Here is a 57,671-nt window from a genome sequence, read left to right as displayed (position 1 = left end):
CGCTTCCCGGCGTCTCCAGAATTTCATCGCTAAGCTCTTTTACAGAGGAACGAAGTACAATCTCGGAGGTGATATTCCGGTTCCCGATAAGCTGGAAGGAAAGCATAAATTCCCGGGACATGATCGCCAGGTCCAGCAGATCTGAACGGTCTGTAACAATAAGGAGTCCATCCAGGTTGTCGTAGTCGTAAATTTGGTTTTCGATAGCGATTTTAATATTATCAAAGACGGTAGGATGGAACATGAGGGCACCTTCTTACTTTTATTTTTATTGTAACATGCCGCTAGACAGGGTTAAAAATGCATAAAACTTAGTTGACAAGTTGGAATTATATGAATATTATAAGTGTCGCAGGATGTAATTTTTTTCCTTAAAATTGAATTAATTAAGAGATACATATGATTCATAGAGTTCGTGTATTTATATAACCAATAAAATTCATACGAATAGTGAGTTTTATTGAAGGATTTTATTTTCTGGGGCAGAGTGGGTGTGCATATGCAATTAAATTGGGAGTTTATGATAGAGAGCTTGCCGCTGTATGGTGCCGCGATGTGGCTGACCTTCAAGCTAGCCTTCTGGGGGATTTTATTCTCATTGCTGATCGGCCTGGTGTTCAGTGTGATTTTATATTACAAGGTCAAGATCGTTAGCCCTGTGATTCTTGCTTATGTGGAGCTTTCCCGGAATACGCCGTTGCTGGTGCAATTGTTCTTTCTATACTATGGCTTGCCCAAAGTAGGTGTTCATCTGAGCGAGACGGCTTGTGCCATCATCGGCCTGACTTTTCTCGGAGGGAGTTATATGACAGAAGCATTCCGTAGTGGGATCGAAGCCGTGGGGAGAACTCAGATAGAGTCCGGTCTAAGTATTGGGCTGTCCAAGGTTCAACTGGCGAGATATGTGATCCTGCCGCAGGCGTTTGCAATCAGTATTCCGTCGCTGGGGGCTAATGTTATATTTCTGCTCAAAGAGACGTCGATTGTCGGAGCCATCGCTCTGATGGATCTGATGAATGTAGCGAAGGACCTCATCGGCATGTACTACAAGACGGCGGAATCGCTGTTGCTGCTGGTGCTGGCCTATCTGGTGATGGTGCTGCCACTGTCGCTGGTGCTGAGCTGGGTGGAAAGGAAGGTACGATATGCAGAATTCGGGGATTAGGGTGTTGTTTGAGGGTTCCAATTTCGAGCGCCTATTGGGTGGTTTGCTGGTCACGATAGAAATTGCATTTATCTCAATTATTTTCGGCGTAGTGCTTGGGACCATTATGGGTCTGCTGAGAACACTGAATTCCCGGCCGCTGAAGGCCATCTTACGTTTGTATTTAGAGGCGTTCAGAATCATACCAATCCTGGTCTGGTTGTACGTGGTGCATTTCGGATTCTCTCCGCTGCTCGGCATTGATATAGACGGGGAAGTGACAGCTATTCTTGTGTTCAGTCTGTGGGGTGCCGCAGAAATCGGCGACATTGTCCGGGGAGGGTTGGAATCCCTGCCTCGTCATCAACTGGAATCGGGAAAAGCGCTTGGCCTTGGCACCCGGCAGTTATACCGCTATATTCTCATTCCGCAGGCCGTGCGGCGAATGCTGCCCGGGGCGATTAATTTGGCAACACGGATGGTTAAAACGACTTCCCTGGTTGTGCTGATTGGGGTAATCGAAGTGGTGAAGATCGGGCAACAGATTATAGAGCTGGGTGTGATCAAAGCACCTACGGCATCCTTCTGGGTATACGGATTCATCTTCATTCTTTATTTTCTTGTCTGTTATCCGTTATCCAGACTATCCAAGAGGGTAGAGCGCCGATGGCAAAATTAGATATTAGGAAGGACAGATAGCGATGGCACACTCGGAGGAAATTTTGCTGGAGATAGAAGGACTGGAGAAGACCTTTGGTGACCGTAAAGTGCTGGAGGGGATACACCTGCAAGTGGGCAAAGGAGAAGTGCTCGTCATTCTTGGTCCCTCCGGCTGTGGGAAGAGCACCCTCCTGCGATGTCTTAACGGCCTGGAACCTGTCCAGGCCGGAAGGATTCATTATCGCACTCAGGATCTGGCGAAGCCGGGTGTGGATTTTCGTGAGGTTCGGCAGCATATTGGCATGGTGTTCCAGAATTACGAACTGTTCCCGCATATGACAGTCATCGAGAACATTCTGCTCGGACCGCTGAAGGTGCAGAAGCGCAGCAGAGACGAAGCGCAGCGGCAGGCGGAGCAGCTGCTGGAGCGAGTGGGATTGCTGGACCGTAAGGATGCCTACCCGCGCCAGTTGTCGGGAGGACAAAAGCAGCGGATTGCCATTGTCCGGGCACTTTGCATGAATCCAGAAATCATGCTCTTCGATGAAGTTACCGCTTCGCTTGATCCCGAGATGGTGAGAGAGGTGCTTGAGGTCATCTTGGGGCTGGCCAAGCAGGGAATGACGATGCTTATCGTCACCCATGAGATGGGGTTTGCCAGGTCTGTTGGAGACCGGATCGTCTTTATGGATCAAGGGAAAATTTGCGAAATATCTTCACCAGAACAGTTTTTCACTTCACCGTCGACAGAACGTGCCCAGCATTTTCTGGATATATTTCAGTACGACAAATTATAGACTTAAGGGAGATGAAGAGAGATGAGAAAAGGATTGAAGTTGTTAACGGCTGTCGTGTTAACCAGTTTGTTAGTGGTGGGCCTTGCGGCTTGCAGTAATGGCAATGAGGACAAGAACAGTGGCAGTACCGGATCCTCCAAGTTTGCTTCGATTGAGCAGTTGAAGAAGAACGGCAAAATCCGGATTGGGGTATTCGCGGACAAACCACCGTTTGGTTACGTAGATTCGGAGGGCAAAAACCAGGGATTCGACGTCTATATTGCCAAGCGTTTTGCCAAGGACTTGCTAGGCGCCGAATCCAAAGCTGAATTTGTTCTCGTAGACGCCGCCAGCCGTGTAGCCTATTTGGAATCCAATAAAGTAGATATCATTATGGCGAACTTCACGGTGACCGATGAGCGAAAGGAAAAGGTCGATTTTGCTGATCCGTACATGAAGCTGTCTTTCGGAATTGTGTCGCCGGACAGCGCGCCGATTACTGCCATTGATCAGTTGAAGGAGAAGGGTAAGAAGCTGATTGTCGCTAAAGGCACAACAGCCGAGTCCTACTTCACCAAGGAGTACCCGGATGTGGAGCTGCTGAAATTTGACCAATACACAGAAATTTTCGCTGCACTCAAAGATGGACGCGGCGCGGCGATTGCCAACGACAATACCGAACTGATCGCCTGGGCCAAGTCCAATCCCGGCTTTACAGTTAGCATCCCCGAGTTCGGCGGCCAGGACACCATTGCTCCAGCGGTAGCCAAGGGCAACAAGGAACTGCTGGACTGGATTAACAACGAGCTCAGCACGCTGGGCAAGGAAAAATTCATTCACCAGGCATATAACGAGACCTTGAAAGAGGTATACGGGGAAGGTTTTACCGATCAACTGGTCGTAGAGGGCGGTAAAGTGGAGTAAGGCTTAAACATAGAAAAAGTCTGTCCCTCAGCTATGTCGATAGCTTAATGGGACAGACTTTTTTTATTTTATCGGCTCAGGCGAAGTATACTTCAGGAACGCTTTAGGGATCGGGCTCTCGAAGGTCAGTAATTCTTCTGTTCCCGGATGAACAAAGGATAGAACACGGGCATGCAGTCCTAGTCTGCCTACAGTTTTGGTCTCTGCTCCGTATTTCTTGTCGCCCGCAATAGGATGGCCAATGTCGGCCATGTGGACACGGATCTGATTCTTCCGTCCCGTCTCCAGTTGTACTTCCAGCAGGGAGAAATGGCGATTGGACTGGATCAGCTTGTAATGGGTAACAGCGTGCAGGCCGTCGCCTTCATAAGGGCTGGAATACATCTTGAGCGTAGCGGTTTCCTTCAGCCAGGAGCTGACGGTGCCTTCCGGTTTTTTAACTGCTCCTTCAACAAGCGCTACGTAAGAGCGTTCTTTCACAGTATCTTTCCAGGTATTCTGCAGGGCCTGCTGGATCCGTTCGCTTTTGGCAAACATCATGACTCCTGAGGTGTCGCGGTCCAGACGATGTACGACGAAGATTCGATTCTTCGGATTGCTGCGACGGACATGCTCCATAAGCTGGCGGTAGGCGGTCACTTCATTTTCTTCACCAGTAGCAATGGACAGCAGTCCCGCATCCTTCTGGATCACGATGATATCATCGTCCTCATGTACTATAGTGAGTCCGTTCAGCACTTCTGGCTGCACAGGTTTTTCCGTTTCGATCACAATGCTATAGCCCGGTTGAAGCTGGTAATTATGCTGGGTTGTCGACTTGCCATTGACCGATACCTGACCACGGGCGAGGATGGATTTGATCGCATTGCGTCCACGTCCGCTGATGTGACTGAGCAAAAAGGATAACAGTTCCGCTGGCTCGGTTACTGTATAGGTTTTTGGTGGTGCCGGTGTCTTCACCTTAGCATTTGGTTTGCTGTTAGGTTTGCTATGGGTTCTGGCCCCAGCCTTGGGTTGTGCTTTGTGTTGGGATTTACTTTTATGGGCAGGCTTCGCAGTTCTTGCAGAGGTCTCCCCGGGATTTCGTCTTGTGTTCATGTATGCATTCTCCGTCCTCTGATATTGTACTCTTCAATATACCATGGGCTATGAAGAATTACTATTGTTGTAATCAGATATAGAACAGGATCGCCACTATGGAGAGTATGAACAGTCCAAGATGTGTCCAGCCGAAGAGTCGGGCATATTTCTTCTCCTTGTTCATATGGCCTACGGCATAAATTTTGGTATCTACGGTCAGCAGCAGGCCTCCTGAAATGAGCAGGGTGATCGCTGAGAAGATCAAAGTATTGAACATAATTGGGACTCCTTTCTACGCTTAGAGTCATTCCATAAGTTTTGAGTAATCCTATTCTATTTTGAGGCCGATTCTTCGGATGTTGAGATCAAGATTGAAGTCGATATTAATCTTGGAATATAACTGTTCCCAATCGTTTTTGCTATGGATATTGGCTTTCCAGAAACCAGGTTTAAAGGCCCGGACTTTTTCTCCAGTTCCCAATATATCGGAATGTTTTTGTTGTGTCTGCTCAATCAGACTACTGAGGATTTCGTTCACTCCTTCCTTGAATTCAACCTCCAGTACCTTCAACTTTGCATTGGTATTGATACTAACGGACTCTTTCAGGTGTTCGTCAAGCATAGCATCGAGGGAAATGCTATAGGTGATTTGGGGCTTCCCCTCGACAATTTGTACCCTTCCTTTAGTAAAGCGTTTGACGATCTTGATCATAACCGGTCCGAATGTCCTGGATTCAAAGAGTACGGAGTAGCCACCAACGTCAACGCCTTTTATGGCCATGAATGCACCTATTTCGATGGGAACTGTGGACCCTACCATAACACCGTTACTGAAATAAGCGAGACCCTTTATAAAAATGTTTTTGTTATTACGCATCTCGATATAGGGGAGATAGCCGTTCTGGCCCCATTTGGATTCTGATGACCAGTAGACACCCAAATAATCGGCCGGGAACTTGCCGGATTCTACAGCCTTCTCCATCATAGACAGAATGTACAGTGTAGGAACGCGCTGAAGAGGAGGGTTAACATCCATGAACTTATAAGCTTCCCCTTGCGAGACCAGCATCCAGGTCTGACGGCGGACCTCAGGATTACGGCGCAGATAATCATTCAAGTCTTCCAGGCTGCTGCGGGCAAACGCCTCACTGATAATGATCACCCGCAGGTGAATCAGGTAGCGCGGATCCGAAATCTGCTGCTGCAGGTTGTTCATGGCATCATCAAGTGTGAGTCCGTACACTTGGACGACCCAGACGGGGTTTTGGCTGCCTGCTCCGCCGCTCTCCCCGCTGCTTGGACCGAGAGGCACCCTGCCTGGAACAGCAATTTGGGCAGTCACCCGAATCATCGGAAGTTTGAGCGTTTCTTTGAGATGTGTGACCTGATCATCCTCGGGATGAGTTCCTTCAGTAACCTTATCAATAGACAGTCCTAATACAAGCGCGCGGTCTTCAATCTCAAGCTGATCCCAGCAGCCTGTCAGGAGGGGGGACAGCATTAATAGAACCAAAGTCAGGGCTAAAGAACGGCAGATGCGTGTGTTCATACAGAACGCCCCCTTTTTTCACGAATAATGGTTACGAACCACAGTAGAAAAGGATAAAAGGTCAACAGAATCAGACCAAACATGGCTGTCGCTGAAGCGAGATCATAAGTCTGAAAGACATTGTCAGGCAGCAGCGAGGAACCAAAGATAAATGGCAGCAGAAAGCTGGCAAGAAGTCGATGATCCTGGAAACGGGCGAGTTCTTTGAAAGCAAAGGTAGCCATGTAGAAATTGGAGAATATAGTGGTGAAAATAGAAATAACCCAAACAATAATAAAAATGGCATCAAAGCGCTCTAGTAGACCCGCGCCAAGGGAGATGGAACGTGCCGTTTCCAGAGTAGGGTAAAAGAGCAGAAGTGTCTCCTGCGCACCGAACATGCCTACGGATACGGTGACTATTAACACATAGATGCTCACAATTAGCAGCAGGGCAATCGTGCCTGCTTTCATCACCTTCTGGGGTTTCTTCATGAAAGGAACCAGCAGCGTCAGGATAAAAGTCCCCTGATACAGTGAGGCGGAAGTCAGCATTCCTGTCGTGAATTTACGGGGTGTCAACTGGTTGCCGGTTACCGGCAACAAATTCAGAACGTCTATTTCATTCAAAGCTACAAGAATGATGATCAGAACAGGGAGTAGAATCAGGGGCAGATAGAAGGAGTGTATGTATGTGAATTTGACAATGTTTCGGCGGATGGACAGGCAGCCGAGCAGCAGCATTAGGAGGATCACGGCTTCAATAGGGGTCTTCTTGAAAATCACGGAGACGCATACCTCGCCAAATTGACGCATGGTGATTCCGGTGGAGAAGGCGAAGAATACTACAATCAGCCCAGTAAAAAAATCCGCTAGTCCTGTACCCACCAGTCGACGGCTGAAAATGAACAAGGTCTCGTTCGGGAATTTGCGGCATACTGAGGCTGTAAACCAGAAGCCGATGAATGCGATGAAAATGCCGGAAGCTGTTACCAAAGGAGCGCCACTGTCCCCAGCCTCTACCATGAAGCGGGGAAAGGTTAAAATGCCTATACCGATAATCGTACTAGCGATGACCGCCACGGCCTGTATCGTGGTTATGGGGCGGTTGTTCATCCAAATCACCTTCCTCGGTAAAGATCTTTTCTGTATAGGTCTGAGGGGTATGCCGGGCCAGCCTGGTAGGATCAGGTGCATTTAAAAAGCTGGGGCGCTGTCTCATCCACCATAAGGGTGCACGCACCAGCGCATCTTTCATATCTCTTATTTTGGTTGGCATGTAAGGGACCATGTAAGGTACGCCAAAGGATTCCAGAAACAACAGATGATTGACGATAAAGATCGTACCAATCATCACTCCGTACAGGCCAAACAGACCAGCCAGCAGAATTAGAGGGAAGCGCAGCATTCGCAATGCAATGGCCGCGTTATAGGCTGGCGTGGCAAAAGAACCGATGGTGGTCAGTGCGACGATGACCACTGTGGTTGGACTGGACAGGCCCGCCGAGACCGCCGCTTGTCCGACGACCAGGACGCCTACGATAGATAACGCTCCTCCGATCATTTGTGGTAGTCGAATGGTTGCTTCACGCAGAACTTCCATGGAGATTTCCATGATGAGTACTTCCAGTACAGCCGGGAAGGGTACACCGGCTCTTCCGCCGGAGATGGCAACCGCGAATTCGGTAGGCATGAGTTCGGGATTGAAAGAGATGATGGCTACATACAGCGCGGGAAAGAACAGCGAGAACATCAAGGCGATCAGCCGGATAATACGAATCAGACTTCCCACGATAAAGCGTTCATTGTAATCGTCAAGCGTCTGGAAGAATTGATTGAAAAGCGCCGGCACAATCAGAGAAAAAGGTGATCCGTCTACCATGATGATTACTCTGCCCTCTAGCAGGGCAGCTGTGGTTTTGTCGGGACGCTCGGTCGGTTGCACCTGAGGGAACGGGGATAACGGCTGATCTTCAATGAACTGTTCAATGTACCCGGCGTCAATAATACTGTCGGCTTCAATTAACGACAACCTGCGCAGCACTTCCTCAATAAGCCTTGGTTCGGCAATGCCTTCGATGAAGCAGACTGCGGCCTGCGACTGGGTTCGAACGCCTAGCGGGCAGGTCTGAACACGGAAGTCCGGAGTTTGGAGACGGTAGCGGAGCAGGGAAAGGTTCGACTCCAGATTCTCGATAAATCCTTCGCGGGAGCCGCGAATAATCTGTTCTGTCTGTGGCTGTTCAATGCTTCGCTTCTCGATCTGCCTCAAGCTGAAATAAAGTGCCTGGTTCATCCCCTCCACCAGAACTACAACATTCCCCTGGATGATGGTTGCAGGGAGGGCGTACAGCTCCGATAACCGACCTCCCTTAGCAACATGCACAGTCATATTCCAGATGTAATCGGCAAGATCATCCATCGCACTAGGAATAACTGTGATGTCCTCCGGTTCAGTCATCAATGGCTTGAGTACATATTCATGAAGCTGGTTCTCATCTACTACCGAAGACAAGAATATAATTGCTGCATCCTGCCTGCCGTACAGCCGAAACTGGCGAACGACCAGATCGCCGTCTTCGCCCAGCACTTGCTGGATATCCTGCAGATTTTGCTTTAGCTTGATTCCCAGTTTTACTTCCTTAGCGGGACTCGCGGAAGACTGCTGTTTGTTGTGTTTTTCTTTGAAAGACAGGTACTTTTGTTTCCAATCCTCCACAGGTCGCGCCGCCTTCCTATGATATAGTTTCTATATAAAGCTTGGCTCAAACCTAGTCTTTTTATGTGCTTTTTTCAAAAGAAGAAAGGGAACCGGAAATGTGGTTGGGCGGTTGCTCATTACTCCCATGCCCGGTAAACTAAAGAGAGATAGATCTAAGGAGTTATGATAGAGATGACTATGCAAGCACCTACTATGGAACAGGCGCAGGTTGAACTGCAAAAATATTACGGCTATCCCGATTTTCGGGAGGGTCAAAAGAAAATCGTCGGAAATCTGTTGGAAGGCCGCGACACACTAGGCATCATGCCCACTGGGGGCGGGAAATCCATCTGTTATCAGGTGCCAGCCCTGCTGATGCCGGGCCTCACATTGGTAATCTCTCCTCTGATCTCGCTGATGAAGGATCAGGTGGATGCGCTCACTACGGCGGGCATCCCGGCTGCGTATATCAACAGTACGCTCAGCGGCAAGGAGGTCAATGAACGCATCCGGGCGGCGCGCCGGGGCGACTTGAAGCTGCTATATGTCGCACCGGAACGCCTGGAACTGGACTGGTTCCGCTTGGAAATGGCGGGGTTGTCCATTTCTTGTGTAGCTGTGGACGAGGCGCACTGTGTCTCCCAGTGGGGGCATGACTTCCGTACCAGCTATCTTGCCGTATCGCCATTCGTAGATGAACTGCCACAGCGGCCGATTCTGGCGGCATTCACGGCGACGGCTACACCGGAGGTCATGGAGGATATCGTCCGTCTGCTGCGCTTGCGCGAGCCGGGTGTCTTCATGACCGGACTTGGGCGAGACAATCTGGCGATGTCCGTCCTGCGCGGCGAGAACAAGCGTGAGTTCGTAATGGACTACGCGGCTTCGCATACACACCAGCCGGGCATTATTTATGCGGCGACCCGTAAGGACGTTGACGATCTGTATCAACGGCTGCTAAGCAGCGGGATTGCTGCTGGACGCTATCATGCCGGTATGAACGACCAGGAACGGGCGGAGAGCCAGGAGAGCTTTCTCTATGACGACATCAGGGTGATGGTGGCGACAAATGCGTTTGGTATGGGGATCGATAAGTCCAACGTCCGTTATGTCATTCACTACAACATGCCGAAGAATATGGAGGCCTACGTTCAGGAAGCAGGCCGTGCCGGACGGGACGGTGAGCCAAGCCAGTGTATTCTGCTGTTCAGCGCCCAGGATATCATGACCCAGAAATTCCTGATCGAGCAGAATCCGCAGGACCCGGAGCGTAAAGCCAATGAATACCGCAAGCTTCAGCAGATGATCGAATACTGTTATTCCACCCGGTGTCTGCGCAGCGCGCAGCTCGATTATTTTGGCGAGGTCCATAAGGGCAAGCCTTGTGGTATTTGCAGCTCCTGTACCGATGAGCGTGAGTTAGTGGACATGACGGTGGATGCGCAAAAAATCTTCTCCTGCATTCATCGCATGCGTGAGCGCTTTGGCGTTGCTTTAGTGGCCTCTGTGCTGAAAGGCTCTCGCAATCAGAAAGTGCTGCAATACGGCTTCGAGTCGCTGCCCACCCATGGCGCGATGTCCGGAAGAACGGAGAAGGAGATTACCGAGAGCATCAACGTGCTGATCTCGGAAGGATATCTGGCCCTGTCGGAGGGACAGTATCCGGTGGTTCGCTTACAGCTTCCGGCTGCAGAGGTGCTGCGCGGTCAGCGTCAGGTACTGCAGCGGGTGGCGCGGCCTTCGCGGACAGGGTCATCTTCAGGCTCACGGGATCGCAGCCGGGTGCGTGACCTGTCACCGTCGGCGGTTAACGAGACGGTGTTCGAGCAGCTTCGCTTGATCCGGCGGGAGCTGGCAGGCCGGGAGCATGTGCCGTCCTACATTATTTTCAATGATGCGACCCTGCGTGAGATGAGTGTGGTTTGCCCGCAGACCGAAGCGGAAATGCTGAGGGTGAAGGGTGTCGGTGAAGTGAAATATCGTAAGTATGGCAAGCCGTTCCTTGAGTTTTTCCAAAATGACATGTAAAGAGGGCGCTGCGCATGAAAATCATCCTGGCTACATTAAATGCCAAGTACATTCACACCTCGTTAGCGATTCGCCTGCTCAAGGCGTATAGTCAGCATGAATTCAGTGATATTCATTTGGCGGAGTACACAATTAAGGACCCTGTAATGAATATGGTATCTGACCTGTTCCAGAGACGTCCGGATGTGATCGGCTTCTCCTGCTATATCTGGAATATCGAGGAGACGATCAAGCTGATCGCTATCCTCAAGAAAGTCATGCCTGAAGTGACGATTGTGCTTGGCGGACCGGAAGTGTCTTATGAGCCGCTGTACTGGATGAAGCGCGAGCCTGGTATTGATTTTATAGTCAATGGTGACGGCGAAGAGACGTTTCATCATTTGCTCCAGGAGCTGCGGGACGACCGCAAGTTCCATTTTGTATACGGCGTCGCTTATCGCAAGGGAGAGGAATTGATCGTCAATCCGCCTAGGCCGAAAAGCGATCTGAACACATTGCCCACGCCGCATCGGTTTCCCGATGATCTGCCGGACTTAAGCAAGCGGATCGTTTATTTTGAGACCAGCCGGGGCTGTCCCTTTAACTGTCAATTCTGCCTGTCCAGTATTGAGGTCGGTGTCCGGTATTATGATATTGAGCGCGTGAAGTCGGACCTGCTCTACCTGATTGACAATGGAGCCAAGATTATCAAGTTCCTTGATCGAACCTTTAATATTAACCGCAATTATGCGATGGAAATGTTCCAGTTCCTGATCGATAATCACCGGGGTTGTGTGTTCCAATTTGAGATTACGGCGGATATTATGCGGCCAGAAGTGCTGGATTTTCTGGCGGAAAATGCGCCGCCGGGGATCTTCAGGTTCGAGATTGGCGTGCAGTCGACCAACGATGAGACGAATGAACTGGTCAAACGCCGTCAAAACTTTGCGAAGCTGTCGCGTACGGTCATGAAGATTAAGGCCAGTGGCAATATAGACCAGCATCTGGATCTGATCGCCGGACTGCCGCAGGAGGATTACGCAACGTTCCGCAAGACCTTTAATGATGTGTTTGCAATGGAGCCGGAGGAGCTGCAATTAGGCTTTTTGAAAATGCTGCGTGGCACCGGGCTGCGCGCGCAGGCGGCCAAATATGAGTACACGTATATGGAGCACGCTCCTTATGAAATTTTGAGTAGCCACGTGATGCCTTTTGGCGACATTATCCGCCTGAAGCGGCTGGAGGATGTGCTGGAGAAATACTGGAACAGCCACCGTCTGGATCATTCAGTCAAGTATCTGATCCGTCATGTGTTTCCATCACCCTTTGATTTCTTTCAGGAATTCGGCGATTACTGGGAGGAACGGGGCTGGCAGAAGATCGGCCATCAGCTCGAGGATCTGTTCACCAGGCTGCATGATTTCCTAACAGAGCGTGGTACATCATCGATGGAGATCATCACCGGACTGATGAAGCTCGACTACTTCCTTGGACATAAGTACAAGCCGCGTAAAATCTGGTGGGAGCCTACACTCGGCAAGTCACAGTGGGCTTCCTGGTTGAAGGAAATTGCTGCGAATCCAGAAATTCTGTCCACGGGACTTGCAGGAGCAAGGACGGGGATCAACGAGCGCGAGCTGCAAAAATATGCCGTGCTGGAACTGCTGCCCTTCCCTCTTGCGGAAGTGCTGACATCGATCAGCGGCTTGCGTGCTGATGAGAGCATGATCACCGCCGAAACCGGGGCCGAAGCAACTGTTCCGGGTGAGGAAGGATTGTCTACTCTTCCATTTGCACAGTCGAGCATCTCCACTCTTGTCGCCGATGCTAGGGCGGGCGAGAGCACATTGCTCATCGTGCTGTACCAGCAGGAGGAGAGCGGGAAGCCGCAGTATTACGCCATGCCTGTTAGTGAAGGCGAAAGAGAAAGAGGGGCGTATTCGTGAATCTAGCGATTTCATTGGCTCTGTATCAGGATCAATACAAGGAGGCGCTGTTTCGTTTTTACCTTCCAGAAGAGCAAGAGCAATTCACCGGTATGCCTGCAGATACATTGGAGGAAGCGATAGTGGATGAGAATAGAACGGCCGTTGTCATCCTGGAAGGAGAGCGGCCAGTCGGTTTTTTCATCCTTCATGTCGGTAAGGGCATCTCCAACTTCTATCCGAATCATTCCGGAGTAATGCTGCTTCGCGCATTTCTGGTCGATTATGCACATCAGGGTAAAGGATACGCCAAGTCAGCGCTGTTATTGCTACCGAATTTCATCCGGCTACATTTTCCGTCAATACGGGCAATTGTTCTTGCTGTGAATGAAAGGAACCTCCCGGCAGACAGGTTGTACACCCAGGCGGGGTTTGTCGATCATGGGATGCGCCGAACGGGGGAAAAGGGTCTGCAGAGAATTCTCCAGTATGTAATATCAGATTAAACGGGTGCAGCGCCAGAGAAGCACCAAATAAGAAGACGCCCTTAGGCAATTGGCTCAGGGCGTCTTCTTTGTTATGGGTTAAAGCTGCAGATCGATCTCAAATGACTTGATCTCATAAGGCTCTAGGGTAAAGGATACCGGAGTATCATACAGGAGATCTCCCTCCGGCACTTCCATGAGATTCGTCTCCCTCCAGGCATGAATCCGCAGGTCGCTTGTCAGCTCCAGTTGATTCAAGCTGCCAGAATAATCATGAATACGCACGATGACACGGTCGGAATCCTCGGCTTTCTTGACCGCCGAGATCATGGCTGTGCCACCGGACAAGGTGAACATGGAGCAGCTTGGTTGCTTCGCCTGGCCTTGTGTATATCGCAGCGGAGCGTTCAGTAGCCAAGCCTGCTGCACAGTTCCGCCAACCAGCCAATCGCCTTGATGCGGCAAAAGGGCATAGGTGAAGCGATGATGTCCCTGATCGGCGTGCGGATCAGGGTGAGTGGCGCTCTTGATCAGAGTCAATCGCAGGACGTTGTCCTTAATGTCATAGCCGTATTTGGAATCGTTCAGCAGGCTGACTCCATAGCCTCTATCTGACAGATCGGCCCATTGGTGGCCGACGGATTCGAAGCGTGCCCAGTCCCAGCTCGTATTCCAATGTGTGGGCCGTTTCACGTTGCCGAACTGAATATCATAGGTTGCTTCGGTGGAACGGATACCGACCGGGAAGGCAACCTTCAGCAGTTGCTGCTGTTCATGCCAATCCACCTCAGTGTCATAATCGATCCGCCGATGCTTCGCATGCAGAGTCAGATCTTGGGTGATCTTCGATCCAAGATACTGCCAGTTGAAGGTAATCACGGCTTGGAGCGGCCCGCTCTGAACGACTTCAATACTGGTGCATTTCGTGATCTCCCGCATATTTTCCTGATAGAAAATATCAATATCCCACGCCTCATGGGCCAATGGTTTATCCTCGAACACTTGAAGCACGTTGCCTCTTGCTCCTTTGGCAAGGACCTCGCGGCGTGCTTCTTTATCGTACAGGCGGGTCAACTGCCCAGCTTCGTTCCACTCCAGCAGATAGAACGGCGTCTCGATCCCGTTCGTTGTATGGATGAATGGTGAATGCTCAGGGCTGCTGACTGTCGTGTCACTTTGGAAGTGAATAGTGGTGTATCCCAGTGAAGGAATATCCTTTACTTCAACAGACCAGCTACCCTCTTGCCATTGGGCGCTCAGGTTCACACCGGAATCGCTTAGCCAAGAGCCGTGTGCCATATCTGCCGAAACCGCAGGAATGCTCACGATGTCTGTAACTACCCATGGAGAGGCGTTCCAAATGGTGTACGTATTCGGAGATCCGCTGCTGCCAGCGATAGCGGTCCGGGCCTGCGCATCTACTAGAGTACCAATCTGCTCCGCATCTGCGTATTCGATTCGGCTGTCTTCATATACTTCTGTGATGGAGGAGCCAGGGATGATGTCATGGAACTGGTTACGCAAAATAATTTTCCAGCCCGAATTCAGCGACGCTCCTTGATACAGGCTCCAGTCGTTCTCTACAATACTCTGCAGTGCATTAAGCCATTCCGCTTCGCGGTAAGCCAGTTCCAGCTTGCGGTTCATCCGTTTGTTGTACGCCTGGCTGGTGTATGTCCCGCGGTGATATTCCAGATACAACTCGCCATCCCAGGTATGGATGTACGAATCGGTATTTTCCACCGTCTCCTGCAGCTTCTCAAAATACTCATCCGCACGCCCGGTAGTGACCTTGGGCAGTCCCGGTAATTGGTCCAGCCGGCGCCGCATCTCCAGCATTTCGCGGTTGACTCCGCCGCCTCCGTCGCCGTATCCGTACGACAGCAGCAGATCCTGGTTCATCTCCTTGTCGCGGTAAGCATCCCAGATTCCTTTGACGGTCTTCGGAATAATCTTGCCGTTGTAGGTATAGAACCAGGAGCCTGGCTCCGACCATGGCTCGGGTGTGGTAATGAAGTGGGTTAACACCTCTGATCCGTCAATGCCGCGCCAGTGGAACGTATCAAACGGCATGCGGTTGTATTGGTTCCAGCTAATCTTGGTGGTCATAAAAGTATGAATACCGGATTTCTTCAGAATTTGCGGCAGGGACCAGCTGTAGCCGAACACATCGGGCAGCCACAGGTAGCGGCATTCTGTTCCGAATTCTTCTTTCAGAAAACGCGTGCCAATCAGCAATTGCCGAACCAAAGATTCGCCAGAAGTCAGATTGCAGTCAGCTTCCAGCCACATGCCGCCGCCCGCTTCCCAGCGGCCTTCGGCGACACGCTCCTTGATGGACGCATACAGCTCCGGGTAATCCTCTTTCACATATTCGTATAACTGTGGCTGGGTCTGGAGGAAAACATACTCCGGGAACATCTCCATCAGACGCATCACGGTGGAGAAAGAACGGGCGCATTTCTCGCGCGTATGCTTCAGCCGCCACAGCCAGGCCACGTCAATATGGGTATGGCCGATACAGGTGACGGTGACGTCGGATGCCTTATCCATGGCATTCAACCGGGAGCTAAGATCATCTCTAGCGGAGTAAACGGAGGTGTAGAAGATCTCCGATTGGGGTTCTGACCAGTCGATCAGCCGAAAAGATTGCTGGAGCGCATGAAGCAGCTTACTCCGCTCCGGTGCATGGGCATCCAATATTTTGACCGTCTCCAGAATGGCTGTCCCGGTAAATACGAGATCATCGACAGCTTCATCCAGCCAGCACAGCTCTGCCTGTCTGAACGTATGACTCTGATTGCGGGGCTTACCGCCGCCTTCCAGACCTGACCATAACCGGAAGACCAGCTCGCGGGTGCTCCCTGCTGCAGACGCCGGAAAGAATACTTCTTTGTGGTTGGAATCGACACCCTGATAGGGCTTGCCGTCCCAATAGAACAGGGATTCAAAGCCGGAATTGTTGCCGCCCCCGGTATCACCAAAATCGAACAGGCCGACAATGCGTTTATCACCCCAGGAGGAAGGGAACTGGGCTTCTGTACGCAGCCACAAATAGAGATCCCGGCCTGACCAGTTCTCTCCTGTATGCATAGGTTTCCAATTCTCATCTACCTCCGGCAGGGCAGGGTTAATCTCTTCCCGGGTATCCTCGCGGGAAAGAAAGACATTTAAAGGTTGACGATCCCGGTAACGGAGCTCGGATAATTCATGAATACGTGCTTGAAGTTTATTTTCGGTAAGAAACATCGAGAGGTACCCCCAGTACATTTTATTGGGGGGTGATCCATATATAGAAAATCCAAAGAGGGTATGTAACACAGATCAATCATAGGGGAATGGGCTAATTATAGCGCTTTTCATCGTTTTTGACAAATGAACAAGGACGGGAGAGCCTGTGCGCTGTTGATTGGCAACTTCTGCGAACGGTGATACACTGAGTGGGAATTTGGTCTTGAAGGAGGTGGTCTGGCCAGAATGTCTAAGATACGAACCTTTTATCAGAATCACCTTAAGAAAAAAATGTTCAACAAAATCCTGCTGTTTTACTCCATGGTCATGGTTCTGTTGTTCATCAGCATCTCGGTGTTGGCCTATCGCTATTATGAGCAGCGGGTTGTACGGGAACAAATGGATGCCAGTCTGCAGGAACTGGATATTGTCAGTATTAGCCTGAATCAGCAGTACGAGCGGATGTACAATGCTGTACAGCAGATTTATACCGATGCGATGATCGGTGACGATCTGAAATACTTTTTGAACCATGAGTATGAGGACTTTCTCAATTGGCGGTTGAATCAGTATGCCTCCAGCTACCGCACAGAGCGTGGGAACTTTGACTATCATCTGCGTCTGCTGCTTAAGGATGAGGCCTCGATCGCGAACGTCGTGTTGTACAGTACAGATCAGGACTTTTTCTATGTTTTGAACCGGGAAACCCAGCACTTTTATTATCATCCGAAGCCGTCTGCGGCCCATCAGGATTGGTTCCAGCGACTACAGAATACGCCTTGGCAGTACATGGGCAGTGAGCCCCTTTTTGAAGGGAAAATGCTTGATGAGCCCACGCCATACAGCTATGTGAATGTGCTCAAGGACTCCTTGAACTTGAAGCAGTACGGTGCAATTATGTTCGAGCTGAATACAGACCGTATCAAGGGGCTGCTGCGCGACAAGCTTAGCGGCAAGGATAGCCGGATTATGCTGCTGACCGGGGAAGGTCAGGTGATTTTCGATTCGCAGGGCAAGTATGCCAACACCGTCTACCCCTATTGGAGGCAGATGAATGTTCCGGAGGATTGGGTGCATCTGGAGGAACGCTCCAAGGTACAGCTATTGAACGTCGGGAATACGGGAATGGTCGTTGCCGCCATTATTCCAGAGTCACATATTAAACAGAGTCTTCAGACGATTCGATATAGTCTCATAGGCATTGTAATTCTGTGCATCGTGCTCAGCATTGCGGTCACGTTCACGATCATCCGCCGCTATTCCAAGAAGATTCACAGACTCGTCCTGTACATGCGCCGCTGGCAGGAGGGGGATCTGAGCAAGCGGGTTCAGATGGAGGGTGAAGATGAGCTGCAGCAGATTTCACAGAGCTTTAACCATATGTGTGATCGGCTGGAGTCTTACATAGAGACGGTTTATGTGTCGGAGATTAAGCAAAAGAACGCGCAGCTAGTGGCTTTGCAAGCCCAGATCAATCCCCACTTTCTGTACAATACCCTGGAAAGCATCCGTATGAAGGCGATCAGCTCTGGCGCCAGGGATGTTGGGCAAATGATCTATATTCTGGCGACGATGTTCCGTCATTTGATCAAGAAGCAGACTCATGTCACCTTGGCCGAGGAAATTGAGCTGTGCGGGATGTATCTGGCTTTAGTTCAGTATCGGTATGAGAACAAGCTACAGGTAGAGACCCATATTGGACCATCGGCGGCGGGGAGTATTGTCGTTAAGCTGCTGATTCAGCCGGTCATTGAGAATTATATTGTGCATGGCTTTCGCGCCAACGATGACGATAACCTGATCTCCATTACAGCTATAGAAGTGGATGGCGAAATAAGTATTTGTGTGCAGGATAACGGGAAAGGAATCTCCGGGGAGAGATTGCTTGAGCTGCAAAGATCGCTTCATATGGACGGCGAAGCTACCGGGGCATCCAATCATTCTTTGGGTCTTAAGAACGTCCACGACCGCATACGTCTGAATTATGGCGGCGGTTATGGCTTAAGCCTACTAAGTACGCAGGGTGAAGGCTGTCAGGTGATGATTAGAATTCCAGTCACAAGGGAGGAAGTCGGATGAGAAGTGTAATGTTGGTCGATGATGAGCCGCTTATTGTGCAAGGCATGCAGGCTATTATTGATTGGGACGAAAATAACATGCAGATTGCCGGTACAGCCTGCAATGGAATGGAAGCGCTAGCAAAGCTGGACGGGGAACCTGTTGACCTGGTCATTACGGACATTATGATGCCGCATATGACCGGATTGGAGCTGATTCGGGAGGTCAAAGCGCGTAATCCATATACTAAATTTATTATTTTGAGCGGTTATGAGGAATTTAATTATGTGCGGGAAGGCATGGCGCTGGGGGTGGACAACTACCTGCTGAAGCCCGTCAATATTGACGAATTGGAAGCGACGATCAAGCATATGCAGCATGAATGGGAGCGCGAGGAAATCCGGCAGTTGCAGATGGATCAGAGCTGGAGAATTTTGCGCAACAATATTTTGCAGCGATGGGCAAATGAGACGATCGATGTCAAAGAGTTCCGGGAGCGAGCGCAGCTCTTGGAGATCCCACTGAACAAGTCCAGCTATCGTGCGGCGGCATTACGGATTGTTCCCGATGACGAGAGTCATGATTCTCAGTTGTACAGACCGGGAATCGCTGAGCAGTGCGAGACAGTGGGGAACACTGGGCTGCCAGATGGCTGCGGGGTGATCTGCTTTCCCGATCAGGAGGGGGATATAATCGTGCTGTTTCTTTCAAACGAAACGGATAGCGATGATACATGGCAGTGCGATGCACTTCGAAACATGAAGCAGGTGGTCACTGCGGGCAGCAGTGTCCGTGTATGGGGGATTATCGGTCCGGCCGAATCCACCTATCTAGGCTACCCGCAAAGCTGCAAGACAGTGAAGCTGTGGCTGCAAAATCATTTATTCATGGACTCGGATACCTTCATTATGGAATGGGTTAGCGGAGAATTCACTATTCAGCATCAGGAGAAGCACGAACTTGCGATGGATCAATTCCATAAGCTGCTGCGGGATGGGGAAGGTGCTGAAATTGACCGTTTCATCGATGAATTCTTTGAGGTTCAGGGCGAGGAACTTAGCTGTGCGAGAACGCCGTTTTTCAATTCGGCTATCCAACTCATGCTGGCTGCCAAGGAGCTGGAGAAGACGCCTGATTACGGGGAGGTTTTCGGACCCTTGTCCAGAATTCATACGCTGGGCGGCCTGAAGCAGTTTGTTAAAAAGGTTGTGCATCGCACACTGGAAACCTACCATGCCTCCGACAAATTGTATAGTCCGCATGTCATGGCCGCGCTGGAGGTGGTGAAGAATCACTATCAGGAGGAGCTTTCGCTGAAGACACTCAGCCAGAAGCTGGAGCTTCATCCCAACTATCTCGGCCAATTGTTTCAGCAGGAGGTCGGCACCAGCTTTTCCGATTATGTGAACCAATACCGGATTGAGCGTGCTACTCATCTGCTGCTGTATTCGGACAAGAAGACGGCGGAAGTAGCGGCAGAGGTGGGTTATTGGGATGCGTCGTATTTTTACAGACAGTTCAAGAAATATGCCGGCGTTTCCCCCACGGAGCTGCGTTCAATGTATATGAAAAAGTAAGCCCGGCCTGCCGGCTGAATGGAGACACACCCCTTGCGGGTGTGTTTTTTACTGTGAGAATAAATGAATTATCTTTAATTAATCCATCATTTTATTGTATTTTTCAACTATCTCCGGTACGGTAGCGCTTGCATAATAAAGACAGGGGTGAACGGGAAATCCAAAGCGCCGAATTGGCTTAGGTCTGCCAGTGTTGATTATAGGGGATTGATACTGGATGAGACGTATGCCGCTCAAGTGATCTGTTAAATGCGACTATAAGGAGGGACAGCCGTGCTGGGCATCTTCAAAAGTCTGATGAAGAACAAGGCGTTTCTTCTGCTGGTACTGCCGGGAGCAGCGTGGTTTATTATTTTTGCCTATTTGCCGATGTTCGGAACCATTATTGCCTTCAAGGACTTTCGGATTCATCCGGGGGGATTTTTTGAAAGCGTTTTAAAGAGTGAGTGGGTCGGATTCAAAAACTTTGAGTTTCTGTTCTCGACCGATGATGCCTACATCATCACCCGTAACACGATCCTGTATAACCTCGGTTTGATTTTTATGGGATTGGTTGTTGCAGTAACGCTGGCTATTGTGATGAATGAACTGCTGAACAAGCGGATGGCCAAGGTTTATCAGACCGCTATGTTCATGCCGTATTTCTTGTCTTGGGTTATTATCAGTTATTTCGCTTTCTCGTTTCTGAGTGTGGAAAAGGGTGTTTTCAATCAGATTATCACCTACTTCGGCGGCGATCCGGTCAGCTGGTATAGCGAGAAGGGCTATTGGCCGTATTTTCTCATTCTGCTGGGTCTGTGGAAAAATGCAGGTTATGGCAGTGTGGTCTATCTTGCGGCAATCGCGGGTATCGACCGCTCTTATTATGAGGCCGCGATGATCGACGGTGCCACCAAGTGGAACCAGATTAAGTACATTACGCTTCCGCTCTTGAAACCGCTGATGATTATCTTGACCATTCTGGCGCTCGGCGGCATCTTCCGTTCCGATTTTGGTCTGTTCTATCAGGTTCCGCGAGATTCCGGCGCACTGTATCCGGTCACAAATGTCATCGATACGTTCGTTTACCGCGGTTTGACCATTATGGGCGATACAGGAATGAGTACGGCTACAGGGTTGTACCAATCCGTTGTAGGTTTGATTCTCGTGCTGCTGGCGAATTATGCGGTGCGTAAAATTGAAAAGGATTATGCCGTATTCTAGAATTCGACAAGGGGGTGCTGGCAATGAGTAACTTAAGCGAACCGATAAAGCGGGCATCGGCCCAAGCTCCGCGGACTACAAAGTCCAGGGATATGAACGCCATTTCACCGTTATCAAATGTGCTTTTTAATATAGGCATCTGCCTGTTTGCCTTATCTTGTGTCTTTCCGTTTCTGTTCATCATCATTATCTCGTTTACCGATGAGAAGACGCTGGCGATCAATGGCTTTAAGCTATTGCCGGAGGTATTTAGTCTGGATGCCTACCGGTTCCTGATGGAATCCGGGCAGCAGATGGCCCGTTCACTGGGGGTCACTTTAATGGTGACGGTGATCGGGACGCTGCTGACATTGTATCTGGTCTCCACGTATGCGTATGCTATCTCGCGCAAAAATTTCGCCCAGCGCCGCTTCTTCAGCTTTCTGGCCTTCTTCACCATGTTGTTCTCCGGCGGCCTCGTGCCCGGATATATCGTGGTTACGCAAGTGCTGCATTTGCGGGATACGATGTGGGCATTGATTCTGCCGTCGATCCTGAATGCATTTTACATTATCGTTATGCGGACATTCTTCACGACCACCGTGCCGGATGCGATCATTGAGTCGGCCAAGATCGACGGGGCTACTGAATTCGGTATCTATACGCGCATCGTGCTGCCGATCTCGTTGCCGGGAATTGCGACTATTGGGCTGTTCAGCACGCTGGGCTTCTGGAATGACTGGTTCAACGCGCTGCTCTACATAGACAATCCGAATCTGATTCCACTCCAGACGCTGCTGATTCGTATTCAGAACAATATGGATTTTGTTGTGCAAAATAGCAGCCGTGTCGTGTCCTATGACATTGCCGCAACACTGCCGACGGAGACTGTCCGCATGGCGATGGTTGTCCTTGCTACATTGCCGGTTGCGCTAGCGTATCCGTTCTTCCAAAAGTATTTTATCCAAGGCCTGACCATTGGTTCGGTCAAAGAGTAAGACGGATTGTGCCTGCCTTAACAGGGCAGTAACAATAGATATCTATAAGGGGGAGACACATGAAGACAAGAAAATTTGTTCTGCTAATGGTTACCTTATTATTTATTTTTGCTACAGTGCTTGCGGGCTGCGGGGGTAGCAGTACCAAAGATAATGCCGGTGTCAATACATCATCCGGAGCTGGAAATGGCAATAAGACAGCCGACGGCAGCAACACCGGCGGTGAAACGGGAGAGAAGCTGGACCCGGTGAAGCTCAAGGTCTATCTGATCGGTGGACCGCAGCGCGACCTGCCGATGGTACAGGATGAAATGAACAAGTACTTGACGGAGAAAATCAATGCCACCGTTGACATTACGATGATTGACTGGGGCGATTATTCCAAGCGTTTGCCGGTGATCACGGCTTCGGGCGAGAGTTATGACATCGCTTTCACCTCTTCCTGGGCCTATGATTATTTGCCTAATGCCTCTAGAGGGGCGTTCCTGCCAATTAATGATTTGCTGGAAAAATACGGCCAAGGCATCAAGGAGGAGCTTGACCCGCGCTTCCTGACAGGCTCTCAGGTCGGTGGTAAAAACTATGCCGTACCGGTTAACAAAGAGCTGGCTTCGCAATGGGTATGGCGCTTTAATAATCAGTATGTCGACAAGTATGGCATTGACATTACCAAGATCCGCACGCTTGAGGATTTGGAGCCTTATCTGAAGCAGATCAAGGAGGGTGAGCCTGCTGACATTACGCCGCTGGCTGTTCCAAAAGGCTTCAAGCCTTACCTGCCGTTCGACTTCCTGCTGGGCGACGAGTTCCCGGTCGGGATCAACATGAACGGTGATACAGGCAAGTACGTCAACGTGCTGGAATCCGAAGAGCTGAAGAGCTCTCTGAAGACCATCCGCAAATACTATCAAGACGGTTATCTGCGCAAGGATGTTGCCACACTGGAAGGGATCGACAATATCAAGACGGGCAAATGGTTCGTTGACCGCGAGCAGACCCAGCCCTATGCAGAATTGGGCTGGTCCAGAAGCGCGGGCTACGAGATCGTGACCACACCGATGCAGGAACCGGTTATCTTCACCGGCTCAGCAACCGGATCTATGCATGCCATTTCGGCAAACTCCAAGAACCCTGAGCGCGCCATGATGTTCCTGAACCTCCTGAATACCGATAAGTATCTGCGCAACCTGATCAACTACGGAATTGAAGGCACACATTATAAAAAGATCTCCGATAACGTTATCGAGGATCTGCCAGCGATGAAGGACGGATTCCAGATGCCAGGCTTTGCACTGGGCAACCTGTTCCTGACCTACATGCACCAGGATGATCCTGCTGATAAATGGGAAGCATTCAAGGAGTTCAATAATTCCGCGAAGGTCGCTCCAAGCTTTGGCTTTAACTTTAACCCCGACCCGGTGAAGACGGAAGTAGCCTCCATCTCCGCCATCGTGAAGGAGTTCTACCCGCCGATCATGACGGGGGCGGTTGATCCGGATGAGCATCTGCCAAAAGCCATCGAGAAGATGAAAGCAGCTGGACTCGATAAAGTACTCGCCGAAGCGCAGAAGCAATACGACGAGTGGAAAGCTGCTAACCAATAGGTCTTATAAAATAGAACTAATGATGCAGAAACGGCGGACCGATGCGGTGGCCGTTTTTGCGTATAGTTTGGGAGTTATTAAGTGGATGAACAGTGGCTTTGAAAGTGAAACTCCAAATCACGCCGGGGCTCTAACGTACTAACTATATTCTGGCGACAGCTAGCATATGCGGACTCATCCCCAGTAAGCTTTCCTGTTCTTCAACCAGTGAGCATAATTTCAGTAGTTCCGCTCTACTGTGTGCGTTCTTCCACTTCTCAGCAAGTGCAGGCACGATCCACACCGGCCCTTCAACAGCTAAAGTCTTAGTGTCCATGAAGCCTGCTTCGGCAAGTTCGCTATTCAATTCCTCAGGCAGGTGGAAAAAGGCCCGGGAGATAAAAGAAGGATAGGCCTCCGGCCGAATATGCTGGCCATTTGTCAGTTCCTGTGTAATCATTGCTGAAAAAACGGGATCTTCCAAATAGTCGTTTTGCCCTCCGTATACAGATAGTCCCCATAAGGTTGAGCTGAAGCGGGAAATCGCAGAGACAATGATAATTCCGCCGGGTTTTAGAACTCTCTTGGCTTCATGTAGCGCCGCCATTCGTTCTTCTCGTTCAGGTAAATGATAGAGCGGTCCCATCAGTAATACAAGATCCGCGCTATGATCAGGCCGCGCAATGCTTCGGGCATCGGCAACCTCAATGGTATGAATGGGAACGACTTCGCTGGAGTCCTGAAAGGCTCGCGCATATTCCACGGCTTTGGGTGCAAGCTCGAACATATGAACCTCATGTCCCATTTCTGCCAGCCACCTGGAGTAAGCACCTATGCCTCCGCCGATATCGTAGATGACTTTTCTATTATCTTTGCCAGTAGAAATGTACCTGGAGATAATCTCTTTAGTCCGCTCCCATTCTATAACACCGATGCCATGCTCGAGACGTCCAATTTCTCTACCGGCATTGTAGTAGTCGAGGATCAGAATGATCTGGCCACCGATTATGTAATAATATGGACTATGCTATAATAGGTATGAAAAAGGAGCCGTGCGGCAAACACGGTTCCCAGCGTACAACCACTGCTTCATAGCAGTCGGCCGTTATCGCTTGTGACTGGAATAGACCGTTACCTTGCCGGGTCGGTCTATTTCTTTTTTAGATAGGCGAGCAACGCGAGTATAAACATGCCAAAAGCGAACATTAAAGTTAGAGCATCCTTGACTTCCATTCGTGTCACCTCCTTTAGTAAGGAGGATAGACCGTCGCGATTAGAAGCAGTGTTGTACAATAAAAATGATATCATATTTATAAATTAAAAGAATGGAGCATTAGTAGATTTATAGCGACTTGTAAAAAGACAGGCTATTCCTTAATTAAGGAATAGCCTGTCTTTGTTTATCTAGGATTAGGACTGTAGCAGTGCCTTCCCGGCGGGAAGATGATGCACCAGCCAATCCAGTACATCTGCGGTAACCTGATCGCGGTTAACTTCATTTAGCATCTCGTGCCGTCCTCCGGGGTATAACCGGCAGGCCACATCCTGAATTCCCTTGTTTTTATACAACTCTGCCAGCTTCAGCACACCTTTGCCCTTCATGCCGACAGGGTCCAGCTCCCCAGAGAACAGATACACTGGTTTGTCTGTGCATAAGGAGGCGAGTGATGTCTCGGAATGGATATCACGCAGCAGCCGGAAGAAATCGCGGAAAAAGCGGGTAGTGCAGATCGCGCCGCAAAAAGGGTCGGATACAAAGCGGTCAACCTCATCCGCATCGCTGCTTAGCCAGTCAAATGGGGTTCTTGTCGGCAAGAACCCGCGGTTGTAGCTGCCGAATACAAGGCCGTTCAACAACACGCTGCGATGCAGTTCTCCTTGAAGGCGGTACTGGAGGTTGGCCAGGGATTCCCCGATACTAAGCATACTGCGCGGTCCGTTGGTGCCGCTGAGAATATACCCGGCATAGGTGGAGCTGCCCTCTTCGCACATCAGCTTTTGGGCCAGAAAGGAGCCCATGCTATGTGCAAACAGAAAGATCGGCAGATCTCTATGCCTGGAGGTTGCAATCTCAGCGACCTGCAGCAGATTACGACGCATCCAGTAGAAGCCATCCTCACCAGTATCGCCAAGCAGATTCACTTGGCCTGCTGTTTTACCATGGCCCCGGTGATCGTTGGCATATACGGCATATCCCGCTGACGTCAGCGCCTTGGCGAAGCGGGCATAGCGGGCCGCCGTCTCGGACATCCCATGCGAGATTTGCACGATGCCCCTGACGGTAGCACCGGGCTCCGGTAGCCATTCATAAACATGTATATCGACCCCGATGGGATCAGTCATTGTAAAACTATTTTCCAACATAGCCCTTCCTCCTGAAAAAGATTGTGGGCAAAGACACTGGAATTAAGAAAACTTATGGCAAATAGGAGCGAAGCACCGTGGATTGGCCTTCGATTCCGTAAGCCCCCAGATTAGCTGGCAACAGGTAGCATTCGCCTGCGGCGTAAGGCTGTGATCCGCCTTCCCAGGTCAGATGACCGCTGCCTTCACAGATGACCAGGATGGTGAAGCTGTCCGGAGTAGTGGCGAGATTCCATTCGCCTTGAACAATTCCTTTTTCTACAATGAAATAAGGGGAGGCAGCAAGCTGCAGCCATTCTCCAGGGACTGCACTGTCCGTCTTCATGGAAGTGGCTCCCGCGCCTTCGTAAGCCGTTACGTTAAGGGAATCCTCGACATGAAGCTCACGCGGCTTGCCGTCCAGACCCGGACGGTCGTAGTCATAGATACGGTATGTAGTATCCGAGTTCTGCTGAATCTCGGCGACAACAACACCCGCACACAGGGCGTGCACTGTTCCGGCCGGAATGTAGAATGTATCGCCTGCCGATACAGAGACTTCTTGCAGCGTGTCCATGACTGTACCGTTCTCCAGTGCTTGACGCAATGTTTCGCGGTCAACGCCTTCTTTCAATCCGTAGATGATTTTCGCATCCGGTTTAGCGTCAAGAACGTACCACATTTCTGTTTTGCCCAGTTCGCCCTTCGGTAATCCTTCGTAATCATCGGTAGGATGTACCTGTACGGAAAGATTGTCGTTGCAGTCCAGGAGTTTGATCAGGAGCGGAAATCTGCCGCCGGCTTCTGAAATACCTTTGCTGCCGAACCATTCCCGTCCGTATTGTTCACGGATTTGATCCAGACCTTGTCCGGCAAGGTCTCCGTTGACCACGGAAGAAGTTCCGTTGGGATGGTCGGCAATCATCCAGCCTTCACCGATATGGCCTTCTGGCAGGTCCAGTCCGAATTTCTCCAGGGCACGTCCGCCCCAAACGCGTTCTTTGAATTCTGGTTGAAATTTCAATGGATAAGGTTGAGTCATGATTACATCTTCCTCTCTGATAGTAAAATTTAGCTGCTGTTAGACCTTGCGGGTGGATGCAAAAAACTCAATTTTTTCATGATCCGGTCCGTCAAAAAAGAAAAACCGGCTGCCGCCTTCCAATTGGCGGATAGCGGTCAGGCCCTCAAGGCCAAGACTTTCTATTCGCTGGTACTCTGCCTCGATATCGGAGACCGTAAAGGCGATGTGACTGACCCGGCCTTCATCAGGCAGGCCCTCCCATAGGGACTCAATCAACTCCACTTCGACAGAGGCTTGTCCCGGAAAAGAGAGAAAGGCCAGTCGCAGACGGTCTCCCGGCTCACCGACGGTTTCGGCCAGCGTCAGGCCAATGACGTCGCGATAGAAATCAATCGAGGGCTCGAGAGATGAGACCTTGATCCCAACATGCTCAATTTTGTGTACGGCCATGCGGTGTTCAGCTCCTTTTCTTCTTTTCCAGCGCCAGGCAGTAAGGGGCTGACGCCCGCTGAATCTGGCGGTATACAATGCTTTGGGCGACGACAGGCGGGACGGCGGCGGCCCAAGACTCCACGGCGGCGGCTTCCAGATCGCCGCCGTCATGCCCGGGATAGAGCACGGCTGTGATGATCCCGCCGGGGCGCAGCAGCTCCAGCGCGGCTTCCAGAGCCGCAAGGGAGCTGTCGGGCTGGGTGATGATGGTCTTATCGGCATCTCCCGCAGGGAGATAGCCGAGATTGAACATCACCGCCGACACGGTTCCGGGCCAATCTCCCGGAACCGCTTCAAGCATAGCGGCGTGGCTGCGCTGCAGCAGCGTTACCGGGGACAGTGTCCCCGGTAACGCCTCGCCCGCCGCGCGGAGGCGCTCTTCAGCCAGCGCGAGCGCCTCCGCCTGGATGTCGAAGCCGCGGACTTCGCCTCGCGGCCCGCAGAGCTTGGCCAGGAACAGGGTATCTGCCCCTGTTCCGACCGTGGCATCGATGGCGCGGCCGCCGGAGGTTAGCCGCTCGGCGGTCAGCTTCTGGGCGAAGCTGAGAACAGAATAGAAGCCCATCAGCGCTGCCTCCAGTACTTGCCCTGCCAGGAGTTCCGGGCAATCAGCTCTTTATCGATGCCGTTAAGGACCTCCCATTTCTTGAGGCTCCACATCGGCCCAATGAGCAGATCGCGCGGCGCATCACCGGTTAGACGGTGCACAATCATCTCCGGGGGCAGAATTTCCAGGGAATCGACAATCAATTTGATATATTCGTCCTGCTCCATAAAGCGAAGCAAGCCGGCTTCATACTGCTTCACCATCGGCGTCTTGCGCATGAGGTGAAGCAGGTGGATCTTGATGCCCTGTACATCCATTTTGGCTACGGCTGAGACCGTCTCCAGCATCATTTCATGGGTTTCCTGTGGAAGTCCGTGAATGATGTGTGTACAGATTCGAATATCGTGCTTGCGCAGCTTTTCGACAGCTTCCAGATAACAGGCTGTATCATGGGCGCGGTTAATCAGCTCTGAAGTGGAGTCGTGGATCGTCTGAAGACCCATTTCCACCCAAAGGTAGGTACGCTTGTTCAGCTCTGCCAGATACTCGACCACATCATCTGGCAGGCAGTCCGGCCGGGTAGCGATAGACAGCCCGATAACCCCTGGCTGCTGAAGAATAACTTCAAAATATTCTCTGAGTTCTTCTACAGGGGCGTAAGTATTAGTGTATGCCTGGAAATAGCCGATGTACTTGGCATTCGGCCATTTGAGATGCTGCCGGTCACGTACCTTGTTGAACTGGGTAATGAGATCGTCACGACGGCTGCCGGCAAAATCGCCAGAGCCCCGTGCGCTGCAGAAGGTGCAGCCGCCCTTGGCAATGGATCCGTCCCGGTTCGGGCAAGTGAAACCGGCGTCGAGCATGACTTTGAACACTTTTGTATTCATCTGCTCGCGCATTTCGTAGTTCCAGGTATGAAAACGTTTATCTCCCCACAGAGGGACAGAGGAGGGCTCTAATAGGTTGAACATGGGTTGCTCCTTTGAAATTCGGTTCATTCTCTGCTATACGGTTAGTATATCGGCTTATAAAGAAGACGCAAGTAATTTTATCATGCGCCATGAGTCCAAACCATTGTACCAAAAATCATCGTCCAACGTAACAATATGCACTTCAAATACCGCTAAAATTTAGGCCTGAAAGCAGAAAAATTGGCTTGTTAATACTTACACCTTATGTTATATTTGAAATGTAAAAAGTCAGCAATATCAATGGATTTTCCTTTCTTGAATTCATACTTTCGTGTCGTCCGGTCCATACTAATAACCGTGAGGTGATATCGATGAATTCTCAAGCGGCATATGCCGATGGCAAAGGTTCGATTGACGTTACGTTAACCCCTGATGAGGCGCTTGCACTGACAGGTGTAGAATTTAACGGTAACCACAAGATTAAGACAGAAGCGCAGCGCAAGATTCGCAACGCTTTCGAGAAGACACTCGATTTCAATTCCGGAACAAGGTAAGCTGAGCACACCACTGGTAGTGTAGTGCGGCATGACCCGATTTCAATACAAATCAGTAAGGGATTCTCGCAGCAGCCTTCCTTGGGCTGGTGTAGAGGATTCTTTTTTTGCCGTTATACCTTTACTTTTGGGGACAAGTTCGGCACAATATTGCAAGTGACAGTTATAGCAATCGATAAGCGGAGGAATACGCATGCGTTTACGTGGAAGAAAAGGAATACGCGAAAGTCTCGAGGGCCAGACTGATCTGGTTGTTCTCGACCCCCGTAGCCATAAAGGGCAGTGGTCTGCCTTGTTCGGGAATGACCATCCGATTCATGTCGAATTCGGAATGGGCAAAGGGCAGTTTATCAGCCAAATGAGCTCCAAATACCCTGATATTAACTTTATCGGTGTGGACATGTACGATGAATTGATCCGCCGCGCCGGAGAAAAAGCGAGAGCCGTATGGGAGCCGCAAGGTCATGAGACCCCGCCTAACCTGAAGCTGGCGCTTGCCAATATCAACTATGCGGAAGAAGTATTTGCTCCAGGAGAGCTGGAACGCATCTATCTGAACTTCAGCGATCCTTGGCCGAAGAGCAAGCACGCCCGTCGTCGTTTAACGCATCCGCGTTTTCTCGACAAATATCGCGGCCTGCTGAGTCCTTTGGGTGAGATTCATTTGAAGACGGATTCCAGAAGCCTGTTCGAGTTCTCGCTCAATGCCTTTGCGGATTTCGGGTTGCAAATGAAGAACATTTCGCTTGATCTGCATACGGACGGCGTTATCAATGAAGAACATGTGATGACTGAATATGAGACGAAGTTCTACGGACGGGGTGTCAACATTCACCGCTGCGAAGCCATTGTGGGTTCAGAAGCGCTTGAACGTTATCAGGCTACTCGGCTGGACAAATACAGACTTTAATCGCATTAGAATAAAAGCCGGCAAGCCTCCGTGTTCACGGGGACTTGCCGGCTTTTATTTGCGGCCCTGGGGCCGCTGTTAGCTTTTACTCTAACATATCGAGAATGCTCTGGGCACTCTGCAAGGGATGATAGCGGGCGATTCGTTCCAAATGGTGACTCCGCTTGTTCTGCAGGTCCTCGTAGTTGTTCAGCAGGCGTTCCATCCATTTGACGACAACATCGAGGGATTCAATGGGCTCGCCGAATCCAGCCGCCGTGAAATATCGACAGTTTTCTTCCTCCTGCCCGGGCAGGGGATGATGGAAGAGCATCGGAATGCCTTTAGCCAGACCTTCGCTACAGGTCATACCGCCTGGCTTGGTGACGAGCAGATCAGATACCTCCATCAGCTTGTCGACCTCACGGGTGAAGCCGATGAGGTGGATATTAGGGTGGTTGTATACCGGGTTTCCGCGCATTTCCTCCAGAAGCTTTTCATTCTGGCCGAGACAAAATACAATTTGGATTTGCTCCCGGTACCCTGCCAGGAAATGATTGACAGTCTCGTCATTCATCATCCCCCAGCCGCCTCCCATGACCATTACCGTTGGCTTATCACGAAGACCAAACCGCTCCAGAATCTCCTGTCTGCCAGGATGCTCCCAGAAATTGGGGTGCACCGGCATCCCCGTAACCTGTATACTGGCAGAGGCAACTCCGCGGCGAAGCAGCTTGGATCTGACTTCCGGCGTAGAGACAAAATAACGGTCCACATGCGGACTGATCCAACTGGCATGCGCATCGTAATCAGTGATGACAGTGCAGAGCGGAACTTTAAAATCCGGGTCCAGCCGCTTCATACGCGAGATCACTGCACTGGGAATAAAGTGGGTGCACACGATAATGTCCGGCTGCAACTGCTTGATAATATTTTTGGTATGGGTATAAAAAATGCGATGCAGGGCAAGCGTGGTAAGGCGGTTAAATGATTTCTGATGACGGTAGACATACCCCATCAGCCGCGGCTGAGTGGTCACCGTCTTTCGATAAGCAGATACAATAATAGGCGCCATTTTAGGATTTAGAAAATTCCCCAATTCAAGCACCTTCGTTTGAACATTGGGCGACAGCTTGCGCAGGCTGCTTGACAGCGCGTAGGCTGCCTGCGTATGACCTGCGCCAAAGCCTTCCGACAGTAACAGCACTCTTTTTTTGCGCAATGTATAATTCACCTGTTCTCAAAAGGGATTCTAATAGTCCAGCCTATCTTGCTCAGGGCCAAAAGGCAATCGTGCCGGCGGCAACTCCGGTACCAATCACAGCACCTGCAAGCACATCGGACGGATAATGCAGGCCCAGGTACATCCGTGAGAATCCGACAATGCATCCTAATGGGAGCAACACAAAGGCGAGCGGCGGAAAGGCTGCCATATAAGGAACGAGCCAAGCAAAGATAGCAGTAGTATGACCTGATGGAAAAGAATGATCCTTAAGCGGGTTGCGAAATGTCCGAGTACCCGGAAGCGCCAGATAGGGGCGTCTGCGCGGATACAGCTTCTTGGCGATAGCTACAGGCACATGGCTAACAGCTAGCGAAACCAGCGCCTGAAACGCCGTTGTTCTCCATGGCTGGGGAGAGAAGGCCCAAATCAGCAGATTAGTGCCGATTGCGATCGTTGCTCCGCCCAAATGCGTGAGATGGTAAAGCCAGAAGTTCAAAAACCGGTTATGCATCCGGCCGTTAATCCATTGAAAAAGACGCCGCTCCCAGAGATGCAGTTTCATGAATAAATGTCTCATATCGTTGTCCCTCCGCTAGTCCGGCTATCGGTTTAGCATTGATGCGGCACTCCGTTCTTAAAAAGTGAAGCCGTCTTAATCATACTTTCTTAAGGGAGCCCATTCAAGAAAAAGCTCAGCTTTGCGCGAAAATTGCCAGTTTTGACTTGGGATACCCTTACGCCTTACAATGATTCAAGCGGGCCGAACGTGTTTAAAAGGTAACAGAGAAAAAAGGGTTTCTGCATCAGGAAATCCGACCAGCCCTTAAGCGCGGAACATATAAAAAACCGGAACCCTGCCAACAATAAGTGAATGCTTGTAGTCTATTTTGTAAGGGATGCAACAAAAGGGTCAGAAAGAACGTTTTACAAGCTAGAGAGAAAAAGAACACCAAGAGTGTAAAAAGGGGGCATTAAAAAGATCATGACAGACGCACTGTTTGTTTCGCTCCAAGTGATCTTGGCGGCGATTGCGATTTACCAGTTTGCGTTCTCGCTGTTCGGACTGCACAAGAAAAAAAGAAAAGAGCAGTTTAAGCCGGAAAAATCGTTTGCGGTACTCGTTGCGGCGCACAACGAGGAAGAAGTCGTCGGCGCACTGATGGAAAACCTGAAACAGCTTAATTATCCGCCGGAGCTGTACGATGTATTCGTTATTTGCGACAATTGTACGGACGGGACGGCCCGGATAGTACGTGAGCATGGCATGAATGCCTGTGTCCGTACCAACGCCAATCTGAGAGGTAAGGGCTATGCGATTGAATGGATGCTGAAGGAACTGTGGGGCATGCAGCGTCAGTATGACGCCGTTGTGATGTTCGATGCCGATAACTTGGCACACACGGAGTTCTTGATGGAAATGAACAATGACCTCTGCTCCGGGGCACGAGTAATCCAAGGCTACATTGATACGAAGAACCCGGAAGATTCATGGATTACGGCCGCTTACGGGGTATCCTACTGGTACATCAACCGTCTATGGCAGCTCTCCCGCCATAACCTTGGCATGGCGAATTTCCTTGGCGGTACCGGCATGTGCTTTGAGACCAAACTGCTGAAGGAGATGGGTTGGGGAGCAACGAGTCTGGTCGAGGATCTGGAGTTCACGATGCGTAGCGCTTCGAAGGGTGTATATCCGAAGTTCAACTATGACGCTAAAGTCTTCGACGAGAAACCTTTGACCTTCAAGGCTTCCTCAAGACAACGCCTGCGCTGGATGCAGGGACACTTCACCGTGGCCCGTCGTTATTTCTTCCCGCTGCTATGGCAGAGTATCAAGGAGCGCAGCTTGACGAAGTTTGACCTCGCCTTGTATGGGGCAAATGTATATATTGTGCTGCTTACTTTCCTGATGACTGCTGTGATGTGGATCGACAATGCCTTTTTTGACGGACCGAACATCGCTAATATTTATGGACATCTTCCATTATGGCTGGGCTTTGTGGCTGTAGGCGGGAATCTGCTTACGTTCTTCTTGGCGATGATCTTAGAGAAGGTTAAGTTCAAGAAGGTATATGCGTATTTAATTCTGTTCCCGATCTACCTGATCTCGTGGTATCCGATTACGTTCTATGCGTTCTTCACGCAGAACAACAAGCAATGGAGCCACACCAAGCATACGCGTGTCGTAAGGCTGGAGGAAGTGCAGAGCAAGCAAGGGTAACAGCTGGATAATGTTTTTTCGTAAAATATCGAAAATCTATTGACATTCATACGGGCAACAGTGTATAGTATTCAAGTATGCAAAACATAGAGATTGCAAGCAGAAGCACCGGCTTCTCACCTGACTGGCATTACGCTAGCTGGTTTTGATCTCAATGCTTTATGAATGTTAATGTTCATGAACGTTGATCAAACAGGGGTGTCGGGAGTTAACCGGCATCCCTTTTTTATGAAGTTGTGCTGAAGTTTATTGTTAACAAGATCCGGAGGTGGAGAGTTATCAGTAAGGAACATATGATCAATGATGAAATTCGGGCCAAAGAGGTTCGGTTGGTAGGTGCGGAAGGTGAGCAAATCGGAATCAAACCGATCCGCGAGGCACTGCAAATGGCGATCGATCTTAATCTGGATTTAGTCAATGTAGCGCCGCAGGCGAAACCGCCGGTATGCCGCATCATGGATTACGGCAAGTTCCGTTATGAGACGCAGAAGAAAGAGAAGGAAGCGCGTAAGAACCAGAAGATCGTTGATATCAAGGAAGTCTGGTTCCGTGCCAACATTGAGGAACATGATTATCAAACCAAGTTCCGCAATGTGGTTAAATTCCTGGGCGAAGGCGATAAGGTGAAGTGCTCCGTACGTTTCCGCGGACGTGAGATTACACATGCCAATATCGGCCAGAAGATCCTGGAGCGCGTCAAGAATGAAGTTGCTGAGATCTCTGTTGTGGAACGCCAGCCTAAGCTGGAAGGTCGCAGCATGATCATGATTTTGGCTCCTAAGCCTCAATAACCCCGGAACCATTTTGCAATGCAAAGTGGCGCCACATAATATTCAAGGAGGAAACACAATGCCTAAAATGAAAACACATAGCAGCCTTAAAGGCCGCTTCAAAATTACCGGAACTGGTAAAGTAACACGTTACAAAGCACACAGAAATCACTTGCTTTCCCACAAATCCAAACGTGCGAAGCGCGTATTGGGTACGAACCCTGTTATGGCCCCTGGGGATGTAAGACGTTTGAAACAACAATTGGGTAATTTGTAATAGTTTACTACACATTTTTGGGAGGTTTATTAATATGGCAAGAGTTAAAGGCGGATTCGTCGTTCGTCGTAAACATAAAAAAGTATTGAAGTTGGCAAAAGGTTATTTCGGTTCTAAACACCGCATTTTCAAAACAGCTAAAGAACAAGTAATGAAATCGATGGTTTACGCATACCGCGACCGTCGTCAAACTAAACGTAACTTCCGCAGACTGTGGATCGTTCGTATCAATGCTGCAGCTCGCTTGAACGGCTTGTCTTACAGCAAACTTGTACACGGCCTGAAATTGGCTGGCGTAGAAGTAAACCGTAAGATGCTGGCTGACCTGGCTGTTAATGATCTTAACGCATTCAACTCACTTGCAGTTGTAGCTAAAGAGAAAATCAACGCGTAAGTGTTGTAATATAACCGAAAAGCACCGCTATACGGGGAACCCGCAGGCGGTGCTTTTTTGTGGGATAAGAGAGCTCTTCCGAGATTTCGGTTAAGGCTGAGACTTGCCCGCAAACTTGTTTTTGTTTTTTTATGGCGTGAAGGAACTACTCCCAGTATTTGGTTGTGTTAAGCTGGAGAGCAAGCTTTTTGCTAATGCCCCGTCTGACTTTCCGCAGTTCGGCACGTTCTTCGGCCGACTCGCTGATCAGCTTCTCTTCATCGGTCTCAGGAATGACTGCTGGTACTGGGGCTGGCTGACCGTCCTCGCCGATGGCTACAAACGTCAGGAACGACGTCGCTGCAACAGCACGTTCTCCGGTGTAGAGGTTCTCGGCGATAATTTTAACGAATACTTCGATACTGGTACGTCCGGTCCAGGAGACGAAGGATTCGAAGCATACGGAATCGCTCGGTTCGATCGGGCGCAGGAAATCCACGGAATCGGTGGAAGCAGTGACGACGTTGATCCGGCAATGCCGCATAGCTGAAATAGAAGCAACTTCATCTATGCCGCTCATGAGCTTGCCGCCGAATAATGTTTTGTGATTATTTACATCATTTGGGAAGACTCGTCCGGTTTTGAATACACGGGATTCCCGGCAGTATTTAAAGGCGGGAGCCGCCGCTGGGGTTTCTTTGTTTTCATTCATTTTCTGAAACTTCCTTTCCGGCTTTGTAAGCACTCATGATAATAGAAATTGCGATTCTGTGCAATAATATTAAAACGAAGAAAGCGAAAGCTGCTGCAGAGTTTTCGACCTATCTAACGTGTTTTGTATGCTTTTGTTACATAATATGACAAGGATAGCGCTTTCTTGAGTCGAAAAGACAAATTATTATTGACCTTCGGTCATTAATAGACTGGATTTTAGCATTTTTTGCAGGTATAATTTGAGCTAATGGATGTCCAACCAGAAACACAGAGGACGACCAATTTTCTAAGGGGGATCACTATCAATGAAAAAGGTTTTCAAGCTGTCTCTCGTTATGCTGCTTGCGTTCACAGTAGTCTTGGCAGGCTGTGGTAAAGACAAAAACACCAACACTAACACAGGTGCAAACGGTGGAGAAGCCGCTCCTAAATCCGATGTTAAAGTCGGTATGGTTACTGACGTAGGTGGAGTTAACGACAAATCCTTTAACCAATCCGCATGGGAATCGCTGCAAGCCCTTCAGAAGGAACAAGGTGTAGAAGTTAAATACCTTCAAAGTAAATCCAATGCAGACTACCAGCCAAACCTGAATCAATTCGTTAAGGGTGGATACAACCTGACATGGGGTATCGGTTTTGACCTTGGCGATGCTATTAAAGTAGTAGCTGATGAAAACCCTAACGCAAACCTGGCAATCATCGACAGCGTTGTAGATGCTCCTAACGTTGAATCCGTTACTTTTGCTGAGAACGAAGGTTCTTTCTTGGTGGGTGTTGTTGCAGGTCTGACAACTAAATCTAACAAAGTAGCTTTTGTTGGCGGTATGGAAAGCCCGGTTATCAAACGTTTTGCAGCTGGTTTCAAAGCTGGCGTTCTTGAAGTAAATCCTAGCGCTGATGTGAAAATCACATATGCAGGTGCTTTTGACAAGCCTGATACTGGTAAGTCCCTGGCAGCTACTTTGTATGATTCCGGCGCGGACATTATCTTCCCTGCTGCAGGCGCAACAGGAACTGGTGTGTTCAACGAAGCTAAATCCCGTAACAAATCAGGCGGTTCCAAAGTATGGGTTATCGGTGTAGACAAAGACCAATCTCTGGAATTTGGCGATGATGTAACCCTGACTTCTATGATCAAACGCGTAGACGAAGCTGTTAAGAAAGTGTCCCTACAAGTTGTTGACGGTACCTTTAAAGGCGGCACACATACTGTTCTTGGTTTGAAAGACAATGGCGTAGGTCTTCCTGAAACTTCGAAGGCTAACGTAACTCCGGAAATTCTGGCTAAAGTAGATGAGTACAAGCAACAAATCATCGACGGCAAGATCACAGTTCCTGCCGAGTAATATTGCCTCACTTTTTCGTGTATTACACAATAGTACAAGGGAGCAAGGCCGGTTATACAGCTGGCCTTGTTCTTTGGTTAAAGCGCTAATTTGTAAATAGGTAACCAGTGATGCCGTCCTCGATAGGGCGGTAAAACGATTTCTAAGAGAGTTTCTTACTCCGCTGTATTATATTCTGTGATGAGGGTGATTCCATGAGTGCTGCGGCTCCAGTCGTAGAGTTGAAGCAAATCACAAAACGTTTTCCTGGTATTGTCGCCAACGATTCCATCAGCCTGACGCTTGAAAAAGGGGAGATCCACGCATTGCTCGGTGAGAACGGGGCAGGAAAGTCCACTTTGATGAACATCGTATTTGGGCTGTATCAACCAGATGAAGGCAGTATTGAGATTGACGGGAAACCGGTGATGATCGATAGTCCGAATAAAGCCATTGAGCTCGGTATCGGTATGGTTCACCAGCATTTCAAGCTAGTAGATCCTTTTACGGTTACCGAGAACATTGTTCTTGGCATGGAACCGAAAAAAGGTCTTAAAATCGACTATAAATCCGCTGCGGAGCAGGTTCGGAAACTGTCTGAGCAGTATGGACTTCAAGTCAATCCAAATGCCAAAATCCATGATATTTCTGTAGGCATGCAGCAACGGGTTGAAATCATGAAGACCCTGTACCGTGGAGCGGATATTCTCATATTTGACGAGCCAACTGCTGTGCTTACGCCGCAGGAGATTACAGAATTAATGGCTATCATGAAACGACTCGTTGCTGAGGGTAAATCCATTATTCTGATTACTCACAAGCTGAAGGAAATCATGCAGATCTCCGATCGGGTTACCATCATTCGTCGCGGAAAAGTTATTGATACCGTCAAGACTTCTGAGACTAATCCCAATGAACTGGCCGAGAAAATGGTCGGACGCGGGGTAACCTTTAAAGTGGACAAGAAGCCTCCGGAAATTGGTACAGCCGTGCTGAAGCTGAATGATGTCAACAGCAAGAATAAAGATGGCGTGCCTGTATTGAATGGACTTACCTTTGAAGTTAAAGCAGGGGAGATTCTGGGGATTGCCGGTGTCGATGGCAATGGACAGAGTGAGTTGATTCAGGCGATTACCGGTCTGCGAAAGATTGATTCCGGTTCCATTACTATGGAAGGCCAGGAGATCGCGAACCTCTCCCCGCGTAAAGTAACCGAGAAGAATATCTCCCACATACCAGAAGACCGCCATAAACACGGCCTTGTCCTTGATTTCTCAATGAGTGAGAATATGGTGCTGGAGACCTACTATCAGAAGCCATATAACCAAAATGGATTTTTGAATTATGACATTATTAACAAGCATGCAGGAGAGCTTATCCAGCAATTCGACGTGCGGACGCCGTCTTTGGAGACTAAGGCTCGTTCTTTGTCCGGGGGTAATCAGCAAAAAGCGATTATTGCGCGGGAAATAGATAAAAATCCGACATTACTCATCGCGGCTCAGCCAACCCGTGGTCTTGATGTGGGTGCGATTGAATTTGTGCAAAAGCAGCTTATTGCTCAGCGTGATCAAGGCAAAGCCGTTCTACTCATTTCCTTTGAGCTGGACGAAATTATGAACGTTTCCGACAGAATCGCCGTTATTTATGAAGGACAGATTGTCGGCGAAGTGTACCCGCAGGATACAAACGACCAGGAACTGGGTCTGATGATGGCGGGCAGCTTGAAGCGGGGAGGGAAGACGGTTGAATAAGCTTAGAAAAATCTTTGCGACAGACAGCTACATTATTCCTCTTGTCGCGATTGTTCTTGGATTTCTAGTTGGCGCTATTGTCATGCTAGCTGGCGGATATGATCCGATTGCAGCATACTCTGCGCTGTTTAAACGCGTATTCGGCAGCACATATGACATCGGGGAAGCCATCCGTGAGATGACGCCGCTTATGCTGACCGGACTTGCAGTAGCCTTTGCATTCCGTTCAGGGATGTTCAATATTGGTGCGGATGGACAAGTTCTGATTGGGATGACAGCTGCATCGGTAGTCGGCATTAAGCTGGCTGCTCTGCCATCCTTCCTGCTTGTTCCACTGGCGGTGATTGCTGCCGGACTTTGCGGCGGTATATGGGCCGGGATTGCCGGTTACCTTAAGGCCAAGCGTGGGATTAACGAAGTTATTACCACCATTATGTTGAACTGGATCGCATTGTTCTTTGCGAATTATATTGTTAGAACCTTCTTGCTAATTCCGGGTCAGAACCGTTCGGAAGATATTCCCGCTTCGCTCTCTATGACCTTCCTTAATTCTTTCTTCGACAATGCCCGTCTCCACTGGGGAACAGCCATTGCGTTAGCAGCGGCCGTCTTCTTCTATGTTTATCTGTGGAAAACAAAACAAGGATACGAAATGCGTGCGGTGGGTCTCAATCCAAATGCTGCAGAGTATGCCGGGATGAATGTCGGCCGGAATGTCATTAAAGCGATGTTTATTAGTGGGGTATTCGCGGGTTTAGCCGGAGCAGGTGAAGTCCTTGGTGTATTCCATTATCAATCCGTCTTTGCAGGTTCGCCGGGCTATGGCTTCGATGGTATCGCGGTAGCACTGCTTGGTTTGACCCATCCGTTTGGTGTCATTTTGGCAGCAATATTATATGGTACGCTAACCTACGGTGCTGCGGGTATGAGTTTTGGTGCGGACGTGCCGCCTGAGCTGATCCGTATCGTTATCGGTTCGATTATTTTCTTCATTGCTGCACAAGGTATTGTGCGCTGGGTACTCAAACCATTTTACTTCAAGCGCAAGAAAGAGAAGGTGTTATAGATGGATGTGCTGACGCTATTAGGCCAATTGCTCAATACGACGCTTGTATTTTCCACAGCGCTCATTTTCGCCTCCCTCGGCGGCATCTTCTCGGAACGCTCCGGTGTAGTTAACATTGGGCTTGAAGGTTTGATGATGTTTGGTGCGTTTGCCGCTGCTGTAGGGGGATATTATGCCCAAGAAGCTGGCATGGGTGAATTAGCACCTTGGGTAGGGGTGCTGTCTGCAATGGCAGTGGGGATTATCGGCTCCTTAATTCATGCTGTTGCCTCCATTACGTTCAAAGCAGATCAGACTATCAGTGGTACGGTGATCAACTTCTTGGCAGCAGGCAGTACGCTTTACATGGTAAAGCTGTTGTTTGAAGGCTCAGGAGAGACTCCATTGCTGGATGGCTTCAGCAAGTTTGCTATTCCAGGTCTGTCCAAAATTCCAATTATCGGAGAAGGGATCTTCAATTCCTATCCGACGACTTATCTAGCCATTGTCCTGGTGATCATTGTATATCTGGTGCTCTTCAAGACGCCGTTTGGTCTTCGTTTGCGAGCTGTGGGTGAGCATCCGAGTGCTGCGGACACGCTGGGTGTCAATGTAAACAGAATGCGGTATATTGGCGTAATGATGAGTGGTATGCTCGCTGGTATTGGCGGTGCAACAATTACATTGACTACAACGGGAACCTTTGCCCATAATACGATTTCAGGTCAAGGCTTCATCGCTATTGCAGCGATGATCTTTGGAAAGTGGAACCCGCTGGGTGCCTTTGGTGCGGCCGTATTCTTCGGCTTCTCCCAAGCGATCCGCAACTACGTACAATTGTTCGAATGGTCCAAGAACATTCCTCAGGAATTTATCTATATGATTCCTTATGTGCTGACAATTATCGTGCTTGTAAGTACTGTAGGACGTTCGTCTGCTCCTAAAGCGCTGGGACAAGCGTACGATCCAAGTAAACGTTAGGTTAGAGCAGCAGTGTTAGAGTAATACAGTTCAAGCCGCATTTCCGGTATTGCCGGGGATGCGGCTTTTTTTATTCCCATTTTAGACTTTCATCCAAAGTAAACTCAGCAGAACAGGCGGATGAACAGGCAGGCATCTTATCCAGTGAATACATTGTTTTGAAGATGCAAGTAAAAGGCTGAGAGCAGAGTCAATATGATTGCGAAGACCATTCGATGCACGGATAGACTTCGTACAACTTTTGAGGAGGGGTATTATGGCACAGGCGGTTACCAAAAAGCAAGTCATGAAGCTGGTTGGTAAACATATCGTAGCAGTGAAAAAAGATGGAACGAAGGTATCGGGCAAATTGGTCCGCATTTCTGGAAATCGTTTGATCTTGCAGCGTTCCAGTGGCAAAAAAGTACAAACAAAGGCACTGATTCCACTGGTACTGTTTGATTTGCTGGCTGTAGGGACGGCTCCATACGCCTATGGAGGATACGGTGGTGCGCCTTATGGAGGCGGATACGGCTATGGCGGTTATGGCCCTGGATATGGGTATGGTGGATCCCCTTATCCTTATGGATTTTACTAAGGTCTTATAGCCTCATGGGTCTCAGAGTAATTGTTTTTCCATCTCGTAGATGCAGCTCTGTCTATGATAACGGGTCGTCGTGTAGCCTAGTTTACGATAAAAGGTAAGGCCAGCTGTATTCCCGGAATCGACCGATAACTTGGCCCGCTGGCACCCGCGTGATAGTGCAAATCGCTCTGCCCGATCCATGAGCAGATTCCCCCAGCGTTTGCGCCGAGCGGCGGGTGTGATGGCCAGCATGTCGATATATAGCAGATCCCCGTGCAGCATAAAGTGGACAAATCCCAGCGGATCACTTTCGTAATCGGTACAGGCAACAAGCGTCACACCGTGCCCCATCCGGCGGGGCAAATCTTTTCGTACCTGGGAAATCACTTTTTTCGGCAGATGGGATAATGGGACGAGCTGTTTCTCGATCAGATCGAGGATGACGGCATCGTCCTGTTTCGGTCTGCGGTAACGGATCATATGGCGCCCCCTTTCCACGCATTGTCGTACATCATATGACAGCAGGAGGGGGAAGCGTTCCGTAAGGGCGCAGAGGAGGAAAAACTTTTTTAAAAATATGGGTATTGACTAATCCGTGTGAGGAATCATATAATGTGTCTAAACATTTTAACGAGCATACATGTATCGGCAATGATGAGGACGAAGTTTTAAGGGCTCTTTTGCTCAGAGAGTGTGAGGATTTGCTGCAACCTCCACCGAAATCCCTTATATACGAGCTCACCTCGGAGCTGTTTTCCTGAAAGGTCCATCAGTAAGAGCGGTGGAATTATTAGGGGGAATCGTTTAGTCCGCGTTAGGGACTTCAGGTTACAAAGATTGGGCCCTGCCTACATCGATGGATTTTTGTATACCTGATAAGGCATTTCATCGCGAGATGAATGCAAACATGGGTGGTACCACGGAAGATCAACCTTTCGTCCCTCACACGCTTAATTTGCGTGTGGGAGGCGAAAGGTTTTTTTGTTGTTAAGGAAAGCCGCCCCTAACTAAAGTTGTTGTTAAATTGACGGTCCGTCATTTTGAATACTGAACGTTAAACATCGAAGGAGGAAGACTGATGAGCGCGCAAATACCGAAACTGCGATCGACAGATGAGTTACGTGAGAAATGGAAACAGCCGGAGGTCATTACCGGATCGGAGATTCTACTCCGCAGTCTTGTACTCGAGGGCGTAGATACCGTATTTGGATATCCGGGTGGTGCAGTACTGTACATCTACGACGCACTGCACGGCTTTAAAGATTTCAATCATATTCTTACTCGTCATGAGCAAGGTGCCATCCACGCAGCAGACGGCTACGCTAGAGCAAGCGGCAAGCCCGGCGTCTGTATCGCGACCTCGGGACCAGGGGCAACTAACCTGGTAACAGGTATCGCGACCGCGTTCATGGATTCTGTACCATTGGTTGTTATTACGGGTAACGTATTCTCTAGCCTAATTGGTACAGATGCGTTCCAGGAGGCAGACATTACCGGTATTACGATGCCAATTACGAAGCACAGCTATCTGGTACGCGATGTTGAGGATCTGCCACGTGTGATTCACGAAGCGTTCCATGTTGCAAATACAGGTCGCAAAGGTCCTGTCCTTATCGACATTCCGAAGGATGTATCGGCAGCGAAAACGCTGTTCACTCCGGTGCAAGGTGTTAACCTTCGTGGATACAACCCGCGAACTGTACCCAACAAGCTGCAGCTTGACAAGCTCGTGAAAGCTATCTCGGAAGCTGAGCGCCCGATTATCATTGCAGGCGGCGGAGTTATCTACTCCGGAGCACATGAAGAGATGCTGGAATTTGTCAAACGTACTGAAATTCCAATCACGACGACATTGCTAGGCCTGGGCTGTTTCCCAAGCGGCGAAGACCTGTGGATGGGAATGCCGGGAATGCACGGCACCTATACTGCCAACAACGCCATTCAGCAATGTGATCTGCTCATTAATATCGGTGCCCGGTTCGACGACCGTGTAACAGGGAAGCTGGACGGTTTTGCGCCAAAAGCTAAAATTGTACACATTGACATTGACCCGGCTGAGATCGGCAAGAACGTAACGCCTGACATTCCGATTGTAGGGGATGTGAAGACTGTTCTGGAAATGCTGAATCCAGAAGTAGGACGCGCAGCTAACGCGGACGCCTGGAGAACACAGATCGCGCAGTGGAAGCAGGATAAGCCGCTCCGCTACAACGATTCTGAGACAGAATTGAAGCCGCAATGGGTTATCGAGATGATCAATGACACCACTAAAGGTGAAGCGATTGTAACGACAGACGTTGGTCAACACCAAATGTGGGCGGCACAGTACTACAAGTTCAATCATCCACGTTCATGGATCACCTCTGGCGGTCTTGGAACGATGGGCTTTGGATTCCCATCCGCAATCGGCGCGCAAATGGCGCACCCGGAACGGTTAGTAGTATCCATTAACGGAGACGGCGGCATGCAAATGTGTTCTCAGGAACTTGCGATTTGCGCCATTCACAATATACCGGTCAAAATTGTAGTAATCAATAATGAAGTGCTCGGCATGGTTCGTCAATGGCAGAACCTCATCTATGAGAAGCGTTACAGCTATACAGATCTGGCAGGCAGCCCGAACTTCGTCAAGCTGGCTGAAGCGTATGGTGTAAAAGGTCTTAGAGCCACCAACAAAGAAGAAGCAAGAGCGGCATGGCAGGAAGCGATGGAAACACCGGGTCCAGTATTGGTAGAATTCGTTGTTCCTAAGGACGAGAATGTCTATCCAATGGTTACCCAAGGCTCAACCATCGATCAAATGCTGATGGGGGATGAATAACTGTGATGAAACATACGATTGCTGTGCTTGTGAATGACCAGCCAGGTGTGCTGCAGCGGGTATCCGGTTTGTTCGGACGCCGGGGCTATAATATTGAGAGTATTACTGTGGGGCAGTCTGAAGAAGAAGGACTTTCCCGGATGGTTATCGTTACCTGGGGTGACGCCAGCACCCTGGAACAGATCGAGAAGCAGCTTTACAAGCTGATCGATGTCATCAAGGTTGTGGACCTCAGCTCCAAACCAATGGTGGCGAGAGAGCTTGCCTTGATCAAGGTGAAGGCAGAGCCGTCGGAGCGTCCGGAAATCATGGGCGTGGTGGAGACTTTCCGGGCTGCTGTTATTGATATCGGTAGCACTAGTCTACTTGTACAGGTCGTTGGAGACACCGATAAAATCGATGCCATGATTGAGCTGCTCAAGCCTTACGGCATTAAAGAACTGTCGCGTACAGGGGTTACAGCCATGGTTCGCGGCAACGCCTAAAGGTTGTATTTTACGGCTTTAGCGAATTACTGCTTGGTTGCTTTAACGAGATGTGATATAACGGTATAACGAGATTATGAAAAAATGATATGCCCGCTAAAGAGCGGGGGCTTGAGGAGCAGCTTAAGGATTCCTTCAGCCAGATGCTCTTGAAGCACCCGCTCTTTACGATGGGTCCAATTTAAAGGAGGATATTGACAATGGCAGTGACAACGTACTATGAACAGGATGCAGAACTTAGCGTATTAAAAGGGAAGACAATTGCGGTAATCGGTTATGGTAGCCAAGGGCATGCCCAAGCACAAAACCTTCGTGATAGTGGTCTTCAGGTTGTCATCGGCCTGCGTGAAGGCAAATCCTTCAACACAGCTAAAAATGACGGCTTTGAAGTATTGTCCGTAGCAGAAGCAGTATCCCGTGCTGATGTAGTGCAAATTCTGATGCCGGATGAAACACAGGCGTCCGTATATAAGAATGACATCGAGCCTAACCTAAAAAAAGGCGCAGCGCTGATGTTCTCCCACGGCTTTAACGTACACTTTGGCCAAATCGTAGCACCTAAGGATGCTGACGTGCTGCTCGTGGCACCGAAATCCCCTGGACACATGGTTCGCCGCACATATGTAGAAGGCTTCGGAGTTCCTGGACTGATCGCAATTGAGCAAGATGCAACTGGACAAGCAAAAGAAATCGGTCTGGCTTATGCGAAAGGTATCGGTTGTACTCGTGCTGGAGTAATCCAAACTTCCTTCCGTGAAGAAACCGAAACTGACTTGTTCGGTGAGCAAGCTGTCCTTTGCGGTGGTGTATCCGCACTGATCAAAGCAGGTTTCGAAACATTGACTGAAGCAGGTTATGCTCCTGAGATGGCTTACTTCGAGTGCTTGCACGAGTTGAAGCTGATCGTTGACCTTGTATATGAAGGCGGATTGGCTAGCATGCGCGATTCCATCAGTAACACAGCTGAATACGGTGACTATGTAACTGGTCCTCGTATTGTTACTGAAGACACTAAGAAAGCAATGAAGGCTGTACTTACCGATATCCAACAAGGTAAATTTGCTCGCGACTTTATCTTGGAGAACCAATCCGGTAATGCTTTCTTGACAGCAACTCGCCGCAACGAAGCTGCTCACCCGGTAGAAGTAGTTGGCGGTCAATTGCGTGAAATGATGCACTGGATCAAGAAATAAGCACATATAAATAAGGTAACATTGAAATCTATATGGTAATCCCCAGATGCGGCCGTTCACCAACGAGCCGCATTTGAGGGTTTTAGCCCAATTTTCAGGAGGTGCTCCGCATGCGGAAAATTTATGTGTTCGATACGACACTGCGCGATGGAGAGCAGTCGCCGGGTGTGAACCTGAACACGCTTGAAAAAGTGGAAATCGCCCATCAGCTTGAAAAGCTTGGGATTGACCGCATGGAAGCGGGCTTTCCAGCTGCCTCGCCGGGTGATCTGGCGGCAGTCAACGCGGTAGCCAGAGCCGTCAAGAATGCGACGGTAATCGGGTTGTCCCGTTCAAGAGAAGCGGATATTGACGCAGTTAAAGAGGCTTTGCAAGGCGCACAAGATCCTTGCATTCACATTTTCCTCGCAACTTCGCCCATTCACCGGAAGCATAAGCTGCGGATGGATAAGGCTCAGGTGCTGGAAACAGCCCAGTCAGCGATCCGTTATGCTAAGAAACATTTTTCCAAGCTGGAGTTCTCTCTTGAGGATGCTGGCCGTACTGAATATGATTTTCTGGCAGAAGTGGTTGGCATGGCCGTCCGTGAAGGAGCGAATGTGGTCAACATCCCGGATACGGTGGGTTATTTGAACCCTTCGGAATACGGAGCGATCTTCAAGTATCTGAAAGAAAATGTGCCTGACATCGAGCGGGTGCAGCTCAGCGCGCATTGCCATAACGACCTTGGCATGGCTACGGCGAATACCCTTGCGGCGATCCAGAATGGTGCAGACCAGATTGAGGGTACGATCAACGGTATCGGCGAACGCGCCGGGAATACTGCTATCGAAGAGGTGGCGCTTGCTCTGGAGACGCGGAGCGAATTCTTCGGAGCGAAGACTTCCCTTGTACTATCGGAGATATCCCGTACCAGTCGTTTGGTTAGCAAATTGACCGGTATGGTCGTTCCAGGGAACAAAGCGATTGTAGGTGCGAATGCATTCGCCCATGAATCGGGCATTCATCAGGATGGTATGCTGAAGGAGAAGACGACTTACGAGATCATGACTCCGGAGACCATCGGTTTGAAGGAAAGCAAGCTTGTGCTCGGCAAGCACTCCGGCCGTCATGCCTTCCGTGATAAGCTGAGTGATCTTGGCTATGATCTGCCGGATGAAGATTTGAACACTGCATTTGCTAAGTTCAAGGATCTGGCGGATAAGAAGAAGGAAGTGTCCGACGAGGACATTTTGGCACTGATTGAAGAGAAGCTTGTCAAGACTCCTGAAGTGTTCCGTCTGCAGACGATTTATGTCACTTATGGTAATGAAGCCACACCAACAGCCAAGGTCGTTATCAACGGTCCTGAGGAGCAGCCGATTACTGCTTCTGCTGAAGGAAACGGTTCGGTAGATGCCATCTACAATGCCATTGATTCGGCTACAGGCGAGGAAGTCACCTTGAGTGATTATTCCATTAAATCCGTCAGCCGGGGTAAAGATGCGCAGGGTGAGGTTCATGTGGTATTGACACAGGGCATAGTTGCAGCACAGGGTAGAGGTCTCAGCACCGATATTCTGGAAGCCAGCGCCCGAGCTTATCTGGATGCGCTTAACAAGCTGATCGAGAAGCGTAAAACCTATACGTTGCGTGATCGCGCTACTTTGTAAATTGAATACAATGTGCATGCATTGGATTGCTTGCTGAAAGCCGTTTTGGCTGTAGACATTTGTCTATGGTCAGGACGGCTTTTTTTGTTGCATAACATGAGGCTTTGGGCTTGGGACGTTTTGTTCAGAAAATGTTTAGCTGGCTGAATTAAAGTGAAATGTAGACTGTCAAAAGCTTAAAAACCTACAATAATTCAAATTTGTTTGGGGGGAGATGGAATCAGCGAGTTGGATAGGAGCAGCGTTAAGAAGGTGCAGATCGTATTTGGGAGATGACACTACGAGAAAGGGAGGCTATCTAGTTCATGAAAAGAAAGAATGCAGGAATTTGGTTGACACTTCTTCTTCTTTTTACACAGTTTTTTAATTCTTTTGGATTTAGCGCACGTGCGAGTGCAGACCCGTCCAATGAAATCAGCGAAAACATTATCACCAGTGTGACTTTGGCAGTCTATGAAAATGGCCAGGTTGTGACAGATAATGTGTATAAGCTGGACTCAACAACGAAGTTGAACTTGACTTACGAATTACCGGCTGGACCGGATGGGGCAAGCAAGTATGGTGAAGGATCGACTTATACATTTACACTCCCAAATGTATTTCTAATCGATCGGGGCTATAGTGGGACCTTAGTGTACGATGAGTTTCCAGATGGCATCGGGACCTATAATGTAGGCCCTGATAATAAAGTAGTTCTTACCTTTAATAAAAATATTGAAGGTCTCTTTGATGTTAAAGGAACATTTAACATTGAATCAATACTGAGTTCTACCCGAATTAGCGGATCTACGCAGCAGGTGATTCCTTTCCCGATTGCTGGGGATTCTGAAAACTCATTTGTCATTCACTTTAAGCCAAAGGGCGGCACTAGTATTAAGAAGGAAGGAACGCCCAAACCGCAAAAGTATAATGCGGAACGCATTGAGTGGTCGGTTGACGTCAATACGTCACTAGATGAAATTCATAATGCAATTGTAACGGATATTCTGGAGCAGGGGCTGGAGCTTGATCTTAACTCCATTTCTGTTTATAAGTTGGATGTTAATGTCAAAGGGGAAGCAACTGAAAATGGAGCCCTTAATGCAGGAGAATTTGATACGACCGGCAGTGATGCATCGAAATTGAACCTGAAATTTGCATCTGATCCGATCAAAGAAGCTTACCGCATTAAGTTTTCTACCAAAATTACGGATTCAGCAGGATTATCTTACAGTAATACAGCTAAATTGACAGGCGATGGAGTATCTAAAGATTCTCCCACTGCCGTAGTTCCAGTAGAACGTGGGAAAACATTGGAGAAGAGTGCTACTGGCAACTATGATCCTGTTACAGAAACCATCCCATGGGAAATTCGTTTTAATTACAATGAAAAAACGATTCTAAAAGATGATGCTGTATTGAATGACTATTTCAACAAGTCACAGGTGCTTGATAAAGATTCTTTCCATGTCTATAAAGTAAAGCTGGATCAGAATGGAAAAGGCACCGATGATGGTGAACTGATCTTGGATACGGACTACACATTATCTGACCTGAAAGACAAAGCCAATAAGAACGGGTTCAAACTTGAATTCAGTAATGACATCAACTCAGCTTATCGTATTGTGTACAAAACCAAAGTAGCGGATCGGGTAATTAATGATGAAACCGTTCGTAACGATGTTACCTTTGGTGATAATAATTCTGCAGGCGACCAAAAAGGCATTGGCCAGCGCGTTCTCTCCAAGAAAGTTGGAGCAGTAGACTATGATGCCAAGACTGTAAAATGGACGATCAAAATCAATGAAGACAAAAGAAATATGAAAGAAGTGGTTCTGACCGATGTTTTTGATCGCGGGGGCCTGAAATACCTTGGAGATCTGCAAATTTCACCAAGTCAAGGAGTAGAAGGTACGGATTACATTGTTACTCCTGTTGGAAACTCGGATTATAAGGAGAAAGATGGATTTATAGTAAAATTTAATAATCCGATCACTGAGCCGATCACAATTACTTACACTACTTCTTTTGATTATTACAAGCTGAGAGCCGGAGAAACTGAATTTTACAATGTAGCTAATCTTGTGTGGAAAGATACAGATGGAAAAGAGCAAAAAAAGGGGGATGTATGGGATAAATTTTCTCCGCGTAATGAAGTGAAGAACAATGGTTTTAAAAACGGAGATTATGACGCGACCACCAAGAAGATTACCTGGACCGTCGGTGCGAATTATAACAAGAGAAATCTTGCCGCTGGTGCAGTACTTGAAGACCCCATTCCTAACGGTCAGAAGTATGTTGACAATAGCTTAAAAGTATACAAGTTGAGCTATGGTGCTAATGGGAATCCAAGCAATCCGAAAAATGAGGATCTAATTAATGCCAGTGAATATGCCCAGCCGGTTGTATCAGGCGATCCTGAAATAATAAGAGTAAAATTCAACAATGCAGTTGACTACGCATTTTACGTTGTCTTTGATACGGAATTTGTGAATGAGGATATCAATCAACCTTCCGTAACGAACACTGCAGTTCTTAAAGACAAGGATGATAAGGCGGTATCTAAGCCACTAGAGAGAACACTTAATGTTCCCAAGGGCGGCGAATATATCAGCAAAACTGGTACTCAGGATAAAAATGACCAGACCCAAATGAACTGGAGTATTACGATTAATGCTAACCAGTCCGATATCAATAAGGTTAAAATCGTTGATACCCCTACTCCGAATCAGATTCTGCTCCCGGATAGCTTCAAGCTCTTTAAGACTACAGTATCTAAGAACGGTACTGTAACAAAGACTAATGATAAATTAACTCGCGATGTGGACTATACGTTGGAAATCAGTTCAGATCAAACTGGAGAGACTTTTACGCTCGAGTTAAAGAACCCGATCAAAGAGGCCTATATCCTGGAGTATAATTCTATCGTAACAGCAGTCGGAAATAACGTCATAGTTAACAATCAAGTAGATTTCAGTGCTGAAGGAAAAAATGAAATTAAAAAACCGTTTACGAGCAAAAATGATATTCGTATTATCGATACTTCCGGATCGGGAAGCGGGGTTAGGGGCTCTCTCGTAGTTACAAAAACCAATGCTGACGATACTGAGAAGCTGAAGGATGCGGAATTTGCGCTGTTCCGTCTGGCTGGTACTCAGCAGACAGAGAAGAAAGAAGGAAAGACGGATTCAAATGGTATCCTGGAATTCAAGGATCTCAGAGCAGGGAAATATGTGTTAAAAGAAACAAAAGCCCCAGCGGGATACGCCTTGGATCCAACAGAGCATCCAGTGACGATCAACTCTTCAACTGCTATTGCATTAACTCTTAAAAATGATTTCAATGGGTCATTAAGAATTATAAAAGTAGCAGACGAAGACACGTCTATAAAACTGGAAGGCGCGGAATTTGAGTTGTACGATTCAAATGATCAATTAGTTGGTAGAGATACTACCAATAGTGATGGTGAGATTGTTTTCACTAAATTAAAGGGCGGAGAGTACACGCTTAAAGAAATAAAGGCGCCTACAGGTTACGTGCTTGATACTTCTCGCATCAATGTAACCATTGATCCATCACAAGAATTAAAGAAACAGGTATCTAATAAGCTGATACCGACGGCGACACCAACGCCTACAGCAACAGCAACACCGTCACCAACGCCGGTAGTAACACCGACACCGACAGTGGAACCAACACCGACGCCAACGGTGGAACCAACACCGACGCCGACGGTAGCACCAACACCGACACCGACGGTGGAACCAACACCGACGCCGACGGTAGCACCAACACCGACGCCGACGGTAGCCCCAACATCGACACCGACGGTAGCACCAACACCGACGCCGACGGTAGCACCAACACCGACGCCGACGGTAGCACCAACACCGACACCGACGGTAGCACCAACACCGACACCGACGGTAGCACCAACACCGACACCGACGGTAGCACCAACACCGACGCCGACGGTAGCACCAACACCGACGCCAACGGTAGCACCAACACCAACGCCGACGGTAGCACCAACACCAACACCAACGCCGACGGTAGCACCAACACCGACGCCAACGCCGGTAGCAACACCGACACCGACGCCAACACCGGTAGCAACACCGACACCGACGCCAACGCCGGTAGCAACACCAACACCGACGCCAACGCCGGTAGCAACACCGACACCGACGCCAACACCGGTAGCAACACCAACACCAACGCCAACACCGGTAGCAACACCAACACCAACGCCGGTAGCAACACCAACACCGACGCCAACGCCGGTAGCAACACCAACACCGACGCCAACGCCGGTAGCAACACCAACACCGACGCCAACACCGGTAGCAACACCGACACCAACACCAACGCCGGTAGCAACACCGACGCCAACAGCTTCGGCTACGCCTGAGACTAGCGCGTCGCCAACGGTAGCGCCGCCGACTGAAGAACCAACGGCTACACCTTCGGCCGCGCCGACAGCAACACCAGTACCGACCTCGCCGCCGACATCGACATTTGAGCCGGTAGCAACGCCTACTCCTGTACCAGGAGTCATTGTTACACCAACGCCATCGCCGTCACCGGGTGCTTCAGTAACACCATCGGCGACACCATCGGCAACGCCGACAGTTGTACCAAGTGCAGGACCAACAACAACACCTGCTCAACCGACAACTCCGGCAACACCAGTCCCGCAGGTAACACCGCCTGTGAAGCAAGAGACAACGACTGAAGAAGTGCCGATTGAAGGCGAAATTCCGCTTGGAGGTGTGCCAAGTGTAGGTGATAAACCGGCACATGGTAAGGTTACCCTGAAGCCAAACGGCAAGTGGGTTTATACACCGGATCCAGGCTTTATCGGAAAAGACAAATTCACGATCATCGTGACCGATAAAGACGGAAATGAAGAAGAGATCGTTATCGAAATTGATGTTGAAGAAGTACCAAAGGGTACGGTAACAGGAGAGCCAGATGGTAATGGTAATAGTAAAGGCAAAGATGGAAAGCCTAGCGTATTGCCGAAGACTGGCGAAGACAGCCCGCTTCCGATCTACCTGGTTGGTGGATCTCTGATTCTTCTCGGCTATGTACTCAGCAGAAGATTCAGAAGAGGCGGCAAACAGGAATAGAGATAAGAACTGCGTGAGATATTAAAAAGGTCTAGATTAAAGGAAAAGCGAGTCCATCTCCAGGTGAAACGGAGATAGGCTCGCTTCTTTGTATAGGACCGGAATCAGCATCAGTTCGTTTTCTCTACAACTGTTTCAGGTTGTGTAGCTTCCAGTCGGAATACCAGCGTTCAATATTGGACGGCATTTCGGTGCTGAGATCATCCTTTAGCAGTTCGTTGAGAGCTTTATATTGCTCCTCCACCGCAAAACGTTCTCCAATACTGTCATAGACCTTCATCAGCCCCAGATGTCCTTGTTCAAAATAGGGCTGAAGCTGGACAATCCGTTGGTAGACGGTCACAGCTTCAGGAATTCGCCCACTGCCAATATAGTAATCGGCGGTCCCAATGGCATGATGCAACCAAATAGTCCGAAGCCGCTGTCGTTCGCTTTCCGCCCAGAGATAATCGTAGTCCCCATAATAATCTCCAGAATAAAGATCGAACAACCGTTGATGATCATTGAAATTGCTATCGTCGATGGGATCAAGCGTAAGAATACCGTTTTCCCACTGGACGGAATCAATCAGCATCGAACCGCTCTCCAGGGTATAGCCCTCACCACCACTGACATTGTTAATCAGCAGCTCGATACCGGCCTGCCTCAAGCATTGCCTAACCTGATAGATTGTAGTATAGAGATGGGTTGAAGCTTTTTTAAGATTAAAGTCGGGCCACAGCATATCTATCAGCGTATCTTTACTAACAAAACGGTTACGGTTATGGAGCAGAAGAGCGAACAGTTCCTGTGCCTTGTTGGTCCGCCAGCGAATTGTGTTCAGGGGTACGCCTCCCCGTTCAAAACGCAGAGAAGGAAAGCAGCGGACCATGAGCGTATCCGAGGGAATTACCTGCTTGGTCACTCGTTGTGTACGTTCCTCCAAACGACTTATTGTCTTTAAAAGCCGGTCACGGATAACTGGCTTCAGTACATAGTCCAATGCGTTGACTTCAAACGCTTCCAAGGCATAATTGTTGTAAGCTGTCACAAATACGATATCAGCCTCAGGGGTATGCTCATGCATGATTTCTGCAGCCTGCAGGCCGTTCATCTCCGGCATATCAATATCCAGAAAAATAACGTCCGCATTCCATTTTCCGGCTTCTTTGACCGCTTCCACAGGGTCCGTATATGTGGCCACTACATTCACTGTTCCTAGTTCTTTAAGCATATGCTCCAATTTCATCAAGGCCAGCCGCTCATCGTCCACTAGTATTGCCTGGATCATTACTATCCCACCACTCAGACTTAGTTTTATCTTGCAAGACAGTACTACTGAATTAGATTCAATTTCCGTATATAAAAGAGTTCGTTGTTAATGGAGTTTCTGTCTGCTACCTGCACAAAAAACGCAAAGCTGACATGCGATTTCCATACTTTCCCTATCCGCTAGTAAGAATCGTTCCTTCTCAATGTACAAATAAGCGACCACAAGTTCAAGTTCCCACTCAAAAAAAATTCAGTATTCAGGAGACTGAAGCTTTAATTCGACAAAAAAGGCATCATTCCCTCTATAATGGTAATGACTTGTTCTATAGATGATTGGAAGAAGCCAGTTGTTTGGTCCCAAATTAAAAAATAATGTGAAAAGATTGCAGGGAAACCGCGCTGCCGGGCGTCTAACTAAAAGAAGCAGGAGGAGGGGAGACAACTGGAAGAGGCGGAGTGGATATCCGCTGTGCTGAGAGGCGAACATCAAATGTTTGGACATTTGGTGGAACGTTATCAGGGCATGGTGTACAGAGTATGTATTAAGATTACAGGAGAAGCCGAGTCCGCCAAGGATATGGCCCAGGAGGTTTTCATCAAAGCCTACAAAGCGCTCCCCTCCTTTCGGGGACAATCCTCCTTCTCCACTTGGCTATACAGAATTGCTTACAGAACCTGTCTGGACTGGAAACGGGCTAACGACAGGGAGTGGCGGCACCGCAGTATGGCTGAGTACACAGAGAATGATTGGGTGACGTCGCAGACACCAGAGCACGCAGCGCTTCGTAAAGAAGCATCTGCTGAACTGGATGAGAATTTGAACAGCCTAGCGGAACCGTACCGGTCGGTTGTGCAGCTCTACTATTTTCAGCGACACTCCTATCAGGAAATTGCCGAGCAGCGGGGTGTTTCCGTCAAAACAGTGGAATCACAGCTGTATCGTGCCAGACAGATGATGCGCAAACAAGGGGAGGAATGGCGATGAATTGTGCAACAGTTAAAGAATGGATGCCGCATTATATAGACGGTCAGCTGTCTCCTGAGATGGAGCTGAGCATCAGGTTGCATATCGAGTCCTGTCCCGATTGTGCCCAGTGGCTGGAAGAAGCCAGGGAAATGTCAGCTTTGTGGACCGATATGGAAGCCTGGCTGCCGGGTACAGAGGAGCCCATGGAGTATCCCGATTTGAAAACAGATGTGATGGCTCATATTGAATCGCTAGAAGCCGAGCGAAGAGAGCGTACGATTACAGGAACGCTCGCAAGACGACGGTTCGCGCCCAAAACTTCTTGGATGCACTATGGTCTTGCGGCCTGCTTGACGTTCCTGCTGCTCCAGCTCGGTGTCTTTGAGAATTTGGCTTACGGAATCACGGAGATCAACGGGCATGTGTCAACCTCGGTGAATTCATGGTTCAGAGCCAATAAATAACGAATGATCTGCAATCACTAAGATTAGTACATTACAAATTATGGGAGGATATTGTATGATTAGAAAGAGACGCTGGCTTACCTTTTTTCTGGCGATGGTTCCAGGGGTCGGTCACCTTTACCTAGGGTTCAAAAAACAGGGCCTGCAGTTTATGATCGGAGCATCCATCTGCATCATCTGCATTCCGTCTGAACCGATGATTTTTCCATTCGCCTTGGCGGCATTATGGTTCTATCAGTTATTTGATGCGCTGCAAAAAGCCGCTTGGATGAAGATTGCAGCAGCAGAGCATGAACGAATGATGTTCCAGCCGGATGCCTTCGGCGCTCCGTGGACGATGGATCTGCATGCAATGCCGGGATACCCGCAGGATGATATGAACCCGGCCTGGGTAGGGATTGGCTGTGTTGTTGGCGGCATTCTGCTACTGATGATTACAGCGTTTCCAGGACTTTGGGACATTCTGTCAGAGATCAATTTCGGCACGATTCTACTCTCGCTGGTGCTGATTGGCTACGGGCTGAAATTGCTCAAGAGTAATACAAGAGCCTAAGAAACGGGGAGTTGTGTCAATGAGTAGATGGAAAATCGGAAGTTTCACCGCAGCGATCGGCTGTATCGCGGTTGGCGCTATTATTGCGTTGGCCCAGTATGGTATGTTGAGCTACGCTGCCTTGGGCTTTTTATGGCCCGCCTTGCTGATTCTGTTCGGTCTGGAGATGCTGCTTAGACTCTTTATCCGCTCAGATGCCAAGAGCCGTGTAAGCGGGTGGGCTATTGTTTTAATCATTCTTCTCGTTGCTGCAAGCGGAGGTCAGTCTCTTTATGCTGGAGGTTCGCTGGGTGGATTGTTCGGCAATAATCAGTTGGTTGCGATGAGCGGAACGGCAGAGGCGGGCTCTGAGGTCAAGGCGGTCAGGATTGAGCTGCCGAATGGCAAAGTAACTGTAAAGGGAGAAGCAGAGAAGGCCGAGGTTCAATATGAGGGAAGCCTGCTGCTTCCCGGTGATTCAGAAAGTGAAGCGAAGAGTAACCTGGACAAGAAATGGGAGATCATAACCCAAGGGGATACATTGGTTCTTAGGCTGGCTGGCAACAATAACTGGCTTTCCAATATACAGTTTGGCTTCTATAGCAAAGGCCCCTATCTGAATGTGAGTGTGCCGCAGAATCTGTCCGTAGAAGTGATCACCAGCGACGGCTCTATTGAGGCATTCGGACTTCAGTCTGGTTTGACGGTGGATACCTCCAACGGGGCGATGAACCTGCATGATATTGCTGGCGGCTTGACAGCCCATTCCAGTAACGGATCGATTACGGTGAAAAATATTCAGGGCGAAGTAGATTTGGCCAGCTCCAACGGATCGATGACGCTTGATAAAGTGGATGGAGCCCTGACTGCCAAGAGCAGCAACGGCAAAATAACGGTAAACTCCGGGGTAACCGGGGATTGGAGACTGACAACGAGCAATGGCTCCGTTGTCATGGGAATACCAGAAGCTACTGATGCCACTATCTCCGCGGACACCAGTAACAGTTCACTTAAAGGCAATGTGAATTGGGAACGCAGCAGCGATACCAGCGGTACGGCTAAAGTCGGAAAAGGTACTTATAAAGTTACTATCTCTACAAGCAATGGTGGTATCACCGCAGATACAACAGAATAGTAGAGCCAATGTTAAAGGGAGCTGTCTCTACCGGCGCAAGACCGGGGAGGGACAGCTCCCTTTGTGAAGTAGTTCTGCTTACAGATATCGAGTTAAAATGCGATCAGATTCATTGCTTACCGTACAGCTTTCTGCTCTTACCATGTATTATAAGTTATTACTAGGGATTACCAGGCGTAGGCTTTCGGA

General features: G+C 49.2%; 53 protein-coding genes (2 of these 53 running past the window's edge). 33 read left to right on the top strand and 20 right to left on the bottom strand.

Features of this window, described 5'->3' with window-relative positions; all coding sequences use genetic code 11:
- Window positions 1–244, bottom strand: the 5' end (the start) of a protein-coding gene (locus ACFVU8_RS16215; RefSeq protein WP_387428418.1) for a hypothetical protein. It extends 272 nt beyond the left edge of the window; only the first 244 of its 516 coding nucleotides appear in the window; it begins with the start codon at window positions 242–244; its stop codon lies off the left edge, out of view.
- A 255-nt stretch (window positions 245–499) separates the two neighbouring features.
- On the opposite strand from ACFVU8_RS16215, the gene ACFVU8_RS16210 reads away from it, so the two are divergent.
- The 4 genes from ACFVU8_RS16210 to ACFVU8_RS16195 are packed head-to-tail and all read left to right on the top strand — an operon-like array spanning window position 500 to window position 3,504.
- Window positions 500–1,165, top strand: coding sequence for an amino acid ABC transporter permease (locus ACFVU8_RS16210; protein ID WP_387428416.1), 666 nt, complete (start codon window positions 500–502; stop codon window positions 1,163–1,165).
- On the top strand, window positions 1,146–1,823 hold the full coding sequence (locus tag ACFVU8_RS16205) for an amino acid ABC transporter permease (protein ID WP_387428414.1): 678 nt from the start codon (window positions 1,146–1,148) through the stop codon (window positions 1,821–1,823). Before ACFVU8_RS16210 ends, ACFVU8_RS16205 begins: the two co-directional genes overlap by 20 nt.
- 22 nt (window positions 1,824–1,845) lie before the next feature.
- Entirely contained in the window at window positions 1,846–2,601 is a 756-nt protein-coding gene (locus ACFVU8_RS16200; RefSeq protein WP_387428413.1) for an amino acid ABC transporter ATP-binding protein, read from the top strand.
- 21 nt (window positions 2,602–2,622) lie between these two features.
- A complete protein-coding gene (locus tag ACFVU8_RS16195; protein ID WP_387428411.1) occupies window positions 2,623–3,504 on the top strand; it encodes a cysteine ABC transporter substrate-binding protein in 882 nt (293 codons plus the stop codon).
- A gap of 63 nt (window positions 3,505–3,567) precedes the next feature.
- Here the strand turns inward: ACFVU8_RS16195 and ACFVU8_RS16190 are convergent, their stop codons facing one another.
- From ACFVU8_RS16190 to ACFVU8_RS16170, 5 genes are all read right to left on the bottom strand, one after another.
- Window positions 3,568–4,602: an RluA family pseudouridine synthase gene (locus tag ACFVU8_RS16190; protein WP_379465405.1), complete on the bottom strand. Its 1,035-nt coding sequence runs from the start codon at window positions 4,600–4,602 to the stop codon at window positions 3,568–3,570.
- Between the two features lie 73 nt (window positions 4,603–4,675).
- Entirely contained in the window at window positions 4,676–4,861 is a 186-nt protein-coding gene (locus ACFVU8_RS16185; RefSeq protein ID WP_387428410.1) for a CLC_0170 family protein, read from the bottom strand.
- Between the two features lie 51 nt (window positions 4,862–4,912).
- Window positions 4,913–6,133 carry a Ger(x)C family spore germination protein gene (locus tag ACFVU8_RS16180; protein ID WP_387428407.1) on the bottom strand — a complete coding sequence of 407 codons (1,221 nt, stop codon included), beginning with the start codon at window positions 6,131–6,133 and terminating at the stop codon, window positions 4,913–4,915.
- The gene (locus tag ACFVU8_RS16175; RefSeq protein WP_387428406.1) at window positions 6,130–7,227 is read right to left on the bottom strand and encodes a GerAB/ArcD/ProY family transporter; all 1,098 of its coding nucleotides are present in this window, start codon (window positions 7,225–7,227) and stop codon (window positions 6,130–6,132) included. The genes ACFVU8_RS16180 and ACFVU8_RS16175 overlap by 4 nt, the downstream gene beginning before the upstream one ends.
- The gene (locus tag ACFVU8_RS16170) at window positions 7,178–8,830 is read right to left on the bottom strand and encodes a spore germination protein (protein WP_387428401.1); all 1,653 of its coding nucleotides are present in this window, start codon (window positions 8,828–8,830) and stop codon (window positions 7,178–7,180) included. The genes ACFVU8_RS16175 and ACFVU8_RS16170 overlap by 50 nt, the downstream gene beginning before the upstream one ends.
- Window positions 8,831–9,004: 174 nt before the next feature.
- On the opposite strand from ACFVU8_RS16170, the gene recQ reads away from it, so the two are divergent.
- The 3 genes from recQ to ACFVU8_RS16155 are packed head-to-tail and all read left to right on the top strand — an operon-like array spanning window position 9,005 to window position 13,250.
- Entirely contained in the window at window positions 9,005–10,840 is a 1,836-nt protein-coding gene (recQ, locus tag ACFVU8_RS16165; protein ID WP_387428399.1) for a DNA helicase RecQ, read from the top strand.
- 14 nt (window positions 10,841–10,854) lie between these two features.
- Window positions 10,855–12,765 (top strand): B12-binding domain-containing radical SAM protein, encoded by a 1,911-nt coding sequence (locus ACFVU8_RS16160; protein WP_387428398.1) that lies wholly within the window; start codon window positions 10,855–10,857, stop codon window positions 12,763–12,765.
- Window positions 12,762–13,250: a GNAT family N-acetyltransferase gene (locus ACFVU8_RS16155; protein WP_387428397.1), complete on the top strand. Its 489-nt coding sequence runs from the start codon at window positions 12,762–12,764 to the stop codon at window positions 13,248–13,250. The genes ACFVU8_RS16160 and ACFVU8_RS16155 overlap by 4 nt, the downstream gene beginning before the upstream one ends.
- 78 nt (window positions 13,251–13,328) lie before the next feature.
- Here the strand turns inward: ACFVU8_RS16155 and ACFVU8_RS16150 are convergent, their stop codons facing one another.
- Window positions 13,329–16,478, bottom strand: coding sequence for an alpha-mannosidase (locus ACFVU8_RS16150; protein ID WP_387428395.1), 3,150 nt, complete (start codon window positions 16,476–16,478; stop codon window positions 13,329–13,331).
- A 228-nt stretch (window positions 16,479–16,706) separates the two neighbouring features.
- Between ACFVU8_RS16150 and ACFVU8_RS16145 the strand changes: the two genes are divergently transcribed.
- From ACFVU8_RS16145 to ACFVU8_RS16125, 5 genes are all read left to right on the top strand, one after another.
- Window positions 16,707–18,539 (top strand): cache domain-containing sensor histidine kinase, encoded by a 1,833-nt coding sequence (locus ACFVU8_RS16145; protein ID WP_387428393.1) that lies wholly within the window; start codon window positions 16,707–16,709, stop codon window positions 18,537–18,539.
- Window positions 18,536–20,095 carry a response regulator transcription factor gene (locus ACFVU8_RS16140; RefSeq protein WP_387428391.1) on the top strand — a complete coding sequence of 520 codons (1,560 nt, stop codon included), beginning with the start codon at window positions 18,536–18,538 and terminating at the stop codon, window positions 20,093–20,095. The genes ACFVU8_RS16145 and ACFVU8_RS16140 overlap by 4 nt, the downstream gene beginning before the upstream one ends.
- A gap of 297 nt (window positions 20,096–20,392) precedes the next feature.
- Complete coding sequence (locus tag ACFVU8_RS16135) at window positions 20,393–21,298, top strand: ABC transporter permease (RefSeq protein ID WP_387428781.1); 906 nt, start codon at window positions 20,393–20,395, stop codon at window positions 21,296–21,298.
- A 23-nt stretch (window positions 21,299–21,321) separates the two neighbouring features.
- A complete protein-coding gene (locus ACFVU8_RS16130) occupies window positions 21,322–22,275 on the top strand; it encodes a carbohydrate ABC transporter permease (protein ID WP_387428389.1) in 954 nt (317 codons plus the stop codon).
- A 59-nt stretch (window positions 22,276–22,334) separates the two neighbouring features.
- Window positions 22,335–23,879, top strand: coding sequence for an ABC transporter substrate-binding protein (locus tag ACFVU8_RS16125; RefSeq protein ID WP_387428387.1), 1,545 nt, complete (start codon window positions 22,335–22,337; stop codon window positions 23,877–23,879).
- Window positions 23,880–24,021: 142 nt separating this feature from the next.
- On the opposite strand, the gene ACFVU8_RS16120 is transcribed toward ACFVU8_RS16125, so the two are convergent.
- Window positions 24,022–24,693, bottom strand: coding sequence for a class I SAM-dependent methyltransferase (locus tag ACFVU8_RS16120; protein WP_483875054.1), 672 nt, complete (start codon window positions 24,691–24,693; stop codon window positions 24,022–24,024).
- Between ACFVU8_RS16120 and ACFVU8_RS16115 the strand changes: the two genes are divergently transcribed.
- Window positions 24,646–24,891, top strand: coding sequence for a hypothetical protein (locus ACFVU8_RS16115; RefSeq protein ID WP_387428386.1), 246 nt, complete (start codon window positions 24,646–24,648; stop codon window positions 24,889–24,891). The genes ACFVU8_RS16120 and ACFVU8_RS16115 overlap by 48 nt on opposite strands.
- A 116-nt stretch (window positions 24,892–25,007) precedes the next feature.
- Here the strand turns inward: ACFVU8_RS16115 and ACFVU8_RS16110 are convergent, their stop codons facing one another.
- The 6 genes from ACFVU8_RS16110 to mnmL form a co-directional block, all read right to left on the bottom strand.
- The gene (locus tag ACFVU8_RS16110; protein ID WP_139084961.1) at window positions 25,008–25,091 is read right to left on the bottom strand and encodes a putative holin-like toxin; all 84 of its coding nucleotides are present in this window, start codon (window positions 25,089–25,091) and stop codon (window positions 25,008–25,010) included.
- A gap of 177 nt (window positions 25,092–25,268) precedes the next feature.
- A complete protein-coding gene (locus ACFVU8_RS16105) occupies window positions 25,269–26,222 on the bottom strand; it encodes an alpha/beta fold hydrolase (protein WP_387428384.1) in 954 nt (317 codons plus the stop codon).
- Window positions 26,223–26,274: 52 nt separating this feature from the next.
- Window positions 26,275–27,243, bottom strand: coding sequence for a type I phosphomannose isomerase catalytic subunit (locus ACFVU8_RS16100; protein ID WP_379465393.1), 969 nt, complete (start codon window positions 27,241–27,243; stop codon window positions 26,275–26,277).
- 39 nt (window positions 27,244–27,282) lie between these two features.
- Entirely contained in the window at window positions 27,283–27,675 is a 393-nt protein-coding gene (locus ACFVU8_RS16095; RefSeq protein ID WP_379465391.1) for a VOC family protein, read from the bottom strand.
- 7 nt (window positions 27,676–27,682) lie between these two features.
- Window positions 27,683–28,282: a tRNA 5-(aminomethyl)-2-thiouridylate-methyltransferase MnmM gene (mnmM, locus tag ACFVU8_RS16090; RefSeq protein ID WP_387428382.1), complete on the bottom strand. Its 600-nt coding sequence runs from the start codon at window positions 28,280–28,282 to the stop codon at window positions 27,683–27,685.
- Window positions 28,282–29,238, bottom strand: a complete 957-nt coding sequence (gene mnmL, locus ACFVU8_RS16085) for a tRNA modification radical SAM protein MnmL/YtqA (protein ID WP_379465387.1) — start codon at window positions 29,236–29,238, stop codon at window positions 28,282–28,284. Before mnmL ends, mnmM begins: the two co-directional genes overlap by 1 nt.
- A gap of 311 nt (window positions 29,239–29,549) precedes the next feature.
- Here mnmL and ACFVU8_RS16080 point away from each other — a divergent pair, with 311 nt between their 5' ends.
- The gene (locus tag ACFVU8_RS16080; RefSeq protein WP_175369999.1) at window positions 29,550–29,732 is read left to right on the top strand and encodes a hypothetical protein; all 183 of its coding nucleotides are present in this window, start codon (window positions 29,550–29,552) and stop codon (window positions 29,730–29,732) included.
- 193 nt (window positions 29,733–29,925) lie between these two features.
- On the top strand, window positions 29,926–30,642 hold the full coding sequence (trmB, locus tag ACFVU8_RS16075; RefSeq protein WP_379465385.1) for a tRNA (guanosine(46)-N7)-methyltransferase TrmB: 717 nt from the start codon (window positions 29,926–29,928) through the stop codon (window positions 30,640–30,642).
- 85 nt (window positions 30,643–30,727) lie between these two features.
- Here trmB and ACFVU8_RS16070 read toward each other — a convergent pair whose 3' ends face one another.
- Together ACFVU8_RS16070 and ACFVU8_RS16065 are read right to left on the bottom strand one after the other, a co-directional pair.
- Window positions 30,728–31,843, bottom strand: coding sequence for an MGDG synthase family glycosyltransferase (locus ACFVU8_RS16070; protein WP_387428380.1), 1,116 nt, complete (start codon window positions 31,841–31,843; stop codon window positions 30,728–30,730).
- 52 nt (window positions 31,844–31,895) lie between these two features.
- Window positions 31,896–32,423 (bottom strand): phosphatase PAP2 family protein, encoded by a 528-nt coding sequence (locus ACFVU8_RS16065; protein ID WP_387428379.1) that lies wholly within the window; start codon window positions 32,421–32,423, stop codon window positions 31,896–31,898.
- 405 nt (window positions 32,424–32,828) lie between these two features.
- Here ACFVU8_RS16065 and ACFVU8_RS16060 point away from each other — a divergent pair, with 405 nt between their 5' ends.
- The 4 genes from ACFVU8_RS16060 to rplT all read left to right on the top strand — a co-directional run bounded on the left by ACFVU8_RS16060 (window position 32,829) and on the right by rplT (window position 35,508).
- On the top strand, window positions 32,829–34,067 hold the full coding sequence (locus tag ACFVU8_RS16060) for a glycosyltransferase family 2 protein (RefSeq protein ID WP_379465379.1): 1,239 nt from the start codon (window positions 32,829–32,831) through the stop codon (window positions 34,065–34,067).
- Window positions 34,068–34,360: 293 nt separating this feature from the next.
- Complete coding sequence (gene infC, locus ACFVU8_RS16055; RefSeq protein ID WP_175370004.1) at window positions 34,361–34,858, top strand: translation initiation factor IF-3; 498 nt, start codon at window positions 34,361–34,363, stop codon at window positions 34,856–34,858.
- A gap of 58 nt (window positions 34,859–34,916) precedes the next feature.
- A complete protein-coding gene (rpmI, locus tag ACFVU8_RS16050) occupies window positions 34,917–35,114 on the top strand; it encodes a 50S ribosomal protein L35 (RefSeq protein ID WP_066373235.1) in 198 nt (65 codons plus the stop codon).
- A 34-nt stretch (window positions 35,115–35,148) separates the two neighbouring features.
- Window positions 35,149–35,508 carry a 50S ribosomal protein L20 gene (gene rplT, locus ACFVU8_RS16045; protein ID WP_066373240.1) on the top strand — a complete coding sequence of 120 codons (360 nt, stop codon included), beginning with the start codon at window positions 35,149–35,151 and terminating at the stop codon, window positions 35,506–35,508.
- 145 nt (window positions 35,509–35,653) lie between these two features.
- Here rplT and ACFVU8_RS16040 read toward each other — a convergent pair whose 3' ends face one another.
- Entirely contained in the window at window positions 35,654–36,199 is a 546-nt protein-coding gene (locus ACFVU8_RS16040; RefSeq protein WP_379465376.1) for an acyl-CoA thioesterase, read from the bottom strand.
- A gap of 307 nt (window positions 36,200–36,506) precedes the next feature.
- On the opposite strand from ACFVU8_RS16040, the gene ACFVU8_RS16035 reads away from it, so the two are divergent.
- The 5 genes from ACFVU8_RS16035 (at window position 36,507) to ACFVU8_RS16015 (ending at window position 41,883) form a co-directional block, all read left to right on the top strand.
- Complete coding sequence (locus tag ACFVU8_RS16035) at window positions 36,507–37,547, top strand: BMP family lipoprotein (RefSeq protein ID WP_379465374.1); 1,041 nt, start codon at window positions 36,507–36,509, stop codon at window positions 37,545–37,547.
- Window positions 37,548–37,741: 194 nt separating this feature from the next.
- Window positions 37,742–39,280 carry an ABC transporter ATP-binding protein gene (locus tag ACFVU8_RS16030; protein WP_175370007.1) on the top strand — a complete coding sequence of 513 codons (1,539 nt, stop codon included), beginning with the start codon at window positions 37,742–37,744 and terminating at the stop codon, window positions 39,278–39,280.
- Window positions 39,273–40,346: an ABC transporter permease gene (locus tag ACFVU8_RS16025; RefSeq protein ID WP_379465372.1), complete on the top strand. Its 1,074-nt coding sequence runs from the start codon at window positions 39,273–39,275 to the stop codon at window positions 40,344–40,346. The genes ACFVU8_RS16030 and ACFVU8_RS16025 overlap by 8 nt, the downstream gene beginning before the upstream one ends.
- Window positions 40,347–41,306 (top strand): ABC transporter permease, encoded by a 960-nt coding sequence (locus tag ACFVU8_RS16020; RefSeq protein WP_175370009.1) that lies wholly within the window; start codon window positions 40,347–40,349, stop codon window positions 41,304–41,306.
- A 256-nt stretch (window positions 41,307–41,562) separates the two neighbouring features.
- Entirely contained in the window at window positions 41,563–41,883 is a 321-nt protein-coding gene (locus tag ACFVU8_RS16015; RefSeq protein WP_379465368.1) for a hypothetical protein, read from the top strand.
- A gap of 21 nt (window positions 41,884–41,904) precedes the next feature.
- Here the strand turns inward: ACFVU8_RS16015 and ACFVU8_RS16010 are convergent, their stop codons facing one another.
- The gene (locus ACFVU8_RS16010) at window positions 41,905–42,351 is read right to left on the bottom strand and encodes a GNAT family N-acetyltransferase (RefSeq protein ID WP_379465366.1); all 447 of its coding nucleotides are present in this window, start codon (window positions 42,349–42,351) and stop codon (window positions 41,905–41,907) included.
- A gap of 598 nt (window positions 42,352–42,949) precedes the next feature.
- Between ACFVU8_RS16010 and ilvB the strand changes: the two genes are divergently transcribed.
- The 5 genes from ilvB to ACFVU8_RS15985 all read left to right on the top strand — a co-directional run bounded on the left by ilvB (window position 42,950) and on the right by ACFVU8_RS15985 (window position 53,133).
- Window positions 42,950–44,692, top strand: coding sequence for a biosynthetic-type acetolactate synthase large subunit (ilvB, locus tag ACFVU8_RS16005; RefSeq protein ID WP_379465364.1), 1,743 nt, complete (start codon window positions 42,950–42,952; stop codon window positions 44,690–44,692).
- A 5-nt stretch (window positions 44,693–44,697) separates the two neighbouring features.
- Window positions 44,698–45,177, top strand: coding sequence for an acetolactate synthase small subunit (gene ilvN, locus ACFVU8_RS16000; RefSeq protein ID WP_379465540.1), 480 nt, complete (start codon window positions 44,698–44,700; stop codon window positions 45,175–45,177).
- Window positions 45,178–45,377: 200 nt separating this feature from the next.
- Window positions 45,378–46,370, top strand: coding sequence for a ketol-acid reductoisomerase (ilvC, locus tag ACFVU8_RS15995; RefSeq protein WP_066373257.1), 993 nt, complete (start codon window positions 45,378–45,380; stop codon window positions 46,368–46,370).
- A 110-nt stretch (window positions 46,371–46,480) separates the two neighbouring features.
- Window positions 46,481–48,022 (top strand): 2-isopropylmalate synthase, encoded by a 1,542-nt coding sequence (locus tag ACFVU8_RS15990; protein ID WP_175370014.1) that lies wholly within the window; start codon window positions 46,481–46,483, stop codon window positions 48,020–48,022.
- Window positions 48,023–48,327: 305 nt separating this feature from the next.
- Entirely contained in the window at window positions 48,328–53,133 is a 4,806-nt protein-coding gene (locus ACFVU8_RS15985; RefSeq protein WP_387428377.1) for a collagen binding domain-containing protein, read from the top strand.
- A 124-nt stretch (window positions 53,134–53,257) separates the two neighbouring features.
- Here ACFVU8_RS15985 and ACFVU8_RS15980 read toward each other — a convergent pair whose 3' ends face one another.
- The gene (locus ACFVU8_RS15980; protein ID WP_175371209.1) at window positions 53,258–54,403 is read right to left on the bottom strand and encodes a response regulator; all 1,146 of its coding nucleotides are present in this window, start codon (window positions 54,401–54,403) and stop codon (window positions 53,258–53,260) included.
- Between the two features lie 423 nt (window positions 54,404–54,826).
- Here ACFVU8_RS15980 and ACFVU8_RS15975 point away from each other — a divergent pair, with 423 nt between their 5' ends.
- The 4 genes from ACFVU8_RS15975 to ACFVU8_RS15960 are packed head-to-tail and all read left to right on the top strand — an operon-like array spanning window position 54,827 to window position 57,482.
- A complete protein-coding gene (locus tag ACFVU8_RS15975; protein ID WP_379201249.1) occupies window positions 54,827–55,369 on the top strand; it encodes an RNA polymerase sigma factor in 543 nt (180 codons plus the stop codon).
- Window positions 55,366–55,815: an anti-sigma factor family protein gene (locus tag ACFVU8_RS15970; RefSeq protein ID WP_175371207.1), complete on the top strand. Its 450-nt coding sequence runs from the start codon at window positions 55,366–55,368 to the stop codon at window positions 55,813–55,815. Before ACFVU8_RS15975 ends, ACFVU8_RS15970 begins: the two co-directional genes overlap by 4 nt.
- A gap of 55 nt (window positions 55,816–55,870) precedes the next feature.
- Window positions 55,871–56,368, top strand: coding sequence for a hypothetical protein (locus ACFVU8_RS15965; RefSeq protein WP_175371206.1), 498 nt, complete (start codon window positions 55,871–55,873; stop codon window positions 56,366–56,368).
- Between the two features lie 19 nt (window positions 56,369–56,387).
- A complete protein-coding gene (locus ACFVU8_RS15960; RefSeq protein WP_387428376.1) occupies window positions 56,388–57,482 on the top strand; it encodes a LiaI-LiaF-like domain-containing protein in 1,095 nt (364 codons plus the stop codon).
- Window positions 57,483–57,649: 167 nt separating this feature from the next.
- Here ACFVU8_RS15960 and ACFVU8_RS15955 read toward each other — a convergent pair whose 3' ends face one another.
- Window positions 57,650–57,671, bottom strand: the final stretch of a protein-coding gene (locus ACFVU8_RS15955) for an aldo/keto reductase (protein ID WP_175371204.1). The gene runs 959 nt beyond the window's last position; 22 of the gene's 981 nt are visible here — the last part of the coding sequence; its start codon lies off the right edge, out of view; its stop codon occupies window positions 57,650–57,652.

This window comes from Paenibacillus sp. NPDC058177 (assembly GCF_042883835.1).
GTDB classification, from domain to species: domain Bacteria; phylum Bacillota; class Bacilli; order Paenibacillales; family Paenibacillaceae; genus Paenibacillus_AQ; species Paenibacillus_AQ agri.
This window is presented reverse-complemented; position numbering and strand designations above follow the sequence as displayed.

What these genes read in the sequence shown, in the direction of transcription:
- ACFVU8_RS16105 (WP_387428384.1), bottom strand. Translation starts at nt 26,222, where the DNA reads ATGTTGGAAAATAGTTTTACAATGACTGATCCCATCGGGGTCGATATA.
- mnmM (WP_387428382.1), bottom strand. Translation starts at nt 28,282, where the DNA reads ATGGGCTTCTATTCTGTTCTCAGCTTCGCCCAGAAGCTGACCGCCGAG.
- rplT (WP_066373240.1), top strand. Translation starts at nt 35,149, where the DNA reads ATGGCAAGAGTTAAAGGCGGATTCGTCGTTCGTCGTAAACATAAAAAA.
- ACFVU8_RS16095 (WP_379465391.1), bottom strand. Translation starts at nt 27,675, where the DNA reads ATGGCCGTACACAAAATTGAGCATGTTGGGATCAAGGTCTCATCTCTC.
- ACFVU8_RS16100 (WP_379465393.1), bottom strand. Translation starts at nt 27,243, where the DNA reads ATGACTCAACCTTATCCATTGAAATTTCAACCAGAATTCAAAGAACGC.
- ACFVU8_RS15980 (WP_175371209.1), bottom strand. Translation starts at nt 54,403, where the DNA reads ATGATCCAGGCAATACTAGTGGACGATGAGCGGCTGGCCTTGATGAAA.
- ilvC (WP_066373257.1), top strand. Translation starts at nt 45,378, where the DNA reads ATGGCAGTGACAACGTACTATGAACAGGATGCAGAACTTAGCGTATTA.
- recQ (WP_387428399.1), top strand. Translation starts at nt 9,005, where the DNA reads ATGACTATGCAAGCACCTACTATGGAACAGGCGCAGGTTGAACTGCAA.
- ACFVU8_RS16180 (WP_387428407.1), bottom strand. Translation starts at nt 6,133, where the DNA reads ATGAACACACGCATCTGCCGTTCTTTAGCCCTGACTTTGGTTCTATTA.
- ACFVU8_RS16185 (WP_387428410.1), bottom strand. Translation starts at nt 4,861, where the DNA reads ATGTTCAATACTTTGATCTTCTCAGCGATCACCCTGCTCATTTCAGGA.
- infC (WP_175370004.1), top strand. Translation starts at nt 34,361, where the DNA reads ATGATCAATGATGAAATTCGGGCCAAAGAGGTTCGGTTGGTAGGTGCG.
- ACFVU8_RS16205 (WP_387428414.1), top strand. Translation starts at nt 1,146, where the DNA reads ATGCAGAATTCGGGGATTAGGGTGTTGTTTGAGGGTTCCAATTTCGAG.
- ACFVU8_RS15960 (WP_387428376.1), top strand. Translation starts at nt 56,388, where the DNA reads ATGAGTAGATGGAAAATCGGAAGTTTCACCGCAGCGATCGGCTGTATC.
- ACFVU8_RS16130 (WP_387428389.1), top strand. Translation starts at nt 21,322, where the DNA reads ATGAGTAACTTAAGCGAACCGATAAAGCGGGCATCGGCCCAAGCTCCG.
- ACFVU8_RS15990 (WP_175370014.1), top strand. Translation starts at nt 46,481, where the DNA reads ATGCGGAAAATTTATGTGTTCGATACGACACTGCGCGATGGAGAGCAG.
- ACFVU8_RS16030 (WP_175370007.1), top strand. Translation starts at nt 37,742, where the DNA reads ATGAGTGCTGCGGCTCCAGTCGTAGAGTTGAAGCAAATCACAAAACGT.
- mnmL (WP_379465387.1), bottom strand. Translation starts at nt 29,238, where the DNA reads ATGTTCAACCTATTAGAGCCCTCCTCTGTCCCTCTGTGGGGAGATAAA.
- ACFVU8_RS16080 (WP_175369999.1), top strand. Translation starts at nt 29,550, where the DNA reads ATGAATTCTCAAGCGGCATATGCCGATGGCAAAGGTTCGATTGACGTT.
- ACFVU8_RS16020 (WP_175370009.1), top strand. Translation starts at nt 40,347, where the DNA reads ATGGATGTGCTGACGCTATTAGGCCAATTGCTCAATACGACGCTTGTA.
- ACFVU8_RS16015 (WP_379465368.1), top strand. Translation starts at nt 41,563, where the DNA reads ATGGCACAGGCGGTTACCAAAAAGCAAGTCATGAAGCTGGTTGGTAAA.
- ACFVU8_RS16160 (WP_387428398.1), top strand. Translation starts at nt 10,855, where the DNA reads ATGAAAATCATCCTGGCTACATTAAATGCCAAGTACATTCACACCTCG.
- ACFVU8_RS16065 (WP_387428379.1), bottom strand. Translation starts at nt 32,423, where the DNA reads ATGAGACATTTATTCATGAAACTGCATCTCTGGGAGCGGCGTCTTTTT.
- ACFVU8_RS16125 (WP_387428387.1), top strand. Translation starts at nt 22,335, where the DNA reads ATGAAGACAAGAAAATTTGTTCTGCTAATGGTTACCTTATTATTTATT.
- ACFVU8_RS16110 (WP_139084961.1), bottom strand. Translation starts at nt 25,091, where the DNA reads ATGGAAGTCAAGGATGCTCTAACTTTAATGTTCGCTTTTGGCATGTTT.
- ACFVU8_RS16115 (WP_387428386.1), top strand. Translation starts at nt 24,646, where the DNA reads ATGAACCTCATGTCCCATTTCTGCCAGCCACCTGGAGTAAGCACCTAT.
- ACFVU8_RS16140 (WP_387428391.1), top strand. Translation starts at nt 18,536, where the DNA reads ATGAGAAGTGTAATGTTGGTCGATGATGAGCCGCTTATTGTGCAAGGC.
- ACFVU8_RS16010 (WP_379465366.1), bottom strand. Translation starts at nt 42,351, where the DNA reads ATGATCCGTTACCGCAGACCGAAACAGGACGATGCCGTCATCCTCGAT.
- rpmI (WP_066373235.1), top strand. Translation starts at nt 34,917, where the DNA reads ATGCCTAAAATGAAAACACATAGCAGCCTTAAAGGCCGCTTCAAAATT.
- ACFVU8_RS15965 (WP_175371206.1), top strand. Translation starts at nt 55,871, where the DNA reads ATGATTAGAAAGAGACGCTGGCTTACCTTTTTTCTGGCGATGGTTCCA.
- ACFVU8_RS16145 (WP_387428393.1), top strand. Translation starts at nt 16,707, where the DNA reads ATGTCTAAGATACGAACCTTTTATCAGAATCACCTTAAGAAAAAAATG.
- ACFVU8_RS16060 (WP_379465379.1), top strand. Translation starts at nt 32,829, where the DNA reads ATGACAGACGCACTGTTTGTTTCGCTCCAAGTGATCTTGGCGGCGATT.
- ilvB (WP_379465364.1), top strand. Translation starts at nt 42,950, where the DNA reads ATGAGCGCGCAAATACCGAAACTGCGATCGACAGATGAGTTACGTGAG.
- ACFVU8_RS16135 (WP_387428781.1), top strand. Translation starts at nt 20,393, where the DNA reads ATGAAGAACAAGGCGTTTCTTCTGCTGGTACTGCCGGGAGCAGCGTGG.
- ACFVU8_RS16175 (WP_387428406.1), bottom strand. Translation starts at nt 7,227, where the DNA reads ATGAACAACCGCCCCATAACCACGATACAGGCCGTGGCGGTCATCGCT.
- ACFVU8_RS16035 (WP_379465374.1), top strand. Translation starts at nt 36,507, where the DNA reads ATGAAAAAGGTTTTCAAGCTGTCTCTCGTTATGCTGCTTGCGTTCACA.
- ACFVU8_RS15985 (WP_387428377.1), top strand. Translation starts at nt 48,328, where the DNA reads ATGAAAAGAAAGAATGCAGGAATTTGGTTGACACTTCTTCTTCTTTTT.
- ilvN (WP_379465540.1), top strand. Translation starts at nt 44,698, where the DNA reads ATGAAACATACGATTGCTGTGCTTGTGAATGACCAGCCAGGTGTGCTG.
- ACFVU8_RS16040 (WP_379465376.1), bottom strand. Translation starts at nt 36,199, where the DNA reads ATGAATGAAAACAAAGAAACCCCAGCGGCGGCTCCCGCCTTTAAATAC.
- ACFVU8_RS16195 (WP_387428411.1), top strand. Translation starts at nt 2,623, where the DNA reads ATGAGAAAAGGATTGAAGTTGTTAACGGCTGTCGTGTTAACCAGTTTG.
- ACFVU8_RS16150 (WP_387428395.1), bottom strand. Translation starts at nt 16,478, where the DNA reads ATGTTTCTTACCGAAAATAAACTTCAAGCACGTATTCATGAATTATCC.
- ACFVU8_RS16210 (WP_387428416.1), top strand. Translation starts at nt 500, where the DNA reads ATGCAATTAAATTGGGAGTTTATGATAGAGAGCTTGCCGCTGTATGGT.
- ACFVU8_RS16200 (WP_387428413.1), top strand. Translation starts at nt 1,846, where the DNA reads ATGGCACACTCGGAGGAAATTTTGCTGGAGATAGAAGGACTGGAGAAG.
- ACFVU8_RS15970 (WP_175371207.1), top strand. Translation starts at nt 55,366, where the DNA reads ATGAATTGTGCAACAGTTAAAGAATGGATGCCGCATTATATAGACGGT.
- trmB (WP_379465385.1), top strand. Translation starts at nt 29,926, where the DNA reads ATGCGTTTACGTGGAAGAAAAGGAATACGCGAAAGTCTCGAGGGCCAG.
- ACFVU8_RS16190 (WP_379465405.1), bottom strand. Translation starts at nt 4,602, where the DNA reads ATGAACACAAGACGAAATCCCGGGGAGACCTCTGCAAGAACTGCGAAG.